This is a genomic window from Polaribacter sp. 2405UD43-2, from assembly GCF_058147125.1.
Genome location: NZ_JBYVJX010000003.1, coordinates 230,685 through 288,355, shown reverse-complemented (window position 1 = coordinate 288,355; position 57,671 = coordinate 230,685). Strand labels below are relative to the sequence as shown.

The 57,671-nt window shown below is 29.2% G+C and carries 57 protein-coding genes (2 of these 57 cut by a window edge); 31 read left to right on the top strand and 26 right to left on the bottom strand.

Features of this window, described 5'->3' with window-relative positions; translation table 11 throughout:
- A protein-coding gene (gene leuC, locus ACY2RX_RS06530; RefSeq protein WP_490103166.1) for a 3-isopropylmalate dehydratase large subunit crosses the window boundary here: on the bottom strand, positions 1-775 show its 5' portion. Its footprint begins 626 nt before the window's first position; only the first 775 of its 1,401 coding nucleotides appear in the window; it begins with the start codon at positions 773-775; the stop codon falls past the left edge of the window.
- A gap of 309 nt (positions 776-1,084) precedes the next feature.
- Here leuC and ACY2RX_RS06525 point away from each other — a divergent pair, with 309 nt between their 5' ends.
- Positions 1,085-1,765, top strand: coding sequence for a tetratricopeptide repeat protein (locus ACY2RX_RS06525; RefSeq protein WP_490103165.1), 681 nt, complete (start codon positions 1,085-1,087; stop codon positions 1,763-1,765).
- Positions 1,766-2,302: a YfiT family bacillithiol transferase gene (locus tag ACY2RX_RS06520; protein ID WP_490103164.1), complete on the top strand. Its 537-nt coding sequence runs from the start codon at positions 1,766-1,768 to the stop codon at positions 2,300-2,302.
- A gap of 42 nt (positions 2,303-2,344) precedes the next feature.
- Here the strand turns inward: ACY2RX_RS06520 and ACY2RX_RS06515 are convergent, their stop codons facing one another.
- Together ACY2RX_RS06515 and ACY2RX_RS06510 are read right to left on the bottom strand one after the other, a co-directional pair.
- On the bottom strand, positions 2,345-2,503 hold the full coding sequence (locus tag ACY2RX_RS06515) for a YqaE/Pmp3 family membrane protein (protein ID WP_076686390.1): 159 nt from the start codon (positions 2,501-2,503) through the stop codon (positions 2,345-2,347).
- A gap of 412 nt (positions 2,504-2,915) precedes the next feature.
- The gene (locus tag ACY2RX_RS06510; RefSeq protein WP_490103163.1) at positions 2,916-5,405 is read right to left on the bottom strand and encodes a M14 family zinc carboxypeptidase; all 2,490 of its coding nucleotides are present in this window, start codon (positions 5,403-5,405) and stop codon (positions 2,916-2,918) included.
- A 201-nt stretch (positions 5,406-5,606) separates the two neighbouring features.
- On the opposite strand from ACY2RX_RS06510, the gene ACY2RX_RS06505 reads away from it, so the two are divergent.
- The 3 genes from ACY2RX_RS06505 to ACY2RX_RS06495 all read left to right on the top strand — a co-directional run bounded on the left by ACY2RX_RS06505 (position 5,607) and on the right by ACY2RX_RS06495 (position 10,140).
- Positions 5,607-5,861 (top strand): hypothetical protein, encoded by a 255-nt coding sequence (locus tag ACY2RX_RS06505; RefSeq protein ID WP_490103162.1) that lies wholly within the window; start codon positions 5,607-5,609, stop codon positions 5,859-5,861.
- Between the two features lie 267 nt (positions 5,862-6,128).
- Complete coding sequence (locus tag ACY2RX_RS06500) at positions 6,129-7,040, top strand: hypothetical protein (protein WP_490103161.1); 912 nt, start codon at positions 6,129-6,131, stop codon at positions 7,038-7,040.
- Between the two features lie 136 nt (positions 7,041-7,176).
- Positions 7,177-10,140: an FAD-binding and (Fe-S)-binding domain-containing protein gene (locus ACY2RX_RS06495; RefSeq protein WP_490103160.1), complete on the top strand. Its 2,964-nt coding sequence runs from the start codon at positions 7,177-7,179 to the stop codon at positions 10,138-10,140.
- 150 nt (positions 10,141-10,290) lie between these two features.
- Here the strand turns inward: ACY2RX_RS06495 and ACY2RX_RS06490 are convergent, their stop codons facing one another.
- Both ACY2RX_RS06490 and ACY2RX_RS06485 read right to left on the bottom strand, forming a co-directional pair.
- Positions 10,291-11,163, bottom strand: a complete 873-nt coding sequence (locus ACY2RX_RS06490) for an OmpA/MotB family protein (protein WP_490103159.1) — start codon at positions 11,161-11,163, stop codon at positions 10,291-10,293.
- 133 nt (positions 11,164-11,296) lie between these two features.
- Positions 11,297-13,933 carry a valine--tRNA ligase gene (locus ACY2RX_RS06485; RefSeq protein WP_490103158.1) on the bottom strand — a complete coding sequence of 879 codons (2,637 nt, stop codon included), beginning with the start codon at positions 13,931-13,933 and terminating at the stop codon, positions 11,297-11,299.
- A gap of 107 nt (positions 13,934-14,040) precedes the next feature.
- On the opposite strand from ACY2RX_RS06485, the gene ACY2RX_RS06480 reads away from it, so the two are divergent.
- Both ACY2RX_RS06480 and ACY2RX_RS06475 read left to right on the top strand, forming a co-directional pair.
- Positions 14,041-14,403, top strand: coding sequence for a DUF1573 domain-containing protein (locus tag ACY2RX_RS06480; protein ID WP_490103157.1), 363 nt, complete (start codon positions 14,041-14,043; stop codon positions 14,401-14,403).
- A gap of 1 nt (position 14,404) precedes the next feature.
- Positions 14,405-14,809: a DUF1573 domain-containing protein gene (locus tag ACY2RX_RS06475; protein ID WP_490103156.1), complete on the top strand. Its 405-nt coding sequence runs from the start codon at positions 14,405-14,407 to the stop codon at positions 14,807-14,809.
- Here ACY2RX_RS06475 and ACY2RX_RS06470 read toward each other — a convergent pair.
- Positions 14,806-16,110 carry a pepsin/retropepsin-like aspartic protease family protein gene (locus ACY2RX_RS06470; protein WP_490103155.1) on the bottom strand — a complete coding sequence of 435 codons (1,305 nt, stop codon included), beginning with the start codon at positions 16,108-16,110 and terminating at the stop codon, positions 14,806-14,808. The genes ACY2RX_RS06475 and ACY2RX_RS06470 overlap by 4 nt on opposite strands.
- 194 nt (positions 16,111-16,304) lie before the next feature.
- Between ACY2RX_RS06470 and ACY2RX_RS06465 the strand changes: the two genes are divergently transcribed.
- Both ACY2RX_RS06465 and murB read left to right on the top strand, forming a co-directional pair.
- Positions 16,305-17,495, top strand: coding sequence for a pyridoxal phosphate-dependent aminotransferase (locus tag ACY2RX_RS06465; protein ID WP_490103154.1), 1,191 nt, complete (start codon positions 16,305-16,307; stop codon positions 17,493-17,495).
- Positions 17,496-18,506: a UDP-N-acetylmuramate dehydrogenase gene (murB, locus tag ACY2RX_RS06460; RefSeq protein WP_490103153.1), complete on the top strand. Its 1,011-nt coding sequence runs from the start codon at positions 17,496-17,498 to the stop codon at positions 18,504-18,506. It begins immediately after the preceding gene.
- Positions 18,507-18,561: 55 nt separating this feature from the next.
- On the opposite strand, the gene aqpZ is transcribed toward murB, so the two are convergent.
- On the bottom strand, positions 18,562-19,248 hold the full coding sequence (gene aqpZ / locus ACY2RX_RS06455; protein WP_490103152.1) for an aquaporin Z: 687 nt from the start codon (positions 19,246-19,248) through the stop codon (positions 18,562-18,564).
- A gap of 144 nt (positions 19,249-19,392) precedes the next feature.
- On the opposite strand from aqpZ, the gene ACY2RX_RS06450 reads away from it, so the two are divergent.
- The 9 genes from ACY2RX_RS06450 to lipA are packed head-to-tail and all read left to right on the top strand — an operon-like array spanning position 19,393 to position 24,427.
- On the top strand, positions 19,393-19,596 hold the full coding sequence (locus ACY2RX_RS06450) for a membrane or secreted protein (RefSeq protein WP_490103151.1): 204 nt from the start codon (positions 19,393-19,395) through the stop codon (positions 19,594-19,596).
- A 15-nt stretch (positions 19,597-19,611) separates the two neighbouring features.
- Positions 19,612-20,715 carry a glycosyltransferase gene (locus ACY2RX_RS06445; protein ID WP_490103150.1) on the top strand — a complete coding sequence of 368 codons (1,104 nt, stop codon included), beginning with the start codon at positions 19,612-19,614 and terminating at the stop codon, positions 20,713-20,715.
- Positions 20,706-21,269, top strand: coding sequence for an RNA polymerase sigma factor (locus ACY2RX_RS06440; protein ID WP_490103149.1), 564 nt, complete (start codon positions 20,706-20,708; stop codon positions 21,267-21,269). Before ACY2RX_RS06445 ends, ACY2RX_RS06440 begins: the two co-directional genes overlap by 10 nt.
- On the top strand, positions 21,270-22,490 hold the full coding sequence (locus tag ACY2RX_RS06435; RefSeq protein ID WP_490103148.1) for an Nramp family divalent metal transporter: 1,221 nt from the start codon (positions 21,270-21,272) through the stop codon (positions 22,488-22,490).
- A gap of 37 nt (positions 22,491-22,527) precedes the next feature.
- Positions 22,528-22,857 carry a hypothetical protein gene (locus ACY2RX_RS06430; protein WP_490103147.1) on the top strand — a complete coding sequence of 110 codons (330 nt, stop codon included), beginning with the start codon at positions 22,528-22,530 and terminating at the stop codon, positions 22,855-22,857.
- Positions 22,844-23,152 (top strand): type II toxin-antitoxin system RelE/ParE family toxin, encoded by a 309-nt coding sequence (locus ACY2RX_RS06425; RefSeq protein ID WP_490103146.1) that lies wholly within the window; start codon positions 22,844-22,846, stop codon positions 23,150-23,152. The genes ACY2RX_RS06430 and ACY2RX_RS06425 overlap by 14 nt, the downstream gene beginning before the upstream one ends.
- A gap of 11 nt (positions 23,153-23,163) precedes the next feature.
- Positions 23,164-23,310, top strand: coding sequence for a hypothetical protein (locus ACY2RX_RS06420; RefSeq protein WP_490103145.1), 147 nt, complete (start codon positions 23,164-23,166; stop codon positions 23,308-23,310).
- A gap of 1 nt (position 23,311) precedes the next feature.
- Entirely contained in the window at positions 23,312-23,503 is a 192-nt protein-coding gene (locus ACY2RX_RS06415; RefSeq protein ID WP_490103144.1) for a hypothetical protein, read from the top strand.
- A 54-nt stretch (positions 23,504-23,557) separates the two neighbouring features.
- On the top strand, positions 23,558-24,427 hold the full coding sequence (lipA, locus tag ACY2RX_RS06410; RefSeq protein ID WP_490103143.1) for a lipoyl synthase: 870 nt from the start codon (positions 23,558-23,560) through the stop codon (positions 24,425-24,427).
- Between the two features lie 282 nt (positions 24,428-24,709).
- Here the strand turns inward: lipA and ACY2RX_RS06405 are convergent, their stop codons facing one another.
- From ACY2RX_RS06405 to ACY2RX_RS06395, 3 genes are all read right to left on the bottom strand, one after another.
- Entirely contained in the window at positions 24,710-28,174 is a 3,465-nt protein-coding gene (locus ACY2RX_RS06405; protein ID WP_490103142.1) for a T9SS type A sorting domain-containing protein, read from the bottom strand.
- Between the two features lie 54 nt (positions 28,175-28,228).
- Positions 28,229-29,587: a pyridoxal-phosphate dependent enzyme gene (locus ACY2RX_RS06400; protein WP_490103141.1), complete on the bottom strand. Its 1,359-nt coding sequence runs from the start codon at positions 29,585-29,587 to the stop codon at positions 28,229-28,231.
- 304 nt (positions 29,588-29,891) lie between these two features.
- Positions 29,892-31,127, bottom strand: coding sequence for an ABC transporter permease (locus ACY2RX_RS06395; protein WP_490103140.1), 1,236 nt, complete (start codon positions 31,125-31,127; stop codon positions 29,892-29,894).
- Between the two features lie 4 nt (positions 31,128-31,131).
- Here ACY2RX_RS06395 and ACY2RX_RS06390 point away from each other — a divergent pair, with 4 nt between their 5' ends.
- Positions 31,132-32,367, top strand: coding sequence for an exo-beta-N-acetylmuramidase NamZ family protein (locus ACY2RX_RS06390; RefSeq protein ID WP_490103139.1), 1,236 nt, complete (start codon positions 31,132-31,134; stop codon positions 32,365-32,367).
- 38 nt (positions 32,368-32,405) lie between these two features.
- On the opposite strand, the gene ACY2RX_RS06385 is transcribed toward ACY2RX_RS06390, so the two are convergent.
- From ACY2RX_RS06385 to nadC, 5 genes are all read right to left on the bottom strand, one after another.
- A complete protein-coding gene (locus ACY2RX_RS06385) occupies positions 32,406-33,242 on the bottom strand; it encodes a sterol desaturase family protein (protein ID WP_490103138.1) in 837 nt (278 codons plus the stop codon).
- A 126-nt stretch (positions 33,243-33,368) separates the two neighbouring features.
- A complete protein-coding gene (gene folE / locus ACY2RX_RS06380) occupies positions 33,369-34,058 on the bottom strand; it encodes a GTP cyclohydrolase I FolE (protein ID WP_490103137.1) in 690 nt (229 codons plus the stop codon).
- Between the two features lie 87 nt (positions 34,059-34,145).
- Positions 34,146-35,789, bottom strand: a complete 1,644-nt coding sequence (locus ACY2RX_RS06375) for a histidine--tRNA ligase (protein WP_490103136.1) — start codon at positions 35,787-35,789, stop codon at positions 34,146-34,148.
- A gap of 119 nt (positions 35,790-35,908) precedes the next feature.
- Entirely contained in the window at positions 35,909-36,847 is a 939-nt protein-coding gene (locus ACY2RX_RS06370; RefSeq protein ID WP_490103135.1) for a YihY/virulence factor BrkB family protein, read from the bottom strand.
- Positions 36,848-36,941: 94 nt separating this feature from the next.
- Positions 36,942-37,799, bottom strand: coding sequence for a carboxylating nicotinate-nucleotide diphosphorylase (gene nadC, locus ACY2RX_RS06365; RefSeq protein WP_490103134.1), 858 nt, complete (start codon positions 37,797-37,799; stop codon positions 36,942-36,944).
- 106 nt (positions 37,800-37,905) lie between these two features.
- Between nadC and rlmH the strand changes: the two genes are divergently transcribed.
- The 6 genes from rlmH (at position 37,906) to ACY2RX_RS06335 (ending at position 42,371) form a co-directional block, all read left to right on the top strand.
- Positions 37,906-38,379 carry a 23S rRNA (pseudouridine(1915)-N(3))-methyltransferase RlmH gene (gene rlmH / locus ACY2RX_RS06360; RefSeq protein WP_490103133.1) on the top strand — a complete coding sequence of 158 codons (474 nt, stop codon included), beginning with the start codon at positions 37,906-37,908 and terminating at the stop codon, positions 38,377-38,379.
- A 112-nt stretch (positions 38,380-38,491) separates the two neighbouring features.
- On the top strand, positions 38,492-39,070 hold the full coding sequence (locus tag ACY2RX_RS06355) for a non-canonical purine NTP diphosphatase (RefSeq protein WP_490103132.1): 579 nt from the start codon (positions 38,492-38,494) through the stop codon (positions 39,068-39,070).
- A gap of 49 nt (positions 39,071-39,119) precedes the next feature.
- Positions 39,120-40,148, top strand: coding sequence for a FecCD family ABC transporter permease (locus ACY2RX_RS06350; protein ID WP_490103131.1), 1,029 nt, complete (start codon positions 39,120-39,122; stop codon positions 40,146-40,148).
- A gap of 111 nt (positions 40,149-40,259) precedes the next feature.
- Positions 40,260-41,057 carry an ABC transporter ATP-binding protein gene (locus tag ACY2RX_RS06345; RefSeq protein WP_490103130.1) on the top strand — a complete coding sequence of 266 codons (798 nt, stop codon included), beginning with the start codon at positions 40,260-40,262 and terminating at the stop codon, positions 41,055-41,057.
- A 69-nt stretch (positions 41,058-41,126) separates the two neighbouring features.
- On the top strand, positions 41,127-42,167 hold the full coding sequence (locus ACY2RX_RS06340) for a M28 family metallopeptidase (protein WP_490103129.1): 1,041 nt from the start codon (positions 41,127-41,129) through the stop codon (positions 42,165-42,167).
- 3 nt (positions 42,168-42,170) lie between these two features.
- Complete coding sequence (locus ACY2RX_RS06335) at positions 42,171-42,371, top strand: hypothetical protein (RefSeq protein WP_490103128.1); 201 nt, start codon at positions 42,171-42,173, stop codon at positions 42,369-42,371.
- A gap of 91 nt (positions 42,372-42,462) precedes the next feature.
- On the opposite strand, the gene ACY2RX_RS06330 is transcribed toward ACY2RX_RS06335, so the two are convergent.
- The 3 genes from ACY2RX_RS06330 to ACY2RX_RS06320 all read right to left on the bottom strand — a co-directional run bounded on the left by ACY2RX_RS06330 (position 42,463) and on the right by ACY2RX_RS06320 (position 47,052).
- Positions 42,463-42,636: a Gfo/Idh/MocA family oxidoreductase gene (locus ACY2RX_RS06330; protein ID WP_490103127.1), complete on the bottom strand. Its 174-nt coding sequence runs from the start codon at positions 42,634-42,636 to the stop codon at positions 42,463-42,465.
- A gap of 74 nt (positions 42,637-42,710) precedes the next feature.
- Positions 42,711-44,411 carry a sodium:solute symporter family protein gene (locus ACY2RX_RS06325; protein WP_490103126.1) on the bottom strand — a complete coding sequence of 567 codons (1,701 nt, stop codon included), beginning with the start codon at positions 44,409-44,411 and terminating at the stop codon, positions 42,711-42,713.
- A 148-nt stretch (positions 44,412-44,559) separates the two neighbouring features.
- Positions 44,560-47,052, bottom strand: coding sequence for a PIG-L family deacetylase (locus tag ACY2RX_RS06320; RefSeq protein ID WP_490103125.1), 2,493 nt, complete (start codon positions 47,050-47,052; stop codon positions 44,560-44,562).
- A 267-nt stretch (positions 47,053-47,319) separates the two neighbouring features.
- On the opposite strand from ACY2RX_RS06320, the gene dnaN reads away from it, so the two are divergent.
- Both dnaN and ACY2RX_RS06310 read left to right on the top strand, forming a co-directional pair.
- On the top strand, positions 47,320-48,438 hold the full coding sequence (gene dnaN / locus ACY2RX_RS06315; protein ID WP_490103124.1) for a DNA polymerase III subunit beta: 1,119 nt from the start codon (positions 47,320-47,322) through the stop codon (positions 48,436-48,438).
- Positions 48,439-48,573: 135 nt separating this feature from the next.
- The gene (locus ACY2RX_RS06310; protein WP_490103123.1) at positions 48,574-49,161 is read left to right on the top strand and encodes an acyl carrier protein phosphodiesterase; all 588 of its coding nucleotides are present in this window, start codon (positions 48,574-48,576) and stop codon (positions 49,159-49,161) included.
- A gap of 48 nt (positions 49,162-49,209) precedes the next feature.
- Here ACY2RX_RS06310 and ACY2RX_RS06305 read toward each other — a convergent pair whose 3' ends face one another.
- From ACY2RX_RS06305 to ACY2RX_RS06280, 6 genes are all read right to left on the bottom strand, one after another.
- Complete coding sequence (locus ACY2RX_RS06305; RefSeq protein ID WP_490103122.1) at positions 49,210-49,452, bottom strand: hypothetical protein; 243 nt, start codon at positions 49,450-49,452, stop codon at positions 49,210-49,212.
- Positions 49,445-49,603, bottom strand: coding sequence for an Arm DNA-binding domain-containing protein (locus ACY2RX_RS06300; protein WP_490103121.1), 159 nt, complete (start codon positions 49,601-49,603; stop codon positions 49,445-49,447). The genes ACY2RX_RS06305 and ACY2RX_RS06300 overlap by 8 nt, the downstream gene beginning before the upstream one ends.
- A gap of 327 nt (positions 49,604-49,930) precedes the next feature.
- Positions 49,931-50,290, bottom strand: coding sequence for a DUF3127 domain-containing protein (locus ACY2RX_RS06295; RefSeq protein ID WP_490103120.1), 360 nt, complete (start codon positions 50,288-50,290; stop codon positions 49,931-49,933).
- A gap of 23 nt (positions 50,291-50,313) precedes the next feature.
- Entirely contained in the window at positions 50,314-50,790 is a 477-nt protein-coding gene (locus ACY2RX_RS06290; RefSeq protein ID WP_490103119.1) for a hypothetical protein, read from the bottom strand.
- Positions 50,791-50,794: 4 nt separating this feature from the next.
- Positions 50,795-51,190, bottom strand: coding sequence for a hypothetical protein (locus ACY2RX_RS06285; RefSeq protein ID WP_490103118.1), 396 nt, complete (start codon positions 51,188-51,190; stop codon positions 50,795-50,797).
- A gap of 1 nt (position 51,191) precedes the next feature.
- Complete coding sequence (locus ACY2RX_RS06280) at positions 51,192-51,779, bottom strand: hypothetical protein (protein ID WP_490103117.1); 588 nt, start codon at positions 51,777-51,779, stop codon at positions 51,192-51,194.
- 74 nt (positions 51,780-51,853) lie between these two features.
- Between ACY2RX_RS06280 and ACY2RX_RS06275 the strand changes: the two genes are divergently transcribed.
- Positions 51,854-52,096 carry a helix-turn-helix domain-containing protein gene (locus ACY2RX_RS06275; RefSeq protein WP_490103116.1) on the top strand — a complete coding sequence of 81 codons (243 nt, stop codon included), beginning with the start codon at positions 51,854-51,856 and terminating at the stop codon, positions 52,094-52,096.
- A 248-nt stretch (positions 52,097-52,344) separates the two neighbouring features.
- On the opposite strand, the gene ACY2RX_RS06270 is transcribed toward ACY2RX_RS06275, so the two are convergent.
- Together ACY2RX_RS06270 and ACY2RX_RS06265 are read right to left on the bottom strand one after the other, a co-directional pair.
- Positions 52,345-52,779: a JAB domain-containing protein gene (locus ACY2RX_RS06270; RefSeq protein ID WP_490103115.1), complete on the bottom strand. Its 435-nt coding sequence runs from the start codon at positions 52,777-52,779 to the stop codon at positions 52,345-52,347.
- Positions 52,780-52,832: 53 nt separating this feature from the next.
- A complete protein-coding gene (locus ACY2RX_RS06265; protein ID WP_490103114.1) occupies positions 52,833-53,225 on the bottom strand; it encodes a hypothetical protein in 393 nt (130 codons plus the stop codon).
- A 325-nt stretch (positions 53,226-53,550) separates the two neighbouring features.
- Between ACY2RX_RS06265 and ACY2RX_RS06260 the strand changes: the two genes are divergently transcribed.
- The 3 genes in view from ACY2RX_RS06260 to ACY2RX_RS06250 are tightly spaced (at most 7 nt apart) and all read left to right on the top strand, a layout consistent with a single transcriptional unit that may run on beyond the window.
- Positions 53,551-56,139, top strand: a complete 2,589-nt coding sequence (locus ACY2RX_RS06260; protein ID WP_490103113.1) for an ATP-dependent helicase — start codon at positions 53,551-53,553, stop codon at positions 56,137-56,139.
- On the top strand, positions 56,136-57,026 hold the full coding sequence (locus ACY2RX_RS06255; RefSeq protein WP_490103112.1) for a PD-(D/E)XK nuclease family protein: 891 nt from the start codon (positions 56,136-56,138) through the stop codon (positions 57,024-57,026). The genes ACY2RX_RS06260 and ACY2RX_RS06255 overlap by 4 nt, the downstream gene beginning before the upstream one ends.
- Positions 57,027-57,033: 7 nt before the next feature.
- On the top strand, positions 57,034-57,671 hold the 5' end (the start) of the coding sequence (locus tag ACY2RX_RS06250) for a DUF262 domain-containing protein (protein ID WP_490103111.1). It continues 1,228 nt past the right edge of the window; the window shows 638 of its 1,866 coding nt (coding positions 1-638); it begins with the start codon at positions 57,034-57,036; the stop codon falls past the right edge of the window.

Below are 57,671 nucleotides of genomic sequence, written 5' to 3'. Positions count from 1 at the left end.
TTGCCTTATCCCAATCTGCTCCTTTAGGAGTTTGAGAACGACCTTTTAAATATTCGAAAGTTTTTGTATCTGGGGCAATCATACCTCCTCTTGCACCCATTTCTATAGACAAATTACAAACTGTCATTCGCCCTTCCATAGTCATATCTTCAAAAACATCACCTGCATATTCTACAAAATATCCAGTGGCTCCAGAAGTTGTTTGTTTAGAAATAATGTATAAAGCCACATCTTTTGGTGTAACTCCTAAACCTAATTTACCATTTACGTTAATACGCATCGATTTTGGTTTTGGCTGCATAATGCACTGTGTAGACAATACCATTTCTACTTCAGATGTACCAATACCAAAGGCAATAGCACCAAAAGCTCCATGCGTTGATGTATGCGAATCTCCACAAACAATAGTTGCACCTGGTAATGTAATTCCGTTTTCTGGACCAACAACGTGTACAATTCCGTTGTTTTTATCACCTAAGCCCCAATGAGAAATTCCGTGTTTTTCAGCATTTTTTTCTAAAGCATCTAATTGATTTGCAGATAATGGATCTGCCACTGGTAAATGTTGATTTATAGTTGGCGTGTTATGATCTGCAGTAGCAAATGTACGCTCTGGATATACCACACTGTTTCCTCTACTTTCTAATCCTAAAAAGGCTACAGGACTTGTAACTTCATGAATAAAATGACGGTCTATAAAAAACACATCCGGTCCGTCTTTAACCTGACGAACAACGTGCGAATCCCATACTTTGTCAAATAATGTTTTTGCCATTTTTCTTGTTATTTATTGATATGATTAAGTATCAGCTATCAAAAGTAAACTTTATTTGTATTTTTAGTAGATTTTAAACGTTTTACTTAACGATATCTAACTGTCAAAATAATATTTATATGATTGATAAACAGAATTTTAACTTATTTTAAAATACGATGTCTATTTATTTTATTGTGTAATAATTTTTAAATATTGTTATAAGAAGTTTTAGCTATTTATAAAATTTAAAACTAAATAACTTCTAAAAACTGTAACAAAAACCTTATTTTAATCGTCTAAAATAGAGAATCAATTTTACCAATTATTATGAAAAAACTTCTATTTACATTATTTCTATTGTTAATTTTAGCAAGTTGTACTTCACAAAAAAATTCTGAAGACTTTATTAAAAATACAGAAGGCAGGTATTTATTTAATGCTAACGAAGTCTTAGAAATATATTTTAAAGATCAAATTTTACACGCAAAATGGCGTGGTAATGATAATATTGAATTGCTAAAAGTAAGTGATACTTCTTTTTATATGAAAGAATTAAACGAAAAAATATTATTTGTTAGTCAACCAGAAATGCACATTCAACTAGCACCCAAAAGAGAGCATGATAGTATAAAATATCATTTTAAAAAATTAAAAAAAGGTGAAAAAACTCCTATAGAATATCTTGAAAATAAAGAATATAACAAAGCTTTAGCTGCTTATAAAACTATTCAACAAAAAGATTCTTTAAACCCAGTAATTCGCGAAAGAAACATTAATAGATTAGGGTATAAATATTTACGAAACAAAGAATTTAAAACTGCAATTGAAGTATTTAAAATAAACACTCTTTTATACCCTAAGAGTTCAAATACTTTTGATAGCTTAGGGGATGCATTTTTAAGAGCTAAAGATACAATCCTAGCTATAGAAAATTACAAAAAAGCATTGAGTATAAACCCTGAAAACAAAAGTTCTAAAAGAATGTTAAAGAAAATAACTAAAAAATAAATGACGTTAGAAGATTTAAAATATCCTATTGGAAAACCTGATATTCCAGAAAAAATAACCAAAAAAAATATTGAAGATTGGATTTCTGTTTTAGAACGTTTTCCGCAAGAATTAGAATTTTTAGTCAGAGAATTATCAGAAAAACAATTAGACACTTCTTACAGAGAAAATGGCTGGTCTATTAGACAAGTTATACATCATTGTTATGACAGTCATCATAATTCTTATACACGTTTTAAATGGACTTTAACTGAAGACAAACCTATTATTAAAGCCTATTTTGAAGAACTTTGGGCAGCATTACACGATTCTATATCTGCGCCTATTTTTTTATCTATTGATGCTTTAAAAGCATTACACTCTAAATGGGTTTATTTTTTAAGAGGATTAACTGAAAAAGAATTAGAGCAAAGTTTTATTCATCCTGATGGAAATGAAGAAGTGAGTTTAAAAGAAAATATTGGTATTTATGCTTGGCATTGCCAACATCATTTTGCGCATATAGAGCAATTGATGATTAGAAAAGGGTGGTCTTAATTACAAATGCAAAATTATGAATTGCAAATTTTAGATTCATCATTAATTTTTAGGATTATTCAAAATCACTAACGCTCCAATTACTCCAGGAATCCATCCACAAAGTGTTAATAGAAAGATAATAAAAAAAGAACCACAACCTTTGTCTATCACAGAAAGTGGAGGAAAAATGATGGCAAATAATACTCTAAAAAAACTCATTTATACAATTTAGTTGGTTATACAAATAAGACGTTTAATGGTTAATTTTGTTACAAATTTTCTTGTGATATAAAGTTGCAAAGTATCAGTATATAAACTTTGCAATTTTTATTACTTTATAATGTGATTTCTATATAACATAGAATTATATTGAAACGCTATATTTCTTATTATCAGTATTTTGTAATTTATGAGTGATAAGAAATCTCAATCTTTAATGAGATTCTTCCTCATTCTTCGTCTGAATGACATCTGCATACCAAGAAAACAACTAATCAACTGATTATCAACAATCAATATATCAAACTCACGTTTTATTTGTAAACCTTTCGACTGCACTCAAGGTGCCAACAACTAACAACTAACAACTAACAACTAACAACTAACAACTAACAACTAACAACTAACAAACCTACATCTTATCTCCAAAGAAAATAGCGTTCATTAATAGTTTATTAGTTCCGTACCAAAAAGCTCTAAAATTGGTGTTATCTGTAAAAACTACTACGCTACCTCTACCCATTCTCTGTACTTTAAAAGGAACTGTATTAGGAATCACTTTTGCGTTCTCTTTAGAAATATAACCACTTAACAGCGGATTAGAAGTATATTGAATAGGGTTGTTATAACTCTTTTTGTCAGCTTTAATAAACAAGGTTGTGTTTCTAAACAAAGCAATTTTATCATTTTTATAACCAAAATTTATTGGGTGAGAACGATCTATCTTCGCTTCAAAAATTGCACCTCCAATATATTGTGCGCCCAATTTTAAAGATTTTTCTTCAAAAGAAACATCTTTAATGGTATCTATTTTAGCTTTATCAAATTTTATATTGATAAATTTATTACTAGCCAACCATTTGGCAGTATTTCTGTAGCCAATTAAAATGCCTCCATTTCTTGTCCAAGTTTTTAACTTTTCGATGGCAGCCTTTTCAATACGACTGTTAGGAATTATAATATGTGTGTACTTGCTGATATCTACGCTAGTAAAATAACGCAAATCTAAACGTGTTAAATGCATATCAAAACGCTGGTCAAACAAGTGCCAAATTTCTCCAGAATCATAACTTGTTATTCCATCACCAACTAACATTGCTACTTTTGGTTTGTTAATGGTTCTAAAATTATTGCTTCCTAAGTCAATTCCATCATTTAAACCTGTAGAAACACCAGAAATTGAAACGTGACTTTCTTTGGCTATTTTTTCTAAAAATTGATACATTTCTACTGCATTTAATTTTTGATTTTGAACAGGAATAAAAATGGTTCCATACTCATAAAAATTGCCTCCATTTTTAAAATTTTTTAAAGATACTTTTGCTCGTAAATCTTTTTGTAAAATAGCGTTTAACACTTTAGGTGTATAATATTCATTCCAAGGCATTAAATATCCATAATCACTTTTAAATGAAACATTTCCTGCTTTCATTTTTAAATCTGTGATTTCTTTTCCAGCTTTAGAAAGCGATATATTTTCTGCATAATCTACACCAAAAGCGTGATTAAAAGTCCAAGCAGAAACATCGTAAAACAAACTATCTTTAAACGTTTTTCGAACATCGAACATAGCTTTTACCAAACGCTGATTTTTCTGATTCATTGGCACCACATAACTATATCCTTTTTTATACTTTTTTCCATTTTTAGTAAAATCAGATTTTACATTGTGTATTTTTATTTGATGACGTTTTAACACTTCTGCCAAATGAAAACTTTTTGCAGCATCTTTTTCATCACCAAAAACAATAGCTTTTTTACTACCCGTTTTTCTAGATTCTTTATAAAAATTTTGTTGATATTTAAGAATTTTTACTCTCATTTTTCTAGCAGCTTCTAAAGTAGATAAAGCAGCCGTAAACTGATTTCTGATGGTAAAAGGAAATGTTAAAATTCCATTATCCGTTTCTTGCGCGTGTCCGCGAGAACTTGCTTGTTCAAACAAAATTCCTATACTTCCGTTAATATCTGGGAAAGTTGACCCTTTTCCGTAATAAAAATCATCAAAATTCTCTTCAGAATAATATAATGAACCTATTTTATCTAACGCTTTTGCGTGATATGTTGCAATTTCTTTGGTTAAATCTTGGTTCATTTGTGGCGTTAACGGATTTGTTCTACTAGGAATTCCTGGTTGAAAAAAGAAACTAGAATTGCTTCCCATTTCATGATGATCTGTTAAAATATTTGGCAACCATTTATGAAAAGTTTTAATTCTTGCTCTACTTTCTGGCAACTGTACAGGCAACCAATCACGGTTCATATCAAACTGATAATGATTGGTTCTTCCTCTAGGCCAAACTTCTGTATATTCTCTGTCATTAGGATCTGGATTTGTATTTTTACTTTTATTGGTATTTGCCCAATAAGCAAAACGCTGTAATCCATCAGGATTTAAAGAAGGATCAAACAAAATAACAGCATTGTCTAATAAATCTTTTACTTCTGTAGCTTCTGAAGCTGCTAAATAATAAGCCACAGCCAAAGCTGCATTAGAACCACTTGGCTCATTTCCATGAATAGAAAACCCTTGATAAACTACTATTGGGTTGTTAGAAACATCTGCAGAATTATTTGTTGCTGCTATGTGTTCTGCCCTTATATTTTCTATATTTTGATGATTTTTTGGCGAAGTAATTGTTAACAATAATAAAGGTCTTCCTTCAAAAGTAGCACCTCTGCTTTCTAGAGAAATTCTATCGGAAGAAACTGCTAAAGCCTTCATATATTCCGCCAATTTGTCGTGAGAAATATGCCACTCTCCTACTTCGTAACCAATGACACTTTTTGGAGTTGGAATTTGAGAATTATAATTTCCTTTTGGCAGATAATAGGATAAATCAACTTGTTGACCAACCATTGTAAATGTCATCAAGAAAACTAATAATACTACTTTTTTCATTTGTTTTTTAAATTTGGTTAGCTAACAAATATATGAATTCAAAAAAGTTATATTTGGTTCTTTAACATTGATTTAAGATTTTATGTACATTAAAAGAATTTTCCCTGTAAAAACCGTTTTAAAATGGATAAGAAGATATATTTATCTTTTTATTTTACTATCTACAATTCCTGTTTTTTTATTCGATCTTGTAGGCCTAAAATGGTTGCACGTACCTTGGTTACCTTTATAGGTGTTTTGGGTACAGCTATTTCGTTTATTATTAGTTTTAAAAATAACGCTTCTTATGATAGGTTGTGGGAAGCGCGTAAAATATGGGGTGGCATTGTAAACACTTCGCGTTCTTGGACAATTATGGCGAAAGATTTTATTGATAATACACACGCAAAAAACCCACTTTCTAATGATGATTTACAAGCCATAAAAAAGACATCGAAATTGATATTAGGCAATTAATCGACGATACAGATATTCCTAAACCTTATACTTGGAAAAATGATATTGTAATGTAATTTGGTTTAAAATTCAATAATTTTTCAATTCATTTTTTAAGAATCCAATAAAAATTTAGAAACTCCTTTCTCATCTTCTTTTGAATCGTATTTTTATTCAGATATTTGTTGATTAGAAATATTATTGATGATTCATATTTCAACTTTGGAAATCTTACATAACACATTTTCAAGGAATGTTATATTCATTCCATAATAACAACCTAACTAAATGAAAAAAATATTTTTTATTCTAATTCTATTAATAACTATAAGAACATATTGTCAAGAAAAAGACAATATAAGAGAAAGACTTAACAAAACGACAATAAATAAAATAAAATTAAACAAACTATTTCCCTATCACACTAATGGAGAATTAAAGAGAATTACATTAAATGAACAAAAATCTTTTGATTCAATTTCTATACCAAGTGTAAAAAATAGTATGTCTAATTTTTTAAGAGCTCATCTTAAAAAAAAAGATCTAAAAAAAATAAATTACTCGAGAATTGAGTCTGGATATAAGTTTGTGACAAAACCCTTTTTACGAACTCTGTACGACCATAAAATAAGAATGATTTTTAGAATTGGAGAAGATAAAAAAATACTAAGTATTCGAATAAATACAGGAAATGGTGATTTAAACAAAAAAATTGAAAAAATTTTTAAAAACCTTCCGGTAGTAAGATTCAACTTATCTGAGGTAAAAAGAAATGAAATTGGAGATTATAGTGTACAATTGTTTGATTTCAAAAATAATAAACCAAGAATTAATGTTAGCACAAATTATGTTTTTGATGAGAACCCCTTAATTAAAAGTTGTGAAAATATTATTAAGAAACACGTTAAAGAAAGTTGTTTTTATAAAAAATTATACAATCATATTTTAAAAAACATTTCTTCAAAAGTAATTTCTCTACAAAACTTAGAAGGTCCTATTACTATCTATCCAAGATTTACAATCAATAAAAAAGGAGAAATAATAAATGTAAATTCTATTGCACCAAATAAAATCATTAAAAACGAAATTGATCGTGTAATAAAACTATTTAAAGAAGAAATAATTCCAGCTAAAAGAAATGGTATTCCTAAAGAATTCTACTATGAGACTAATTATATAATAGTAATTGATAAAAAATAAAATTCTTTTTACATAGTTTAAATTCTTCTTATTATTTTCAAAATAATTAACAAATTCATAAAAATTCTGAAACTCTGAAGCTATTGAGTATTATTGAAAATATTATTCAGATATTTGTAAATTATAAATTTTATTGATGATTCAAAATGCAACTTTAGAAGCTTTACACAACTCACTTTTAGGCGATGTTCTTTTTGATGATTTACACAAAACATTATACGCTACAGATGCATCTGTGTATCGTAAAATTCCATTAGCAGTTGCATTTCCTAAAAATGAAAAAGACATTAAAATTTTAATTGATTTTGCTACTAAAAAGAACATCACATTAATACCAAGAACAGCAGGAACTTCTTTAGCAGGACAATGTGTTGGAGACGGAATTGTGGTAGATGTTTCTAAACATTTTACCAATATTATTTCTTTTGATGAAAAAGCAAAAACCATAAAATTACAACCAGGAATTGTAAGAGATTCTTTAAATGTCTACCTAAAACCTTTTGGGTTGTTTTTTGGTCCAAACACATCAACATCAAACAGATGTATGATTGGCGGAATGGTGGGCAACAATTCTTCTGGAAGTACATCAATAAAATATGGTGTTACACGCGATAAAGTTTTGCAAATTGATGCTATTTTAAGCGATGGAAGCACAGCAGTTTTTAAAGAAATAACTTCAAGTGAATTTATCAAAAAAACCAAAGAAAACACCTTAGAAGGAAAAATATATAAAAGTATTTACAAAGAACTTTCTTCAAAAGAAATTCAGAAAGAAATAAAAAATGAGTTTCCAAAAGAAACGATTCACAGAAGATGCACAGGTTATGCTGTAGATGAATTTTTAAAATCAGATTTGTTTGGAGGAAAAAAACCAACCCTAAACGTTGCAAAACTCTTAACAGGAAGTGAAGGAACTTTGGCTTTTTCAACAGCAATTACCCTACAATTAGACAACTTACCACCTAAAAAAAGCATTATGGTTTGTTCTCATTTTACAAGTATTAATGAGAGTTTAAAAGCTACTTTAATAGCAATGAATCATAGTTTGTATAATTGTGAATTGATGGACAAAACCATTTTAGATTGTACAAAAAACAACAGAGAATTGGCTAAAAACAGATTCTTTTTACAAGGTGATCCAGAAGCCGTTTTAATGTTAGAAGTTGCTGCAAATACCATTAAAGAAGCAGAAACTTTAGCAGACAATTTAATTGCAGATTTAGAAAAAAATAAGTTTGGGTATCATCATCCAAAAGTATTTGGACAAGACATTGCTAAAGTGCATTATTTAAGAAAAGCTGGTTTAGGTGCTTTAGGAAATATGGTTGGTGATATGAAAGCAGTTGCTTGTATAGAAGACACAGCTGTGGCTTTAGAAGATTTACCAGATTATATAGAGGAATTCACTAAAATAATGAGTAAATATCAGCAGAATGCTGTCTATTATGCCCATGCTGGTGCTGGCGAACTGCATTTACGTCCTATTTTGAATTTAAAGAAAAAAGAAGATGTTGGTCTTTTTAGAAAAATTACTACAGAAACTGCGCAATTAGTTAAAAAATATAAAGGGTCTTTTTCTGGTGAACATGGAGATGGAATTGTACGTGCAGAATTTATTCCGTTAATGATTGGTGAACAAAATTATCAACTTTTAAGACGAATTAAAAAAGCTTTTGACCCAAATAACATTTTTAACCAAGGAAAAATTACAGATGCTTTTTCTATGGATAAAAACCTCCGTTATAAAATTGATAGAACAGAACCTGTAATTAAAACCATACAAGATTTTTCTGATAGCGAAGGTATTTTAAAACTTGCCGAAAAATGCAATGGTTCTGGCGATTGTAGAAAACCTGTAGAAGCTGGCGGAATGCTATGCCCAAGTTACAGAGCAACAAAAGACGAAAAAGACACCACAAGAGCAAGAGCCAATATGCTGCGCGAAGTTTTAACCAACAATACCTCAAAAAACAAATTTGACTCTAAAGAACTTAAAAAAGTTTTAGACCTTTGTTTAAGTTGTAAAGCTTGCGCCACAGAATGTCCTAGTAATGTTGATGTTGCTAGTATGAAAGCTGAGTTTTTATATCAATATCAAGAAACAAATGGCTATTCTTTTAGAAATAAATTATTTGCTAACAATGCCAAACTAAACAAATTAGGAAGCCTTATACCAACATTATCAAACTTAATTTTAAATACAAAATTAGCAAAATCTGCAATGGGAGTTACTCAACAAAGAAGTGTACCAAAACTAGCAAAAAAGACATTGAATAGTTGGTATAAAAAGCAAAATGGTATTAAAAATCAGAATGTCATTTCGACTGAAATGGAGAAATCTGTAAATGAAAAGATGTCTCCACAAGGTTTAAATGACAAAAAAGTTTACCTATTTAACGATGAATTTACCAACTTTTATGATGTAGAAATTGGTAAAGACGCTTTCTATCTTTTAGAAAAATTAGGATATGATATACAAATTATCAATCACCAAGAAAGCGGAAGAAGCTATATTTCTAAAGGTTTTTTAAAACAAGCCAAAGAAGTTTGCGACAAAAATATTGCAATTTTTAAAGATTTAATTACTGATAAAACTCCTTTAATAGGAATAGAACCCTCAGCAATTTTAACTTTTAGGGATGAATATATTAGATTGGCTGATGATAAAGCATCCGCAGAAAAAATTGCAAAAAACACCTTTACTTTTGAAGAATTTTTAGCTAAAGAACTTGAACTCAAGAATATCCATGAAGATATGTTTACAAAACAGCCTAAGGCTGTAAAAGTGCATGGACATTGTCATCAAAAGTCATTAACAGGAACTTTTGCGAGTTTTCAAATGTTAAATATTCCTAAAAATTATTCTGTAACTATTTTAAATACAGGATGTTGTGGAATGGCAGGTTCTTTTGGTTACGAAAAAGAACATTATAATGTTTCTATGCAAGTGGGCGAAGATACATTGTTTGCAAAAGTAAGAAATTGTACTGCCGATACAGAAATTGCTGCTGCCGGAACAAGTTGCAGACATCAAATTTTTGATGGCACAAAACGTACTGCAAAACATCCAATTACGTTATTAAGAGAAGCTTTGTTATAAACCAAAATTCCGTGTTTAGATTCCCGTTTTCACGGGAATGACAGTTTCAACGGAAACCCCGAGACTGGAGCCTCGTGGAATTCTTTTCGATTAAATAAAAACTCTCTTTTGTAATTTTTACAAAAGAGAGTTTTTAATAAAGTTAACTTTCTATTTTGTTTCTATAACTCCTTCTTCTGTTAACAAAGCAAAAAACTTATTTAAATTTGGTAGAATTACAATTCTTGTTCTTCTATTTTTAGCTCTGTTTTCTTTACTAGTATTAGGGAACAAAGGCATTGTATCTCCTCTACCAGAAGCAATTAATCTACTTCCTTCTACATTAAATTTATTTTGTAAAAGTCTTACAATAGATGTTGCTCTTTTTACACTTAAATCCCAATTATCTTGAACTTTTTCATTACTGATAGTTCTAGAATCTGTATGACCTTCAATCATTACATCCATACTTGGTTCAGACTGTATAATATCTGCCAACTTAGTAATTAATTCATATCCGCTTCTTTTTATTTGATAACTAGCTGTGTTAAAAAGTAGTTTATCGGAAATAGAAATCATAACCACAGTTTGATCGATATCAATATCTATATCATCAGAATTGTTAAACTCTGTTTTACCCAACGCTTTTCTAACAAAATTATGGGAAATTGCTAAATTTAAAGAATCTTTTAATGTTTTGGCTTTTGCTAATTTTTCAGGATTTACTTTTTTTAATGTTTCATTCATTTGCTTTCTTCCTTTCTTAGAAATTACCGCAACATTACCATAAGTATCTAACTTTAATTCGTTTTCTTTTTCTAAAGTGACATTCTCACTTTTTAAAGAATTAATCTTGTTATTGTAAATCTCAACACGCTTTTCAATTTTTGCAAATTTGGCTTCTAATGCTTCTTTTTCTATCGTTGTCTTTTGTAAATTACCTTTGGTATTTTTATACTGAGATTCTAAGGCAACATATTTCTTTTTAGAAACACAAGAAGTTGCAAATGCGATTACTGCTAGGGCAATAATTAGTTTTTTCATTTTAAAATGTTTTTAGTTTATACTATAACTTTTATAACTATTTTTTAGTATAAAAAAGTAATTATTTTTTTATAAATAAAAAAAAGTCTTTCTAATTTTAGAAAGACTTTATACTTAAAGTTAGACAGTTACATTATTTTAAACTTGCTAAACTAGATTTAATAGTCTCAATTTTAGCCAATGTATCAGCTTCTTTTTTACGTTCTAAAGTAATAACTTGCTCTGGCGCATTAGACACAAAACGCTCATTAGATAATTTCTTTTGAATACCAAATAAGAAACCTTCTGCTCTTTTTAACTCAGCTTGTAACTTTTTAGTTTCTGCTTGGACATCTATATTTTCTTCTGCAATAGGAATAAAATATTCGTTCGATTTTACTCTAAACGAAGCTCCATCAACTTTATCAGAAACATAATTAATTATAGATGCGTTTGTTAGTTTTTGAATAATTACATCAAAATTTGTAGTGAATTTTTCATTATTTACAACTGATAATTCAACTGCATCTTTAAACGAAATATTTTTGTTTTTTCTAATCGTTCTAATTCCTGAAACAACTTCTGCAGCAAACTCAAATTCTTTTATAAGTTGCTCATTAGATGCTTTTTGCTCTGGATATTTAGTAATAATTAACGCTTCTTCTGGGGTTCTTTCAGAAATATATTGCCAAATTTCTTCTGATAAAAAAGGCATAAAAGGATGCAATACTTTTAAATTATCTTCAAAGATAGCAATAACAGCATTGTATGTTTTTTTATCAATAGGTTGTTGGTAAGCTGGCTTTACAGTTTCTAATAACCAAGAAGAAAAATCGTCCATTATTAATTTATAGATTGCCATTAAAGCATCTGATAAACGGTATTTAGAAAAATGATCTTCGATTTCTTCCAATACTGTTTGAAACTTCGCGTTGTACCATTCTAATCCAATTTTAGCATATTCTGGTTGTTCTAAAGATTCATCAATTTTCCAACCTTTTACTAAACGGAAAGCGTTCCAAATTTTGTTTGCAAAACCTTTTCCTTGCTGACATAAATCTTCATCGAACATTAAATCGTTTCCTGCGGCTGAACTTAACAATAATCCTACACGAACTCCGTCTGCTCCGTAATCTTCAATCAATTTTAACGCGTCTGGTGAATTCCCTAACGATTTAGACATTTTACGACGTTGTTTGTCGCGTACTAAACCTGTTAAGTATACATTTTCAAAAGGTTTTTCATCTTTATATTCATATCCAGCAATAATCATACGTGCAACCCAGAAAAATAAAATATCTGGACCTGTAACTAAATCGTTTGTTGGATAATAATATTTAATTTCTTCATTTTCTGGATTTCTAATTCCATCGAAAACCGACATTGGCCATAACCAAGAAGAAAACCACGTATCTAAAGCATCTTCGTCTTGATGCAAGTCGTTAGTTGTTAGTTTTGAGTTATTAGTTTTCTCTTTCGCAAGCTCAAGAGCGTCATTAATATTCTCTGCTACAACAAAGTCTTCTTTTCCATCTCCATAGAAATAAGCAGGAATTTGTTGTCCCCACCATAATTGACGAGAAATATTCCAATCTCTGATGTTTTCCATCCAATGACGGTAAGTATTTTCGAATTTCTTCGGATATAAATTGATATCTGTATCATCTCCTAAAACCGCTTTTATTGCTGGTTTAGCTAATTCTTCCATCTTTAAAAACCATTGATCTGATAATCTTGGCTCTATAACAGCTTTGGTTCTCTCTGATGTTCCAACTTTATTTGTGTGAACTTCAGTTTTTACTAAAATACCTTTTGCTTCTAATTCTTTTACCACTTCTTTACGAGCTACAAATCTGTCTTTTCCTTCGTAATGCAATCCAAAAGAGTTTAAAGAAGCATCATCATTAAAAATATCAATTACTTTTAAATTGTGTTTATCGCCTAAAACCTTATCGTTTTCATCGTGCGCAGGTGTAACTTTTAAACATCCTGTACCAAACTCAACATCTACATATTCATCTTCAATAATCGGAATAACTCTTCCACAAAGTGGAACAATTGCTTTCTTACCTTTTAAATGCGTAAAGCACTCATCGTTTGGATTGATACAAATTGCGGTGTCTCCAAAAATGGTTTCTGGCCTTGTAGTTGCAATAGTTAATGTATCATCAGAACCTTCTATTTTGTATTCTAAATAATATAAATTTCCTTGTTTTTCTACATGAATTACTTCTTCGTCAGAAAGTGTGGTTTTTGCTTCAGGATCCCAATTTACCATTCTGTAACCACGATAAATTAAGCCTTTGTTATATAAATCTACAAATACTTTTATGACAGATTCAGACATTTCTGGATCCATTGTAAACGCAGTTCTTTCCCAATCGCAAGAAGCTCCTAACTTTTTTAGTTGCTCTAAAATAATGCCTCCATATTCGTGTTTCCATTCCCAAGCATGTGCTAAAAATTCTTCGCGAGTTAAATCGTTTTTATCTATTCCTTGCTCCTTTAACTTGGCAACAACTTTTGCTTCTGTAGCAATAGATGCGTGATCAGTACCAGGAACCCAACAAGCATTTTTACCCAACAAACGTGCTCGCCTAATTAACACATCTTGAATGGTGTTATTCAACATATGCCCCATATGTAAAACTCCTGTTACGTTAGGTGGTGGAATTACAATGGTATAAGGTTCTCTTTCATCTGGTGTTGAATGAAAATAATTATTTTTCATCCAGTAATTGTACCATTTATCTTCTACTTGTCTTGCATCGTATTTAGATGGAATTATCATACTTTGGTATCTTTTTTGATATATAGTTGGCAAAAATACAATTATCTATTTTCAAGAGAAAATGTGAGGTTGATTTTTTTATCATTAAAAAATCGTAAATTTGTAGTATGAAAAAAGGATTTCTATTAATAGTTGCTTTGTTAATTTCTGTTGCAATTTCTGCTCAAGAGTTTAAATTTGAAAAAGAAATTATCAATTATGGAAAAATTAAAAAAGGTGCAGATGGCAAACGCATTTTTGAATTTACTAACATTGGTAATGCTCCTATAATTATTAAAGAAATTAAAACTTCTTGCGATTGTGCAATTCCAAAAAAACCAGAAAAACCAATTATGCCTGGCGAAAAGGCAACTATAACTGTAGCATATGACACTTCTAAAGCTGGTGGATTTTCTAAAGAAATCATTATTTTTTCGAACGCAAAAAACAAAAGAAAAAGAATTAAAATTAAAGGATATATTAGCAAATAAAATGAAAACATTTTTTACATTATTTATAGTTGGATTGATTAGTTTATCTACAACCGCTCAAGAGTTTAAATTTGAAAAATTAGTAATTGATTATGGTAAAATAGAGAAAGGTTCTAACGGAGAAAGAGTTTTTGTTTTTACAAATATTGGCGATAAACCATTAATTATCAGAAACATAACTTCTACTTGTGGATGTACAATACCCCAAAAACCAGAAAAACCTATTATGCCTGGTAAAAAAGGCGAAATTAAAGTTTCTTACGATACCAATAGAGTTGGTGGTTTTTCTAAATTGATAACTATTTTTTCGAACGCAAAAAAAAATAGAAAAGTGATTAGAATAAAAGGTTTTGTTAATAAAGGAATTACGCTAGAAAAACAAAAAAGTATGCTTTCTGACAGTTAAATTTTCTTTTCTAATCTAAATTTAAATTTTAAAATTACTCCTTTTCTCTGTACTGTCATTCTTATTTTTTTACCTTCCCTTTCTTGAAATCTATAAATAATATCTGCTAAGGTAAAATTATGAGTATGCTTTCCGTTTATACTTAAAATTTTATCATTCACTTTTAAACCAGCTTTATCTGCAGCAGAATTTACGATAACATTTTTAATTTTGTATGAAGGTTTAAATTTATACTCATAGCTAGTGATAAATGAAATTGTGTTGGCATTATTATTAGATGGTCCTTTATTAAATGAATAATTATCTATAATTCTTTGTGCTTTCTTTTCTTTTATTATTTCTTTACCTGCATAAACAACATCTAAACCACTCATATTGTAATTAAAACCTTTTTTAAAAGATCCGTTCTTTTTAAAAGTAAATTTTTTATTTGGGTAATCTATCCAAACTTTAAAACGTTTTAAAATATTACCTCCAATACTGCCATTTCTTTCTTTAAAATTTCTAGCATTATGAGTTGAAGCAGAATCTAAAAAAGAAACCGTAGGTTTTTTAATTTCAAATTTTCCTAATTTAAATTTAGAAATTCTACTTCTATTACCAAAAATTGGTCCGTTTAAACCTTCACCTAAAATATCATAAAAAAAACGTTTTGGTGTTTTTATTACTTCTTTAGAGTTTTCGAAAAGCCACAATGCATCACTACCTCCAGAATCTACTAATAGTTTTACATCTACTAATTTACTGCCAATAGTATCTAAACCAATTTTAGCATTTATAAATGGTTTTTTTCTATAAAAAGTAAAAGGAATCGTTTCGCATTTTCTACATTTTCTGTAAGTAAAAGTTTTAGGGTTATAGAAATCGAGCTTTTTTGTTTTATAGTTTACCCGTACAATAAAATCCTTTAACAAACTGTACCCAATTATTCCATGAATTGTGGTTCCCATTTTACTCGATAAATCAAAATTACCTTTTAAAATAACATAAACTGTTTCATTATTACTAACTAAGTTTTTTATTCTAAATGTATTTTTTCTTGATACCAAAGCAGGCACAGGTTTACCTTTACCCAAACCCCGCAAAGTAATTTTTGCTGTATTCAATAACCCAATACTATCATTTTCAGATAAATTGAAAAGAATTGTTTTATTAACCCCAGTATCTAAAATAAATGATAACTCTTTACCATTTATTTCTAAAGGAATCACAATCAAGTTATTAATTAACTTAAAACGAAGCTGTTGTCTTTTTTTATTGGCTCCATTAAAATAAAATCCATTCTGAGAAAAAGAATGCATTGAAAAGCAAATCAGTAATAAAATAATGGAATTTTTTTTCAAATTTGAAAGTATTTTGCAAATACAATATACAACTATAAGAACATATCTTTCTGTTTTTTAGCAAAATTTTAACCATTAAACTTTATACAATAAAATGCTATAAATAAAATATATTTCGGAAATTTGCATCGAGAAATACTTAAAATATTATTATGCCTTCAATATCTACCAAAGGAAAACATATGCCAGAATCGCCAATAAGAAAATTGGTGCCCTATGCAGAAGATGCAAAAAAAAGAGGAACTAAAGTTTTTCATTTAAATATTGGACAACCCGATATAAAAACGCCACAAATTGCTTTAGATGCTGTAAAAAATAATACTATAGAGACTTTGGCTTATGCGCGTTCTGAAGGTTCTGAAGAATACAGAAATAAATTAACCCATTATTACAAAAAAAATAATATTCATATTTCTGCAAATAATATAGTTGCAACAACAGGTGGTTCTGAAGCATTATTATTTACTATTGGAAGTATCACAGATCCTGGTGATGAAATTATAATTCCTGAGCCTTTTTACGCAAATTATAATGGTTTTTCTACTGCATCTGGTGTAAAAGTGGTTCCTGTAATTTCTAAAATTGAAGATAATTTTTCGCTTCCAAAAATTGAAGATTTCGAAAAACTAATTACCCCAAAAACCAAGGCAATTTTAATTTGTAATCCTGGAAATCCTACAGGATATTTATATTCTGAACAAGAAATTAATAAGCTAAAACAAATTGTTTTAAAACACGATTTGTTTTTAATTGCAGATGAAGTTTACAGAGAATTTACCTACGATGGTTTACAACATACATCTATAATGTCTTTAAATGGTTTAGAACAAAATGCAATTGTAATAGACTCTGTTTCTAAACGTTACAGTATGTGTGGTGCAAGAATTGGTTGCATTGTTTCTAAAAATGATACGTTTATTTCTACTGCAATAAAATTTGCACAAGCAAGATTAAGTCCGCCAACATATGCTTTAATTGCTTCTGAAGCTGCTTTAGAAACACCGCAAAGTTATTTTGATGATGTAAAAACAGAATATCTTGAAAGAAGAAATACTTTAATTACAGAGTTACAAAAAATTGATGGCGTAAAAGTTGCCAAACCAAAAGGTGCTTTTTACTGCGTTGTAGAACTACCTGTAAAAGATTCTGATGATTTTGCACAATGGATGTTAGAAAAATTTAATCATAATAACGAGACTGTTATGGTAGCTCCCGCAAGCGGATTTTATTCAACTCCTAGAGAAGGAAAAAATCAGGTAAGAATTGCTTATGTTCTAAATAAAAAAGACCTAATACGTTCTGTAGAAATTTTAGCGGAAGCTTTAAAACAATATCCAAATTAATTGAATATTCGACAAAACATATCCTTAAAAAACTACAATACTTTTGGTATTGATGTTACTACAAAACGTTTTATTTCTGTAGATTCAGTTTATCAATTACAACAACTTTTAAAAGTTGAAAAAGATATTTTTTTACTTTCTGGAGGCAGTAATATATTGCTCACAAAAAATATTAATAAGTTAGTTGTACATATTGATATCAAAGGAATTTCTATTGATAAAGAAGATAATAACAGTGTTTATATAACCGTAAATGCTGGCGAAAATTGGCACGAATTTGTGTTATGGTGTGTTGATAATAATTATGGTGGATTAGAAAATTTGTCTCTAATTCCAGGAAAAGTTGGTACGTGCCCAATTCAAAATATTGGCGCTTATGGAGTTGAAGTAAAAGACGTAATTACAAAAGTTGAAGCTGTAGAAATTAAAACTGGTAAATTGGTTTCTTTTGCTGCAGATGAATGTAAGTTTGGATATAGAAATTCCGTTTTTAAAAATGAAGCTAAAGGCAAATATGTCTTAACTTCTGTAAGTTTTAAATTGACTAAAAACCTGCATCATTTAAATATTTCTTATGGTGCAATTGCCTCTGAGTTAGCATTAAAAAAAATAGACAAACCAAGTTTAAAAGATGTTTCTAATGCAGTAATTTCTATTAGACAAAGTAAATTACCAGACCCAAAAAAGATTGGTAATAGCGGTAGTTTCTTTAAAAATCCTGTCATTTCAAAATCACTTTTTAATAAACTTCAAAAAGAATATGCACAGATTCCAAGTTATCCAGTATCAGAAGAAACTGTAAAAGTTCCTGCGGGTTGGTTAATAGAAAAAGCTGGTTTTAAAGGTAAGCGTTTTTCAGATTATGGAGTTCACAAAAAACAGGCTTTAGTTTTGGTAAACTATGGAAATGCTTCTGGAAAAGAAATTTATCAGCTTGCTATAAGAATTCAAAAATCAATCAAAAAAAAATTTCAAATAGATTTAGAGATTGAGGTTAATATCATACAATAAAAAAACCAGATAAACATTACATTTATCTGGTTTGGCATTAAGTTAGGGGTTAAAATTATTCTTTATCAAATAATACTTTATGTATAAAACCGGCAACTATTGCACCTGCTATTGGAGCAACCCAGAACAACCAAGATTGCGTTAAATATTCTCCGCCAGCAAAAATTGCTTGACTCATAGAACGTGCAGGATTTACAGATGTGTTTGTTATTGGGATACTAATTAAGTGAATTAAGGTTAAACCCAAACCAATTGCAATGGGTGCAAATCCTTTAGGAGCTCTATCATTTGTGCTTCCTAAAATAATTAATAAGAAAAACATTGTTAGTAAAAACTCTGCTATAAATGCAGATTGCATAGAATATTTATCTGGAGATAATTCTCCATATCCATTCGCAGCAAAACCACCAATAGATTCAAAACCAGATTTTCCTGTAACAATTAAATACAAAGCTGCTGCTGCTAAAATTGCGCCCACTAATTGCGATATTATATAAGGTATTAATTCTTTGGCAGAAAACTTACCTCCAGCCCAAAGACCAAAAGAAACTGCGGGGTTAAAATGCCCTCCAGAAATATGCCCAACAGCGTAAGCCATTGTTAAAACGGTTAAACCAAAAGCCAGAGAAACTCCAACAAAACCGATTCCTAATTCTGGATAACCAGCAGCAAAAATTGCGCTACCACATCCACCAAAAACTAACCAGAAAGTTCCAAATAATTCAGCAAAATATTTTTTCATAATGTAAAATGTTTAGTTAATTAATATTCGTTGATATCATTTCTTATGACACCTAAAGATAAAAAAAGTCACTTTATAAAATATTTGATGAAGATTTTTAAAGAGAAAATAAGAATATGTATCTTTGCTATTCAATTATTTTTTATGAAATTATTATTGCTTACTTTAGGTTTGTTAGGTCTTGGTGTTGCTGGAATTGCCATTAAAATTTGGACAAAAAAAGATGGTAAATTTGCAGGAACTTGTGCCAGCCAAAACCCTGTTTTAAACAAAGATGGAGAAGCTTGTGGATTTTGTGGAAAAACACCAGATCAGTTTGAGTCTTGCTCTGAACCTCAACACAATTAATTCCTTTTTTTCTAAATGATGGTTACTGTACTTTTCTACTTTTTTGTAGCATTTACGGTCATTCAAATTTTATATTATTTAGTATTTTCTACTTTTTTGTTTGACAATCAAAAAGATTATAGAAAGTCTTCTGAAATTCCTATTTCTGTTATTATCTGTGCAAAAAATGAAGCTGAGAATTTGCAAAAATTTCTTCCTTTAATCATCAATCAAAAATATACGGATTTTGAAATTGTGTTGATAAGTGATGCTTCTTCTGATGAAACTGCCAATGTTATGCAATCGTTTAAAAAAGAAAATAAGAACATTAGAATTATTGATGTAAAAAATATTGAAGCTTTTTGGGGAAATAAAAAATACGCGCTTACTTTAGGAATTAAGGCTGCCAAAAACCAACATTTATTATTTACAGATGCAGATTGTAAACCTGTTTCTAACAAATGGATATCAGAAATGAGTCAGAATTATTCTGATGAAAAAACCATTATTTTAGGATATGGCAAGTACAAAAAAGAAAATTCACTTGTCAACTTATTGGTAAGATTTGAAACACTATTAACTGCAATTCAATATTTTAGTTATGCAAAAATAGGTTTTCCTTATATGGCTGTTGGCAGAAATTTAGCTTATAAAAAAGAAGAATTTTTTAACGTAAAAGGGTTCATCAATCATATACATATTAAATCTGGAGATGACGATTTATTTATACAAGATGCTGCTAATAAAGAGAATACAGTAATTTGTACCTCAGAAAAAAGTTTTACAGAATCTTTAGCTCCAACATCATTTAAAGAATGGTTTCGTCAGAAAAGAAGACACATTTCTACTGCAAATCATTACAAGTTTACCCATAAATTCTTTTTAGGCTTATTCTTTGTTTCTAAAGTATTTTTTTATGTTTTAGCTTCTCTGCTATTTTTGTTTTATCCTTGGCAAATTATATTACCTGTCTTTTTATCTTATTTTTTAGTTCAATTTCTTGTTGTGGGTTTAGCATCACAAAAATTAAAAGAACCACAAATCATTTATTTTTTACCTTTTTTAGAAATTGGATTGATACTATTTCAGTTTTCGATTTTTATTACTAATTTGTCGTCAAAACCAAATCATTGGAAATAGACAATAATAAACTTAAAATACAAATTTCTAGAGCTAAAAAAGGCAGTCAGTCTGCTTTTAGCTACTTGTTAGATACTTTTTGGAGTGATGTTTATAATTATCAACTAAAAAGAACTCAGAGTGAAAATGATGCTGAAGATATTACAATTCAGACATTTTCTAAGGCTTTTGATAAGATTGATACTTATAATGATAAATACATTTTTAAAACTTGGTTAGTTACCATTTCTAAGAATGTTCATATAGATTTATTGCGCAAAAAAAAGATTTCTATTGCAACCAACACTACAAAAGAACAAGAGGAAAAAGCGTATTTAGTTATTGATGAAAACCCTACTCCAGAAGACAAAATTATAACCGAACAAAATTTAGCAAAATTGTTAAAAGACATTAAACAATTAAAACCTAAATACCAAGAAATCATCCAATTACGTTATTTTCAAGAATTAAGTTATAAAGAAATTTCTGAACATATTAATGAACCAATGAACAATGTAAAAGTAAAATTATTACGTGCAAAAAAGTTGTTGGCAGAGATTATTAAGAGGTCTTAAATGAAAAAATCATTCTTACAATCTTTAGGACCTGGTTTATTATTTGCAGGTGCAGCAATTGGAGTATCACACTTAGTACAATCTACAAGAGCTGGCGCAGAATTTGGTTTTGGATTAATTTGGGCTTTGTTATTGGTTCACTTGTTTAAATATCCTTTCTTTCAATTCGGTCCACGTTATGCAGCTGCAACAGGAGAAACTTTATTAGATGGCTATCGTAAATTAGGCAAAGGAGTTTTAGTTGCTTATTACCTTCTAAATTTTGCCACAATGTTTACCATACAAGCAGCTGTAACTATTGTTACTGCTGGTTTGGCATCTCAACTTTTTGGTTTTACAAACGATTTAGTTTTATGGGCTACACTACTAATGTTTATTAGTTTGATATTTTTAGTAGTTGGTAAATACAAATTGTTAGATAATGTGATGAAATACATTATTGTTATTCTTACCATTAGTACAATTATTGCTGTAGCTGTAGCTTTATTTAGTACCAAAGACACTTTTGATGTCACACAGATAATTCCTTCAGGAGCAGTTGAACTTACTTTTTTAATTGCCTTTTTAGGTTGGATGCCAGCTCCTTTAGATGTTTCTATTTGGCATTCTATTTGGTCTGTAGAAAAGGATAAAACCACGGTTCTAAAAACCAAAAGAAAAGATGCAGTTTTCGATTTTAATGTTGGGTATATTGGCACACTTTTTTTAGGAATTTGTTTTGTGCTTTTAGGTGCATTAGTAATGTATAAATCAGGAGAAACATTCTCTAATAAAGGAGGAGTTTTTGCAAGTCAGTTAATTAAACTATACACTCATAACTTGGGCGAGTTTTCTTACATTTTTATTGCTATTGCTGCATTTACAACTATGTTCAGTACAACTATTACAACAATGGATGCTTCACCTAGAGCAATGAACAGAACTACAAAACTATTGTGGAATAAAGATTTTAAATTCGGATATTGGTTTTGGATTGTTTTTCTTTTTTCTGGAACTTTTTTAATCCTAAAATATTTTATGGATAATATGGGGTTGTTAGTCAAAATAGCTACAATTCTATCTTTTTTAACTGCTCCTTTTTATGCCATTTTAAACTACAAACTAATTACAGGAAAACATACTCCAGAAAAGCACAGACCAGGAATTTATTTATGCATTTTAAGTATTGTTGGTATCATTTTTTTAGTAGGATTTAGCATTTGGTTTTTATTGAGTTTGTAAAATTTTATTTATATTTATACTTTATTACCACATATATATGAACAAAATAAATATTATCCATCAATATGATGCTATTATCAACAAACTAGCAGAAGATATAAAAAATAGCGACTTTAAGGTTCAATATTTTTTAAAGTTATTAAATCTTAAAAGTAGTTTTTTTTACAAAAAAATTAGAGAAAAAAGATTTACAAGCGAAGAAATAAAATTGATTTCTAAATACTTATATCCTAATGATTATCAGGAGTATAAAGAAGAAATAATTCATCAATTATTAGAAAAATCAAAAGAGCAAGTTGCTAAAGGAGAAATTTCTAATTTTGAAAACATCTTGCAAGAAAGCAAAAAAAAGTATGAACTCTTATAAGATTATTTCTTCAAAAATTGCCAATGAAAGTTTTCAAAATAATATTGATTATTTAGAAAAATTTTGGACTTCTAAAGAAGTAATCAATTTTATTAAAAAAGTTGAAGATGTAATTGAGGTTTTAAAAATTTCTCCTTACACTTTTAAAAAATATAAAAAGAATAAAAACATTCATCAAATAGAAATTTTAAAACAAATTACTTTGTTTTATCAAATTAATAGAGAAAACGTAGAGTTACTCCTTTTTTTCAATAATTATCAAAATCCTAGTAAACTAAAAGAATTACTCTTATAATTGTATTATTTATGAAATTAAAAAAAAGAAACTTTTCAAGAAAAGAAAAAAATTCATTAAGACTAAAAATAATTATAGCCATTCTTTCTTTTTTCATTTTTAAAATTATTATTTCTGATTGGGAACATTTTAAAGATGGTTTAACAAGTAATTTATAAAATGCAGAAAAATCAATTTTATAGTTCAGGAAAAAATGCGTACAAATCTAATTTAGAAAAAGAATTTAGGCTACAGAAAAGAGAAATTCAAGAATCTAAAGAATTTACTAATAGAGACAAAAAAGATAGAATTAAAACTTTAGAAAAATCTTTTCAAAGAAAAAAAAGATGTTCAGAATACTTCAATTTTTAATCATTAATTTTCATATTTTCCTTTGTATCTTTGCTTTTCATAATTTGATAGAAAATGGCAAATGAATCTGTTATTCTTCCTGAAAGACCTAAAAAACCAAAATGGTTACGTGTAAAATTACCCGTAGGTAAAAAATACACTGAACTTAGAAGTTTGGTAGATAAGTATAAATTAAATACAATTTGTACAAGTGGAAGTTGCCCAAATATGGGAGAATGCTGGGGAGAAGGAACAGCAACTTTTATGATTCTTGGAAATATTTGTACACGTTCTTGTGGTTTTTGTGGCGTAAAAACAGGAAGACCAGAAACTGTAGAGTGGGATGAACCAGAAAAAGTAGCACGTTCTATTAAATTGATGAAAATAAACCACGCAGTAATTACCTCTGTAGATAGAGATGATTTAAAAGATGGTGGTTCTATTATTTGGGCAGAAACTGTAGAGGCAATCAGAAGAGCAAATCCGAATACAACTTTAGAGACTTTAATTCCTGATTTTCAAGGAAACACAAAACAATTAGATAGAATTATTGAAGTGCATCCAGAAGTAGTTTCTCATAATATGGAAACCGTTAGAAGACTAACTAGAGAAGTTCGAATTCAAGCAAAATATGATAGAAGTTTAGCTGTTTTAAAATATTTAAAACAAAACGGAATGCGTACTAAATCTGGTATTATGCTAGGTTTAGGAGAAACTGAAGAAGAAGTCATTCAAACTATGAAAGATTTACGCCAAGTTGGTTTAGATATCATAACAATAGGTCAGTATTTACAACCTACAAAAAAACACTTACCAGTAAATGATTTCATTACACCAGAGCAATTTAAAAAATACGAAACTTTAGGTTTAGAAATGGGCTTTATGTATGTAGAAAGTGGCGCTTTAGTACGTTCTTCTTATAAAGCACATAAGCACGCCAAATAAATTTTATACTAGACAAATCTTTACTAGACTTCAATAATAACAAAGGAGAATTTACAACAGAGTCAGGAATTTTTAAAGTATTTGTTAGTGATAATTCTGTTGATGTTTTAGATAAAGAGTTCGAAATAATAAAATAATCATTCAAAAAATAACTTTGGCACGCAGATTGCGAAGTATAAAATGGAGACAACGTAGTAAACTGTTTTCATTGTGTAAATTATTTGAATTAGTTGATTAAAAAAACCATCTCACTTGAGATGGTTTTTTTGTATGTTTTTAAAATTATTCTACAACTATTTTCTTAGAAACATTATAAGAGCTACCTTTAAATTGTATATTTAAGAAGTAAATACCCGAAGTAATTTTTTTAAATTTTAAAGCTATTTTAGTAGGCAATATTTTCTTTTGATTAAAAAACTTTAGTTCTTTACCAGTAATATCAAAAAGCTTTATTTTTTCGATTTCTTCTATACTACTTATAAAAATCTCTTTTTCTAATAATATTGGATTCGGAAATATTTTAATATTCACCAACTCTTCCTCTTTAACAGCTAAAGTGGCACCATTTAAAACAGCTTGTTTTAAAAAGATTCCCCAACCTGAAGCAGCAGAACTATTAGGGATACCAGAAAGTTTTCCAGTAAAAATAAGTGGCGAATATGTACCGTTTAAAACACTTAAATCTATAGTTTCTGTTTTAATTCTGTTGGGTTCGTTCCAAGTTTGCATCTTATTACCTCCTTTTCTCCAAATTACAATGGTATCGTTAGCTTTGTTTATGTAAGAAATTAACAAACTATCTTTTACATTTAATAAAGTATTAACATCTGGCAAATAATTGTATTTAATTTCTAACTTAGAATTTTTATAATTTACAAAATCGTATATTTTTTTAGTGACCAAGTGGTCTTTAGCGCCTGCAACATTATTATTAGAATTTCGAGAATTTAAGTACTCAAAAGATTGCCCAACATTAGCTCCTGCAACAGTTACTACTTTTTCCCAACCAATTTTACTAGTGTTTTTTCTTTCGAAATTTTCACTTAAATCTATAAAATCTTCAAAAAACTCAGGTTTGTTTCGTTTCTCTAAAACTACAATAGAATCTGTTTTGGTATGCGAACCATAAATATTTGAAGCTGTTAACTTTATTTTGTGTGTACCTAGCTTGTTAAAAGTAACAATAGGGTTTCTTTGCTCTGAAATTGTTTTTGTTGCACCTTCAAACTCCCAAACTAATTTTGCATTCTTATTTTTTTCAATAAGTGCAGAATAGTCATAAAACTTTGCTTTTGCTGTATAGCCTTCAAGATAAATGGTGTCAGTATCCATCTTTAAATTTGCAACTGGAGCTATATTGGTATTTACTAAATCTCGTTGCCATAGACCTCCTCTTGCAGAAGCGACAATCTTTCCTTCTGGGTAAAATGGCTTTATTCTATCAATACCAACATTAAATATAGGTGAGGTGTATTCTAGGTATTCCCAAGAGTTCATAGTATTATCTCGGTAATGTACACCTACTTCGTTAGATAAATAAACGCCTCCATTAGTACCTATTTGATTTTTTAAAGTATATGGATAAAGGTTTGGCAAATTCGCAGTATAATCTATCCAAGTAGCACCTTTGTCTGTGCTTTTATACACTTTTTTATTGTTGGCAGCAATCCACAATACGTTTTCATCTAAGGCATCTAATTGAATATCGTAAACCACATAGTCGCCACCTAAGTTTGGTAAATTAACATTTTCCCAAGTTTTCATATCATCAAAGCTTCTCAGTATTTTATAGGGGTCTTGTTGAACAATATAAAACACATTAGGCTTGCTGTACATCGTTCTAATATGCAATACAGAAGAGCCTTTTGGACCTTCATAAACAATTTTGTTTGTTGCAGAATGGTTGCTTCTATCTTCAGAAGTATTATCTATGGTCGTTTTTAATATTTGATGCGATGTATTATTAGGTCTTTTAAAACGATATAAAACATTCGATTTCCGCTCATGAAAAACAGCATTTGGTGCCCAACCAAAATTAGTTAAACTATTACTACCTGAAATACTATGCCTTCCGTTATTATCAATATAAGAAACCGTATTAGGGTCCATAGCCATTTCAGGAATAATAGGGTTTATTATTGCTCCTCTAGAATCTGCGCCATGGGTAGCAATAATACCTTTAGTATTGTCTCCCGCATAATGAGCAATTCCTGTATGCCATGTAGCCAATGCTGCATAAGATAATGTTTTAAATGGCCAATCTATACCTGTAATTGTATGATTGTGAATTCCTTCTCCTTTGTTAACATAAGTTTTTGTATCGTCATTTGAATAATAAAGACCACCATCAGAACTTATCCAAATATCATCTCCATTAATAGCTACACCTTGAATATCTGCATGAACCCAACGTTTAGAACCAAAACCAAATGCCCAACTATCAACTGCACAGGTAAATGTTGCGCCTCCATCTCTAGAAATCCAAGGGTTAATACCTGCCATAATCATAACGTTAGAATCGGTGTCCGATATTTCAAATTCAGAACAATATCCTAATTGTCCGCCAGCACTACTTCCTGTATTACTATAACCTTGCGCATTGGGGTTGGTTATACTATAAGGTTCGTCTTCTGCTCCTGGTCCGTTACCACAACATTTTCTATTAAATGTTGCGCCTTCATCTGTAGAAACATATAAGCCAATGGTTCCTTTTAATCCATTTGTAGTTTGCCCAGTAGACATTACATATACATTATTTGGTGCATCTGCACTAACTGCCATAAGGCTATAAAAGGTTGCTTTTATTTTTGGATCATCTGGTCTTGGTAATCCTGCACCAACTTCACTAAAGTTTTGTCCGCCATCTACAGTTTTAAAAAGAGTTTCTCTTTCTGAGAATTTTGCTAAACAATAGAATGTATTTGGTTTTGTTGGATGAAAATCTACATCAATAATACTCGCTCCGCTAATGTTTGATACTTTATATAAGTCTCCTGATGCGTTTAATTTATAGAATCCGCTTCCAGAATATCCTATTAAAGTATTATCTGTATAACGACTTGATTTTATACGAATTGAGCTTGAGTGGATTTTTGACCAACTTTCTCCACCATTTGTAGACTTGTAAACACCTTGTGGGTACACACCTCTAGCTGGAATGGTTGTAAATAAAATGTTTGGACTCCCTTTTAAAACTTCTAAACCATAAGAAGCGCTAATTGTTGGTATATTATTAGTGATGTCTTTCCAAGTAGTTCCTTTATCGGTTGATTTCCATAAGCCACCAGAATTACACCCTACATAAATTGTGTTTGAATTGTTAGGATCTACTTTTACATCCCAAATAACGCCTAAGCCATGATTTTGACCTCTCGTTTTTTCTTCATTAATCTTATATAAATTTGGCGGAGCTAGTTCCCATACAGCACTTGAATTTTCCTTTTTGGCTTGAGATTTTCTTTGGCTAACCAAATTATCAATATGTTTTTTTATGGCAGCTTTAACAGGTTCTTTATTTATAAAACCATTTTTATCTACAAAACGTTTGTTTTCTCTTAGCCATCTATTAAAAATACGGGTGTTTCCATCTTTTTTAAAGGTGCGATTTTTCCAATAGTTTTCGTAACTTTTTTTGGCTTCGAAATAATTTGGATTTTCTTGTTTTATAATATCCATCCATTCTTGAGAAAAAGATATTTGATTACCCAAAAGAATAATTAATACAAGTAAAAATTTTTGAATTTTCATTTTTTAAAATTTAGGGGTTGAGAATATATATTTGTTTAAAATTACTATTTAGATTTAAATAGCGCTAATAATATCATATTTAGTAATAATATGATGATTTCCGTTTTCTAAATCAACTAATACTGCGTCATTTTCTTTGGTTATTAGCTTAGACAGTTCATCTAATTTTGCTGCTTTTTTAACTATTGGATATGGTTTACTCATAATGTCTTTAATAGGTTTATCAGCAATATTTTTGTCGGCAATAAAATTATGTAACAAGACAGACTCATCTATAGAACCCACAAAGCCAGCAACATCTTTTACAGGAATTTGACTTATTTTATATTCCTTCATTCGCTCAATTGCATGCGAAACCAATTCTTCTGTTTGCGCAGTTACCAAAGGTTTTTCTTCGTAGTTTTTTATTAAATCTGCTGCGGTTTTAATTTCTTCTTCTAAAAAACCTCTATCACGCATCCAATCATCATTAAACATTTTACCTACATATCTACTTCCATGGTCATGAAATAAAACCACCACAACATCGTCTTTTGTAAAATGTTCTTTTAGTTGCAACAAACCTTTAATAGCAGAACCCGCAGAATTTCCAACAAAAATACCTTCTTCTTTGGCAATTTTTCTGGTATAAATAGCAGCATCTTTATCGGTTACTTTTGTAAAACCATCTATTAAAGAAAAGTCAACATTTTTTGGTAAAATATCTTCGCCAATTCCTTCTGTAATGTAAGGATAAATTTCATTCTCATCAAAAATACCTGTTTCGTGATATTTTTTAAACACAGAACCATAAGTATCTATTCCCCAAATTTTAATATCAGGATTTTTCTCTTTCAAATATTTTGCGACACCAGAAACGGTTCCTCCAGTACCAACTCCCACCACAAAATGTGTGATTTTACCTTCTGTTTGTTCCCAAATTTCTGGACCCGTTTGTTGGTAATGTGCTATTGAATTACTTGGATTGTCGTACTGATTTACATACCAAGAGTTAGGCGTTTCTGCTCCTAAACGTTTAGAAACCGAATAATAAGATCTTGGATCTTCTGGCTCTACATTTGTTGGACACACAATTACTTCTGCACCAACAGCACGTAAAATATCCATTTTTTCTTTAGACTGTTTGTCCGATATTACAAAAATACATTTGTAGCCTTTTACAATGGCTGCTAATGCCAAGCCCATTCCTGTATTTCCTGAGGTTCCTTCTATAATAGTTCCACCTGGTTTTAATCTACCATCTGCTTCTGCATCTTCAATCATTTTTAACGCCATTCTGTCTTTTACAGAGTTTCCTGGATTAAAAGTTTCTACCTTTGCCAACACCAAAGCCTCTACTTGTTTTGTTACCGAATTTAGTTTTACTAAAGGTGTATTGCCAATAGTTTCTAATATATTTTTTGCGTATTTCATATCTCAAAATTTTGATTGCAAAGATACTTTATTTTTTGGGCGTTCCCTAAAGGTCGTGCTTTCATTACTCGCTTTTTTTAGTTTTGTTTTCGTAACAAATTTGCAAAAAAGCAAATTCTACTCAAACAAAAAACTAAAAAAGAGCTCAAACACGCCATTCAATCACTAACGCAGAATATCTATAAACTTTTAGCTTAGCAGTTGGTTAACAAATTGTTTGCGTTAGTGATTGAAACGGCATCCTTTTTTGAGGCACGAAAAAAAGATATAGTGAAAAGCACGACCTTTAGGGAACGCCCAAATTTTAAGCAAATTTTATAGACTTTGATGGATTAATTTTGGTGATAATATATGAAGGAATAATGAGCATTAAAAAACACATAACAAGTGTACCAATATTTAACAATACAATTGCGGTTAATGAAATATAAACTGGCATTGTAGCCACATGATAGGTTTCTGGATTTAAGGTAATGAGTTTAAAATAATGTTGTATAAAAATAATGGATAATCCTATTAGATTCCCCCAAAAAAGTCCTTTTAAAATTAAATAAGATGCGTTGTATAAAAATACTTTTCTAATACTTGTGTTGGTACTTCCTAACGATTTTAGAATACCAATCATTTGTACGCGTTCTAGAATTAAAACCAATAAAGCTGTGATCATATTTATACCTGCAACCAAAATCATAATGGCAATAATAAACCACACATTGTTGTCGAATAATTTTATCCAATCAAAAATATTTGGGTAGCTATCTACAATTGTTTTGCTATTTAAAGTTGCTCCTATATGACTGTAAATTTCTTCTCCTTTGGCTTCTATATCATCAAAATTATCTAACAATACCTCAAAACCACCTATTTCGTTTTCAGACCATTTATTTAATTTTTGAACTTCTCTCAGGTCGCCAATCATTATAGTTTTATCAAACTCTGCTAAACCAGTACTATAAATTCCAACTATTTTATATTTTCTATTGGATGGTATCTTACTGGTAGCCGTTTTTAAAAACGTGGCTAAAATGGTATCGTTTAATTTTAATTGCAAACGATTTATTACAGTTTTAGATAATAAAACTTCTCTAGTTCTAGGTAAATTTAAGTTAGGTATGCTACCTTCTATTAAATATTCTTTAAAAAAAGTCCAATCGTAATCTGTAGAAACTCCTTTAAAAATGATGCCTTCAAAATCGGTTTTTGTTCTTAAAATTCCGCCTTTATTTGCAAAAACTTGAATGTTTTTTATACCTCCTACTGCATCAAAATTTGGGTAAAATTTTTGATTTTTTTTAATTGGAACTGTAGAAACATCAGAATTATTAGTATCGTAATTTACAATTTGAATATGCCCTTTAAAGCCCGCCATTTTATCGCGAATTTTGTATTGTAAACCAGCGCCAGTTGCCACAGCAATTAGCATAATAATAATACCTAAGGCAATTGCTGTAATTGCAATTTTTATTATTGGCGATGAAATACTATTTTTATACTTTTTACCAGCAATAATACGTTTTGCAATAAATAACTCGTAATTCAAATTGATGATTCTTTTTAACCTTCGTAAAAGTACATATTTATTCTTATTTCTGATGCTGAATTTTCAGTTGATTTCTTGTGGACAACAAGTTAAAAATTCAAAAATCAAACATAAAACATCTAACAAACGATATATTAAAACGGGTGCAGAAAGAACCAGTTTGTATTTAAAATTATTAAAAGGAAAAAATGTTGCAGTTGTAGCGAATCAAACTTCTGTAATAGAGAAAAAAGAAAAGAAAAAAGAAAAAAGAGGGTTTGTACATTTGGTAGATTCTTTACTTAAATTAAACATTAACATAAAAAAAGTATTTGCTCCTGAACACGGTTTTAGAGGAAAAGCGGATGCTGGCGAACACATAAATGATGGCGTAGATGTAAAAACTGGACTACCAATTTTATCATTGCATGGAAAAAATAAAAAGCCCACAACCAAACAATTAAAAGGAATTGATGTAGTCGTTTTTGATATTCAAGATGTGGGGGTGCGTTTTTACACCTACATTTCTACTCTACATTATGTAATGGAAGCTTGCGCAGAAGTGGGAATCCCACTTATAGTTTTAGACAGACCTAACCCAAATGCACATTATATTGATGGTCCTGTTTTAGAATTAGAGCATAAAAGTTTTGTTGGTATGCACAAAGTTCCTGTAGTTTACGGAATGACGATTGGCGAATATGGACAAATGATTAATGGAGAAAAATGGCTTACAAACGGAATTCAATGTAATTTAACGATTGTTCCTTTAAAAAATTATACGCATCATTCAGAATACAGTTTAGCAATAAGACCTTCACCTAATTTGCCAAATGATAAAAGTATAAATCTGTATCCAAGTTTAGGTTTTTTTGAAGGAACTATAATTAATGCTGGTAGAGGAACAGAGTTTCAGTTTCAGAGATATGGTGCATCATTTTTTCCTAAAAGTAACTTTAATTATACTCCAAAACCCAACTTTGGTTCTAAATACCCAAAACAAAAAGGAAAACTTTGTTATGGTGTAGATTTAAGTAACACTAAAAAATTAAGTTCTTTAAACTTAGAATGGTTGATAGATGCTTACCAAAAAACACCCAAAACAGAAAAATTCTTTGGAAAAACTTTTACCATTCATGCAGGGAACACAAAGCTTCAAAAACAAATTGAACAAGGTTTCTCTGAACAAGTAATTAAAAAAACTTGGAAAAAAGATTTAGAAGCATTTAAAATTATTAGAAGCAAATATTTGATTTATTGATAGTTTGTTATTCTTATTTTACTAAGCGTAAGATAAAACTAAACATCTTCAAAATTAGTAGGTTTTCTATAGCCTTGAAAAGGTTGTTTTAATAATTCTTTTAAAGAAGAATTTTTAACTTCATCAGGAAAAGTATCTACACCATACACAATTTTTTCACGGTCTAATTCTTTATAGGTTCCAAAAATTCTATCCCAAATAGAAAAAATGTTTCCGTAATTAGAATCTGTAAATGGCAACTTATAATGATGATGAATTTTGTGCATATCTGGAGATACAATAAAGTAACTTAAAAATTTATCCACCTTTGGTGACATTTTTAAATTTGCGTGTGTAAATTGTGTAAAAATTAACGACATAGATTGATACAACATTACTATTGCAATAGGTGTGCCAACCACAAAAACGCCTATCAAAGTAAATACAAAACGGATAACACTTTCTATTGGATGATGCCTGTTTGCAGTAGTTGTATCTACCTTATGATCAGAGTGATGCACCAAATGCACCATCCATAAAGGCTTTACTTTATGCTCTACAAAATGTGCTAAATACGCACCAAAAAAATCGAGAAATAGTACGCCTAAAACTACATATAACCAAAGTGGCATTTCTGGTAACCAATTAATCAATCCAAAATTATTTACTTGCACCCAATCTGCAGTTTTTAACAACAAAAAAGCCAAAGTAAAATTTATAATTATAGTTGTTAAGGTAAAAAACAAATTAGGAAAAGCGTGTTTCCATTTTTTATAATTGAATTTAAATAAAGGAAATGCCCCTTCTAATAACCAAAAAAAAGTAATACCTCCTACTAAAATTACACTTCTATGCAAAGACGGAATTGTTTCGAAATAATTATAAATAGTTTCCAAATTGATTTTATTTTTTACTAAAATAGAAAAACTTTTTTTAAGTTGAACAAACAGATGTTTCTTAAAACTTAAAAACCGTTTAGAGTGCTCTAAACGGTTTTTAAATATTCTGTATTTACCTGATTATCAATCGAAATCAGTATCCATTTTTAGATAATCTAAAAACTCTCTTTTCGTTTCTTTATTTTTAAACTTACCACCAAATTCTGCTGTAACCGTAGAACTTTCTATGTCTTTAATTCCTCTAGAATTTACACACAAGTGTTTAGCGTCTATAACACAAGCAACATCTTGTGTTCCTAAAGCTTCTTGCATTGCTTGTACAACTTGCATTGTTAAACGTTCTTGAACTTGTGGTCTTTTAGAAAAATATTCTACAATTCTATTCATTTTTGATAAACCAATTACTTTACCGTTAGAAATATAGGCAACGTGTGCTCTACCAACAATGGGCAACAAATGATGCTCGCAAGTAGAATATACAATAATATTTTTCTCAACTAACATTTCACCATAATTGTAATTATTGTCAAACGTAGAAGCTTTTGGCATATTTGCAGGATTTAATCCCATAAATATTTCATTTACAAAAGATTTGGCAACTCTTTTGGGAGTTCCTTGTAAACTATCATCGGTTAAATCCATTCCTAAAGTTTCTAGAATGTCTTTAACACTTTCCGTGATTTTTGCTATTTTTTCTTGATCAGAAATAGCAAAAGCATCTGCTCTTAACGGAGTTTTAGCTGATGTACCAACGTGGTTTTCTCCTATTTCTTCAATTCTTTCGTCATTCATTTTGCTGTTCAATTCAAACATTTCAATCTTAATTAAAGTGCAAATTTACGTGTTTGCAACGTATTATTATAGTTTCTTTATAAATTATAACTATAAAACAATAGTTACTTATTTGTTTAACTGATTTACCAATTCTGATAAAGAGCATTCTGTTTGTTGTCCAGAAACTCTGTTTTTTAATGTAAATACATTGTTTTCTACTTTAGAAACTACAAATTCAATTTCTCTGTTGGTAACGTATTTCCATTGTCGTTTTTGCGCCTTATTACTTTCACCCAAATCAGGATATAATTCACATTTAACACCTTTTTCTCTTAAAACTTTAATGGCTTTCATTTTAGCAATATCTGTAGTTGCCTCAAAATTTAAGAAAATTACTTTTGGTTTTGGGTTATCAACCGTTTTAAACAAACCTAATTCTTCTAAAACCAAATAGATTCTGTCTAAACCAAATGAAATTCCAACTCCACTTAAAGGTTCTTTTACTCCAAATAAAGCTGTTAAATCGTCATAACGTCCACCACCACCAATAGAGCCCATTTTTACGCCTTTTGGTGCAGCAACTTCGTAAATTGCACCTGTGTAATAGTTTAAACCTCTTGCTAAAGTTACATCGAGTTCTAAAGCTGCTGTTTCTAAACCAAGTTCTTCTATTGAATTGATGATAAAACGCAAATCTGAAACACCACTTTTTCCTTCTTCAGAAGTTAATAACATTTCTTCTAAAGAATTCAGTTTATCTAAATTAGAACCTGTAAAATTGAACAATGGTTGTACTTTTTCAATGGCTTGTTCTGTAATTCCTTTGGATAGCATTTCTTTAACAACACCGTCTTTACCAATTTTATCTAACTTATCTAAAGCCACTGTAAAATCGATGAGTTTGTCTTGTGCGCCAATTACTTCTGCAATACCTGATAATATTTTTCTATTATTGATTTTAATAGTTGTTCCTGCTAAACCTAATTTGGTAAAAACAGTATCATACAATTGTACAAACTCAACTTCTTGCCAAAGTGATTTGCTCCCTACAACATCTGCATCACATTGAAAAAACTCTCTAAAACGTCCTTTTTGTGGTCTGTCTGCTCTCCAAACAGGTTGTACTTGATAACGTTTAAAAGGAAATGTAATATCATTTTGATGTTGTACAACATATCTTGCAAAAGGTACAGTTAAATCGTAACGTAGCGCTTTTTCGGAGATTTTTGAAGTAGCTATTTTAGAGTTTAATAATTCCTTTTCTAAAAAATATTCAAAAAAATCTATAAATACAGAATTTCTATAGTGAGCTTTAAGGGCAGTATCATCCAATAACTTATACTCTTTAGACATTTTAATTAAAATGTCTTTCTTGTTATTAAAAAAAGATTTTATTATTTTTAATTGTTCTTCAATTTTAAATTCTAAAGAAATATCTGTTTCATAAATATTATTCCAATATTTTTCTAAATCATTTACAAATAAATGCTCAACCAAATTCATAAAATCACTTGATAAATCACCTATCTCATAGCTTCTATCCTTTAAACTTTTCAAGTAATCCCCAGAATTTAAAATCTTAAAAATAAGCCTATCACCTTCTTCACCATATTTTCCCATTAAAGTCGATGAATTTTCAAAACTCGGAGTTTCTATGGGTTGAAATCCGAAAGTTTCAAACGCAGTTTTAATCGTGTTTATAATGTATGTACGATTGGCAACTTCTGTTGGCGAAAAATCTCTTGTTCCTTTTGGGATGCTTGGTTTCATTATCAGTTTTTAGTTTTTAGTTTTTAGTTTTTAGTATCATCACTCAAAACTAAAAATTTAAAATTCAACACTTGCAATTGTAAATTGCGCGTGCAAATATCGTGAAAAACTTATAAAAGTTAAGTAGTTGTACAATTTTTATTTCGCTGTCTTAAACTGTATAAAGACGCATTTAACTCAAAGCCTAATAAGAGAATTATGGCGTTTAACCAAACAAATAACATCAATATTAAAAGTGTACCAATAGAACCATATAATTGATTGTATTGTGCGAATTTTATGACATAAATTCCGAATAAATAAAAGGTAAACAAAGAGACAACTGTAGTTAGAATTGCGCCAGCAGAAAAGAATTTGGTTTCTTTTCCTTGTTTAGTTCCATATCTAAAAAGTAAAGAAACAATAGTAAAAATCATTACTAAAAATAAAAAGCCTCTACCATAATAAAAGAGGTTTAAATCGCTGGTGTTTAGCCAACCATTTTCATCAATCTTAGATAATGCAACTTGATACAATATGGTTAATGTAATTGTAACAATTAAAAAAACTGACATCAACAAAGAAACTCCTAAAGACACAAAATAGGTTCTAAAAATGTTTCTAATTTCTGTTACGTGATAAGAATATTCAAATCCGCCAAAGATGGCATTTACGCCATTTGTCATCAAAAAAATGGATAATACAAAACCAAAAGAAAGTAAGCCACCATATTGATTGTTAATAATATCGCCTAAAACAACATTCACTGCATCAAAAGTTTGCGGTGGTAAAGCTTCTTTTATTAGCGAAAATAATCCTTCTTGAAAACCTTCTATGGGAATGTAAGGAATTAGCGTTAAAATGAATAACATAAACGGAAAAACCGCCATAAAAAAACTGAAGGCAATTCCGCCTGCTCTTGTAGTTAATGCACCTTCTACGATGCCAATGATGTACATTTCAAAAACATCATATAAAGACATTCCTTCTAAACCTAGAACTTTAATTTTTTTTCCAAATTTTACCAACAAATTTACAATTGGTATTTTTTCTAATTTGTCTTCTATTTCTTTTGACATTATTTTGAGTTACAAAGTGGCAATGTTAAAAATAGTGACAAAGTTTCAGAGTTTACTTTTTTGACTTTGAAACTTTGCAACTATTTTCACAACTCTAAAAAGCTTTTAAGCTTAAATCTAAATTATAAACCGAATGCGTTAAAGCGCCAGAAGAAATATAATCAACCCCACATTCTGCGTATTTTCTAATGGTATCTTCGTTAATTCCGCCAGAAGATTCTGTTAAGCAAGTATCACCAATTAAATCTACAGCTTTTCTGGTATCTTCATAATTAAAGTTATCAATTAGAATTCTATAAACTCCGTCATTAGAAAGAATTTCTTTAATTTCTGTTAAACTTCTTGCCTCTACAATTATCTTAATATCTAATCCTTTTTCTGCTAAATATTTTTTTGTTTTTGTTATTGCTGCAGTAATTCCGCCAGCAAAATCTATATGATTATCTTTTATCATTACCATATCATATAAAGCGAATCTATGGTTTTTTCCTCCACCAATTTTTACCGCCCATTTTTCTAAAGCTCTAATTCCTGGAGTTGTTTTTCTGGTATCTAAAATTTTGGTTTTTGTACCTTTTAACAAATTAGCAAAAAAAGCAGTTTTTGTAGCAATTGCAGACATTCTTTGCATTGCGTTTAACACCAAACGTTCTGCCATTAAAATGGATTGTGATTTACCAGAAACATAAAAAACAACATCTCCATACTTTACTTTTTCACCATCATTTATAAAAGTTTCTACTTTTAAATCTGTATCTACATATTTAAAAACTTGTTTTGCAAATGCTACACCAGCAATAATTCCATCATCTTTTACTAATAATTTAGCTTTTCCTTTTGCATCCGCAGGAATACAAGAAAGTGATGTATGATCTCCATCACCAATATCTTCTCTAATCGCATTTTTTATAATGATGTCTAATTCGTTTTGAAATTGTTCTTTTGATATCATAATTCTTTAATTCTGATGTAAAAATAGTATTTTAATTATGAATTACGAATTATCAATTACACCAATTAATTCATAATTATACATTTGTAATTAGTAATTTTGAGGTATGAAAATTAAATTACTCGCCATTGGTAAAACTGACAATAAAAACTTGATTCAGTTAATTGATGAATATCAAAAACGTTTAAAACATTATATAAAGTTTGAACTAGAGATAATTCCTGATATTAAGAATGTAAAGAATTTAAGTAAATTTCAACAAAAAGAAAAAGAAGGGAGTTTAATTTTATCTAAATTACAAAATACAGATCAATTAATTTTGTTAGATGACAAAGGAAAACACTATACTTCTATCGAGTTTTCTAAGTATTTACAGAAAAAAATGAATTCAGGAATTAAACAGATGGTTTTAGTAATTGGTGGTCCTTATGGTTTTTCTGAAGCTGTTTATAAAAAATCTCAAGGAAAAATATCTTTATCAAAAATGACATTTTCTCATCAAATGATTCGTTTATTTATTGTTGAACAATTGTACAGAGGTTTTACAATTTTAAAAAATGAGCCTTATCATCACGAGTAGAAAAGCCTATCTTAATCTTCCCAAAAGGAAGAAACTCATACTCTTGAAAAAGTTTTTATGAATAAAAACTTTGTAACTTTGAACCTTTAAAAACTTTGCAACTTATAAAAAAATGAAATTAGTCTTTGCAACCAACAATTTAAATAAGTTAAAAGAAGTTCAAGAAATGTTACCAAATTCAATACAATTGTTGAGTTTAAAAGACATTCATTGTTTTGATGAAATTGATGAAACAGAAAACACTTTAGAAGGAAATGCGAAGTTAAAAGCTGCTTATATTACACAAAAATTCGGGTATCATTGTTTTGCTGATGATACAGGTTTAGAAGTAGAAAGTTTAGATGGAAAACCTGGAGTATATTCTGCACGTTTTGCTGGTGAACCTGCAAACTCTGAAAAAAATATGCAAAAATTATTAACCGATTTAGAAAATAAATCTAACAGAAATGCACAGTTTAGAACTGCAATTTGTTTAAATATTGATGAAAAACACTTTTTATTTGAAGGCATTTGCAAAGGTAAAATTTTAACCAAAAAGCAAGGCGAAAAAGGTTTTGGTTACGATCCTATTTTTAAACCCCAAGGTTTTAACAAATCTTTTGCAGAAATGACTTCGGAAGAAAAAAACAGAATTTCGCATAGAGGAATTGCAATTCATAAATTAGTTGATTTTTTAAAGGATTTTAAATAAAAATAACAGACCTCACAGGTTTTAAAAACCTGTGAGGTCTTATTACAGAATGAAACAAACAAACTACACAAAACACTTTATATTCTTATCAGTTTTACTGGTTGTATTGTTTTTTCTAAACATTTGTTTGGGTTCTGTTTCTATTCCTTTTAAAGATATTTTTAAAACTATAACAGGTAGTTTACCAGCCAAAGAAAGTTGGGAAACTATCATTCTTAATTTTAGATTACCAAAAGCAATTACTGCTGTTTTAGTTGGTTCTGGTTTGTCTATTTGTGGATTGCTGATGCAAACATTATTCAGAAACCCATTAGCTGGACCTTTTGTTTTAGGAATCTCTTCAGGCGCAAGTTTAGGAGTTGCTATTTTAATTTTAGGTTCATCCGTTTTTGGAGGTTTTTTACTCACCAATTCCGTTTCTAATTGGTCTTTGCCAATTGCAGCAAGTTTAGGAGCTTTTTTGGTTTTATCAGCAGTAATAATTGCCGCCAATAAAGTTAGAAATACAATGTCTATTCTAATTATTGGACTGATGTTTGGCAGTTTAACATCTGCAATTATTAGTGTTTTGGCATATTTTAGTGAAGCAGATCAAATTCAGCAATACTTATTTTGGAGTTTTGGAAGTTTAGGTAATTTATCTTGGAGTGAAATCTTAGTTTTTGTAATTATTTATGCAATTGGAATTTTAGGAACTATATCAGTAATAAAATCTTTAAACAGTTTTTTGCTAGGTGAAAACTATGCAAAAAGCTTAGGAATTAATGTAAAGAAAAGTAGAAATATTATTTTATTGATAACTAGTATTTTAACAGGAGTTATTACCGCTTTTTCTGGTCCAATTGCTTTTGTAGGCCTAGCTGTTCCTCATATTGCTAGAATGCTGTTTGCCAGTTCTAATCATAAAATATTATTACCTGCAGTGGCAATTATTGGTGCTATAGTTTTATTAATTTGCGACAGTATTGCGCAATTGCCAACAAGTGAGTTTACACTCCCAATAAATGCAATTACTTCTTTGTTTGGTGCGCCAGTTGTAATTTGGTTGTTAGTTAGAAAAAAAAGAATATTTGTGTAGAATTAGTAACAAAGTAAAAAAGAGTTGCAAAGTGGCAAAGTAATTAATCATTACTATAAAATTCTTCAACTCTAAAACTTTGAAACTCTAAAACTTTGAAAATTTGAAAATTTGAAACTAAAAAATAAAAACATTATTCTAAAAACTGAAAATCTATTCATAGGTTATCAGCAAAAAAAGATAGATAAAATTGTTGCTACAAACATCAATTTAGAAATTGAAAAAGGAAAACTAATAACTGTTTTAGGTAAAAACGGAATCGGAAAATCAACCCTTTTAAGAACACTTTCTAAAGTACAAAAACCAATTTCTGGTAACGTTTTTATCAACCAAAAAAAAATAAAAGAACTTACTGAAAAAGAACTTTCTACCCAATTAAGTTTGGTCTTAACAGAACGCTTACCAGAAAGCCAACTAACAGTATATGAGTTAATTGCTCTAGGAAGACAGCCTTACACAAATTGGATTGATAAACTGACCAAAACAGATATTCAAAAAATTGAAACCGCTATAAAACAAACAGAAATTGAACATTTAAAGAACAATCGTTTTTATGAATTGAGCGATGGTCAATTACAAAGAGTTCTCCTTGCAAGAGCATTAGCACAAGACACAGAAATTATTATTTTAGATGAGCCTACTGCGCATTTAGATATGCATCATACTATTAAAATTTTCTCTTTATTAAAAAGGTTGGTATCAGAAACTAAAAAAACAATTATCATTTCTACCCACGAAGTAAATTTAGCCATTCAATTAGCTGATGAGATTGTTCTTTTATCAGAAAAATCTTTTCATTTTGGCAATCCACAAGAACTCATCAATAATAATGCTTTTGATGATTTATTTCCAAAAGAACTCATCAATTTTAACAGAAACTTACAACAGTTTGTCATCAACAAAAGTTAAATTTGATGTTGCTGTAACTTTTTGTTACATTTGAGTACAAATCAATTTAATAAAATACTTTTTTAATCGATGAAAAAAATACTATTTGTTGTTGGAACACTAACTTTTATAGCCTGTGGCTCTAGTCAAAATGTATCAAAAAATAACGATGCAAATGTAGATCAGGCTACAAAATATGCCGCTACAATTACTGCAAAAGATCTAGGAAAACATTTATTTATCTACGCTTCTGATGAGTTTGAAGGTAGAAATACAGGAGAACCAGGACAAAAAAAAGCTGTAAAATATTTAAAGGATTTTTATGTAAACCAAGAAATTGTTTCTCCTATGGAAGGTGATGATTATTTTCAAGAAGTGCCTGCAGAATGGTTAAATAAAAATGCAAGAAGAGGAAAATTAAAAGATTCTGAAAATGTGGTTGCATTTATAAAAGGGACAGAAAAACCAGATGAAATTGTAGTAATTTCTGCACATTTAGATCATGAAGGAATTAAAAACGGAAAAATTTATAATGGCGCAGATGATGATGGCTCAGGAACAGTAGCAATTTTAGAAATTGCTGAAGCTTTTAAAATGGCTGCAAAAAATGGTAAAGGACCTAAAAGATCTGTATTGTTTTTACATATTACAGGAGAAGAAAAAGGTTTGTTAGGTTCTAAATATTATACAGAAAACCCTTTATTTCCGCTCGCAAATACTGTTTGTAATTTAAATATTGATATGATTGGTAGAATTGATGACAGACATAAAGCTGACCCAAATTATGTATATCTTATTGGTTCTGATAAATTAAGTACAGAGTTGCATAATTTATCTGAAGCTACAAACAAAAAATACACCAACATTAGTTTAGATTATAAATATAATGATGAAAATGACCCTAATCGTTTTTACTATAGATCAGATCATTACAACTTTGCAAAACACAACATTCCTGTTATTTTCTATTTTAACGGAACACATATAGATTATCATAAACCAACAGACACTCCAGATAAAATTAATTACGAATTGTTAGAAAACAGAACACGTTTAATTTTTTATACAGCTTGGGAAATTGCTAATAAAGAAACAAGAATTATTGCTGATAAAGCAGCAGTAACTAAGTAATAAATGAACAAAAAAACCTTATTTCTAATTGCTGGGATTTTAGCATCAATAGTATTTATTGGATATTTAACGGAAACAGAACCAAAAACATTTTTTGGTTTTTCAGTGAATATTTGGATAATAAGAATAGTGTGGGTTTTATTTGCTTTTTCAAATTTTGTGAATTATTTCAAAATTAAAAAAGAAGAAAATAAATCAAATTAAAAAGAGACTGTTTTAAAAGTAAAATTTAATTCTATTATTTCTAGAACGCTATCTAAAGTTTTAATTAGCTTTTTTAAAAACTTAAAAGTCATTATATTACTTTTCTTTTTGTTTGATACTGTTCTGCAAATTGATTTGCATTTGATTGACTTCTTGAAGCTACTGCAATTAATTCTACGTTTTCAATAGTTGCTAAATCTGTAGCAAATTTATGGGCAATTTTTCCAAGACCTATTATTCCCAATTTTATGGTTTTATTATTCATTTTTGTAAATTATAGACCTCACAGGTTTTAAAAACCTGTGAGGTCTATATTTCTAAATAATTTTCAGCTAAACTTTACCGAACTTTAAATTCTTTTTTAGCAATAAAATACTGAATCAAAACAGCAATTGCCATAACCAAAACACACCCCAATAAATTCAACCATAAATAAGGCAACCAATCTAAAAAGTAAACTACTACAATGATAGTCTGAGTAATTAAAGCTGCAATAAAAACAGCATTTCCTTTCACAAACTTAATAAAGAAAGCCAAAAGAAAAATCCCCAAAACATTCCCATAAAAAATAGAACCAATAATATTTACCAGCTGAATTAAATTATCGAATAAATTGGCAATACAAGCCACAGAAATTGCAATTAATCCCCAAAGTAACGTAAACCATTTAGAGGCTTTTACAAAATGTGCTTCGCTTTTTACCGACTTTACATTTCGCTTGTACAAATCTATTGCTGTTGTACTTGCCAAAGCATTTAATTCTGATGCTGTAGAAGACATTGCTGCCGATAAAATTACTGCCAATAACAAACCAATTAATCCTCTTGGCAAATTGTTTAGTATAAAGTGAATAAACACATAATCTTTATCATTAGATTCAATTTTTTCAATAGAAGTTTCATCAATCTTATCAATAATTTTTCTGGCGGATTCTTTTATTTCTAAATCTCTTTTATTTAACAATTTTATTTGTGCTTTTTCATCAACTTGAAAACCATCTAACAGCAAAGTTTTTTTCTGATTTTCTATTGCATTATGCTCTTTTTCTAAAGCTTTGTATGCATTTTTAAAATTAGAATTTGCAATAGCATCATCTACCTTTGGATTAAAATTTAATGGCGAATTATTAAATTGGTAAAACACAAAAACCATTACCCCCACTAACAAAATAAAGAATTGCATTGGCACTTTTAGAAGCCCATTAAAAATTAAACCCAGTTGACTTTCTCTAACAGATTTACCTGATAAATAACGTTGCACTTGACTTTGGTCTGTACCAAAATAGGAAAGCATTAAAAATGTTCCGCCAATAAAACCTGTCCAAACTGTGTATCTATTATTTAAATCGAAAGAGAAATCTAAGACTTCCATTTTACCACTTGCGCCAGCAATTTCTAATGCTTTTGTAAAAGTAATATTGGTAGGAAGCTGATTTATAATCATATAAAAGGCGATTAACATTCCAAAAAAAATGATAACCATTTGTTGTTTTTGCGTAACATTTACGGCTTTTGTACCTCCAGAAACTGTGTAAATAATTACTAAAAAACCGATAATGATATTCAAAGTCAATAAATCCCAACCCAATACTGCACTTAAAATAATGGCTGGTGCAAAAATGGTAATTCCTGCTGCCAATCCTCTTTGAATTAAAAATAAAATAGCTGCTAAACTTCTGGTTTTTAAATCGAACCTACCTTCTAAAAACTCATATGCTGTATAGACTTTTAACTTGTGATAAATTGGGATAAAAACCACACAAATAATAACCATTGCTATTGGCAACCCAAAGTAAAATTGCACAAAACCCATTCCGCTATGAAATGCTTGTCCTGGGGTTGATAAAAACGTAATTGCACTTGCCTGTGTTGCCATTACAGACAAACCAATAGTCCACCATTTGGTGTCATTTCTGCCTTTAATGTAATCTGTTACGTTAGTATTTTTGCGAGTTACATAGGTTCCGTAAACAACAATAAAAATGAGTGTTCCCGCTAAAATTATCCAATCTATTATGTGTAATTTACTTGCTATTTCCATCAATTAAATTGTAAAATAATTGGTGATAAAATAAAATATAATTAAGTAAATAGCATTTGCTGCTAAAACCAAAGTGTATTCTTTTTTCCAAGTGTATTTTTGTTGATTCATATATTTTTATTTGAAGATCTGCAATTTTGCCCTATTTTTACTTTCCAACAGACAACATATTTGCAAATAATTTATACGCCCCAGAAACTCCTGCTGGTAATTCTCTAAAGAAACTTAAACCAGTGTAAATGTAATTTCCTTTGCCATATTTTGCGATTAACAAACTTCCTTTTTTTGGTGATTCTCCTTTATCATTCATAGATAATATTGGTGTATATTCTTTACTCCATTTATATGGGAAATACAATCCTCGCTCTTGTACCCAACCTTTAAAATCGTTTTGAGTAATTTTGTTAGGAAAGTTTAAAACCGAGTGATTTTTATCTAAAATTCTTACCTCAGCAAATTCGTCTGTAACTCTATCTCTAGACAATTGTAAATTAAAAGGTGCTGCAATATCTACTCTTCTATTGGTGTTGTATTGCACAATCATATTTCCGCCATTTTTTACATAATCTAACAAGAACTTTTGTTTAAACTTTAATTCAGAAATTGTGTTGTACGCTCTAATACCTAGTACAACAGCATCAAAATGTTTTAAATTGGTTTGGTTAATTTCTTTCGGATTTATTTCTGTAACTTGATATCCAATTTGTCGTAAACTCTCTGCAACTGCATCTCCAGAACCTTGAATATAACCAATAGAATTGCCAACTTTTTCAATATTTAAACGAACAATTTTTGCTTCAGAATTTAATAAAACCGATTGTTTTGGAATATGATTATAATTGATTTCAACCAATTCTTTTCTATATGTTTTTCCTTTTGAAATTGCAATTACCTCTAATTTTCCTTCTGATTGATTTTTAGGTGGAGTTACCAAAAATTCAACTGTCTGTTTATCATTTTTTTGCTTGATATTAAAAGAAATTTCTTTAGGCAAAACATCCCAACTTGTTGGAACTTTTAAAGATACATTTCCGTTTACATTTTTAGCTCCAGCGCTAACTTCAACCAAAACTTTTTGAGCTTTATCATCAGAAAAAATAATGACTTTGTTTTTTAGTTTTGTAGTAATTTTAGGCAGAATTTCAAAAGGTTCATAAATTTCACCTTTATCACGCTCAGCATATCTTCTTACTACATTTTTGGTAATTGAAATTGGTGTTCCATCGATCATTAAATTGAAATGAATTCTTGTTAATTTTGGTGTTTCTGGTTTGCCAATTAACAACTGATTTTCTACTGAATATATGCCTAAACTAGCTTTTTTTCTTAACCAATAAGGGTCAGAAAATACATTTGTTTTTAAGTTGATGGTTTCTTTAAAATTGATTCTTTTGTTGGGTAATAAATCAATTTCTTTTTTAATTGTTTTGTTTTCAATTGTAGAAGTAATTGAAGTTAATTCTATATTAATATTACTTCTATTTAACACTTCAAAATTGACAAGAATAGTAGAATTTGGCGTTGCTGAAGAACTTACAGCAGAAGCTTCTAAATACAAAGCTGCACAAGCTTCTATAATTTCTTTAATCTGTTTTTCTTTTATTTTACGCCAATGATTATCTTTTAATTTTTGAATCTTTTTATACGCTTTCATCAACTTTGGTAAATGTTTTGATGGATTTACAAAATCGAAATTATCTTCAATTTCATATAAAATATCGCCAATATTTCCTCCACCTTTTACACGATTCCAAGTAGTATTGATTCCTGAAAAAATATCATTTTTATCTTTTAAAGGTTCCCCTTTTAAAAATTCTGCATATTCAGTTTGTGCTCCTCTGGTAGTCAATCTTCCAAAACCTTGGCATAAATGTTGGCTACTTGCTATTGATGCTAACTCGTTGTTAGACAAACCTTTTAACGGATAATAAACACCAACATCAAAAGTGATAAAATTTGGATTGCCTTTGGTGGCTTTTTTAAACTTTTCTTGACTTCCGTAAAACCACCAAGAGGTATTAAAAAACAATCTTTTTGGAGCCCAAGTTGCTGTATATTTTAGTTGATTTTTATACACAGAATTATCACCAGCCAAATCAAAAGCTTCTACACTCAACATTGCAGAACTTGTATGATGCCCATGTGTTGTACCTGGAGTTCTGTGATTAAATCTATTGATAATTACATCTGGTTTAAAAGTTCTAATTGCCCAAACAACATCACTCAAAACCTGTTCTTTATTCCAAATTTCTAAGGTTTCTTTAGGATGTTTAGAATACCCAAAATCGTTTGCTCTTGTAAAAAGTTGTTCTCCTCCATCAATTCTTCTTGCGGCTAACAATTCTTGTGTTCTTATTACGCCTAATAATTCTCTAATTTCTGGACCAATTAAATTCTGACCTCCATCTCCTCTTGTTAATGATAAATAACCAGTTCTTGCTTTTACATTATTTGATAAATAAGCAATTAAACGTGTATTTTCATCATCAGGATGTGCAGCAATATATAAAGCTGTTCCTAAAAAGTTTAGTTTTTGAATTTTCTCGTAAATTTGATTTGAGGTTAATTTTTGAGGTTTTTGAGCTAATATTGTAGTAGAAATCAACAAAAGTGCTGATGTATAAAGTAAAAATTTCTTCATATTTATAAATTGTCAATTCTTGTCAGGTCGAGCGCAGTCGAGACCTAAATAAAACCTCTCGACTGCGCTCGAGGAGACATTATTCTTTTAAAAAGAAAATATGTAAGCAAACAAATGTACTTTTTTTATCAACCAAAATATATGAATTAACATAATTATAACGTTTTAAAAATTCATCAACAGAATGCTTATAACCTGTTGATAAAATAATTTTTAAAGTCACTTATTTAGAATATATTTGTAAAACAAATTAAGAAAACATATTACATGAAATTTATTGTATCGAGTTCGCAATTATTAAAACAATTACAGGTTTTAGGTGGCGTTATAAACAGCAACAATACTTTACCAATTTTAGATAACTTTTTATTTGAATTATCTGAAAATCAACTAAAAGTTTCGGCATCAGATTTAGAGACAACTATGAGTTCTGTTGTTGAAGTAGAAAGCGAAAGTTCTGGCTCAATAGCTGTTTCTGCACGTTTATTATTAGATACATTAAAAACGTTTCCAAACCAACCTTTAACCTTTAAAACAGAAGGTGATAATACCATAGAAATTAGTTCTGATCAAGGAAGATATGATATGGCATTTTTTGGTGGAGACGAGTTCCCGAAAGCGGTTTCATTAACATCGCCAAGTACCACTGTTGTACCTGCAAATATTTTAGGAGCTGCCATTTCTAAAACTATTTTTGCTGCCGGAAACGACGATTTACGCCCAGTAATGAGTGGCGTTTTCTTTCAATTTAGTTCCCAAAATTTGACTTTTGTTGCAACAGATGCTCATAAATTGGTAAAATATTCTAGAACTGATGTTACTGCAGACCAAACAGCAGAATTTATTATGCCAAAAAAACCTTTAAACTTGTTAAAAGGAATTTTAAGTGGTTCTGAAAGTGATGTTACTATTGAATATAATGATGCAAATGCTAAATTTACTTTTGACAATGTAGTTTTAGTCTGTCGTTTAATAGATGGAAAATATCCTAATTACGAAGCGGTTATTCCTAAGGAAAACCCAAATAAATTAACTGTAGATAGAGCTTCTTTCTTAAACTCTGTAAGACGTGTTTCTATTTTTTCTAGCAAAACTACACATCAGATCCGTTTAAAAATGGCAGGAACTGAATTAAATATTTCTGCTGAAGATTTAGATTTTTCTAACAAAGCGGATGAACGTTTAAGTTGTGATTATCAAGGTGATGATATGCAAATAGGCTTCAACTCTCGTTTTTTAAGCGAAATGTTAAATAATTTAAGTTCTAACGAAGTGTTAATTGAAATGTCTTTACCAAACAGAGCAGGAATTTTAACTCCAATTGACGGTACAGATGAAGGCGAACAAATTACGATGTTGGTGATGCCTGTGATGTTGAATAATTAGCAACTGTCATTCCGATTGAAACGGAGGAATCTCAAAGAATAGATTTCTCGACAAGTTCGAAATGACAAAATAGTAATCTATAATATTTAGAAAACCACAACTTTTTAGTTGTGGTTTTTGTTTACATTTACTGCTATGAACTTTCTAGCTCACCTCTATTTATCACAAAACAACACCAATATTATGATTGGTAATTTTATTGCAGATTATATTAAAGGCAATAATTATGAAGAATACCCAAAAGAAATTCAACAAGGTATTCTTTTACATAGAGAAATTGACACCTATACAGATGCTCATCCAATTGTTAGAAAAAGCAAAAGACGTTTACACAACCGTTACAGACATTATGATGGTGTAATCATCGATATTTTTTTCGACCATTTTTTAGCTAAAAACTGGAATACTTATTCTGCTATTCCATTAGCCATTTTCACCAAATCAGTTTATCAATTATTTGAAAATAAAAAAGAAGAACTCCCTTTAAAATCGAAGCAATTTATTGGATATATGATTGAATATGATATTCTTTATAATTATCAATTTTTAGAATCTATAGCGCAAGTTTTAAATGGGATGAATAACAGAACCAAAGGAAAATCTCAAATGAATTTAGCCATCGAAGATTTACAAATTTTAGAAACAGAATTTGAAGAAGATTTTAAACTTTTCTTTAAAGATTTAGAAGAATTTACCCATCAAAAATTAAAAGAAATTAAATAGATTTATGAAAAAGACAATACTCCTTTTTACAATTTCTCTATTGATGTTTCAATGTAAAATATCAAATAAAAAAGAAAAAATTACGGGTTTAATTACCAAAAAAGCAATGGTAGTTTCAGCTCGTGAAGAAGCTTCACCTTTATATTTTCTATAAATATCATCTACATCAAACTCATTTTGTAAGATTTGAAGCATTAAAAAAGCCTTATCTATCTGTTGACGAATAAGGCTTAATTTGTTGTTTAAAATGTTGTTTTCTTTGCTATCTGGTAAAGCTTTCTGTTTACCCACTATCCCAATAATCTGGATTGATAAATATTCCTGAAGAGAATTCTTTTCTACTTTTTAAAAATGTAATTCTACACTTTATAGGACATTGACCTTTCTTATTCATTTTGATTTTTTGTAAAACAAATAATACTGATAATTTAAAGTTATTCATAGTTTTAGTTTTTTAAAAAGTGGGTACCTTTTCTAAAAAATGGGTACCTAAAAGTTACCCTTTAATTAAAGGTTTTAGTTAAAATGAAGTATTATGACAAACTGTTGTGAAGTACTGTAAACCCTTACAAAACCTATAGAAAACAAAAAAGCCTCACATTTCTGTGAAGCTTTATGTGAGCCCTAAAGGATTCGAACCTTCTCCCCTTTTGTTAATGTTTTAGTTGTTTAATCGTTATATACTCTATATTGGTGTGCCTAAAAGACTACCGTTTCACATCTTAATTTAATATAACCTAGAGTAATAAATATCTAAATAAATTTATTTTTAGAAAGGTAAATCTCCATCATCATCTTCTAAAAAACTTACAGGTGCAACTTCTGGTAATTCTTTTGACTTTTCATCACTATTACCTAAAAGCTCAATTCTCCAACCTTGAATAGAATTAAAATATTTGGCTACACCTTCTGGATTTATCCATTCTCGTCCTCTTAAATTAATAGCTATTTTTACTTCTTGCCCTATTTTATTATTATTTAGTAACTCAGATTTATCTTGTAAAAACTCTACTAATATATCTTGAGGATATTGGTCAATTGTAGTAATTACAACGTCTCTTTTTCTAAAACCTTTATTACCTATAATTTGAGTATCATATAAAACCTTAATTTTTCCTGTAATTTCCATTTTTATGTTTTTAAAACCAATCTTTATTTTGGTTTGATATAATGTTTTAAACCTGTATTTCCATCTTTTTTTAAGAGTAACATTAATTCAGTATTATCAGATAATACAACTTTAGCTAAACCTTTTCTAAAAGGGTCAACAAACATTTTTTGATTTTTAGGTAGGTATTTATTAATTTCATCTAATAAATAATCAAATTGATTTCCAGAGAACCTATAATAAACAGCACTTAAAATATCTGCATTAAAAAGCAACATAACTCCTCTTGAAATTGATAAACCAAATAGCTCATTATAATCTCCTTTATCATAAAGATACTTTTCATAAGTTATATTATTAATTGTTTGGTTACCCCTTGATTTTAGATTAAACTCATAGTTCTCATATTGTTCTCCAATAGTAAATTTCAACTCTTTTATAAGTTGTTTTTTTCTTTTTGAAATTCCTATGATTGAAAAAAGCCACCTTAAAAGATGGCTCTTAAATATTTTATTTTTCATATTCCTAAGGTTTTCTATATTTTTCTTTTACCGTAAAACTTGTTGATATTGTATTTTGAAAATAGAATATTTGAGTATCTATTGGGATATCATTTGAATTTAATATCTCTTTCACAATTGTTTGATTTCTATTACTATAGTTTTTTAAGGTAAATTGATATGTATTTTCATTTAAAGAAAAAGTATAATTTTCAATATTGTTAATCCTTATTGAATCTGTAAGATTGATATCTTCATTTTTTATTATAACATCAAAATACATTTTTGGTATTTCTCCATTTCGTAATCTATCTCCTTTAATTCTTAATTTATATTTTGAATTTATGTTTTCTAAATCATTATTATTGGAACAAGTTGTAAATAAAATAAACGCTATTAATATTAAAAAAATCTGTTTCATTTTAAATTTGTTTATAAGGTTTAACTGATATTATTTTTGTTTCTTCATCTATAGAAGTGATTTGAATATTTATATTTCTACTTAATAAATGTGCTTTATCTATTTCATCAAACTCAATTTTTTCTGTTTGATATTGATGAGAGAACAATTTACATTTCTTGTAAGCCTTCATTTTTTCTTTAAGAGGCAAGTTCAAATCTTCTGGTATTAGCAGAACTAAATCAAGATATTCATTTTTGACATCCATAATATTAGCTTCCACACACCAATTATTTTGATATGCAGTTTTAATTCCTTCCCAAATAATAGTATCCAAATCAGTAATCCCAAGACCTTGCATAATTTGATTATTTGCTTCATCTACCTCTTCTCTTGTTAATTCAGGTATATAGTCTTGTTGATTGTCAGTTGAATAGTTTTTCTTTTTTTCATACTTCTTTGGAATATAAATATTGTTTTTTCTTTCTTCATATACCTTTCTTAGGTACCAAATAACAGCAAAAAACCATCCTATATAAAATAACCATCTAATAGACCTACCTAATTCATAATCAGACATAGGTTCTTCTAATAATATAAATATTAACATAAAAACAAATTTAATATTTTATCATATATGATAACCAATTATTTTAAATAATTATCATTTTTGATAACTGTAAAATGAAGAATATAATGACTGATAAAGAAGAATTACAAGTAGCAATAGGTAAAAGAATTAAGTCTTTAAGAGAGTCAAAAAACATACCTCAACAAGATTTAGCTGGTGCTTGTAATTTTGAAAAATCTAATATGGCAAGATTAGAGGCTGGTAAAACAAATCCTACTATTTATACGCTTATGAAGATTGCAGAAAACTTGAAAGTTGAATTAGAAACCTTGGTTAAGGATTTACATTCAAAATAAAATTTAGCTATTAATACTAATCTGTATTTCTTTTAAGGTTAAAATTATAGTATAAATAAGGTGGTTTTAGGCTACCTGACATTTTCACTTAAAAATTAAAATATCCAAAATCTACTGCAAAGTCATATATGGAAAATGAGTAAAAAATGGATTTTTAAGTTTATTTCTAAATTATACCTTTAGTAAAAATATCCTCATATAAAACTCAAAACAATTTATATGTAGATTTTATGACTACAGGTTCATTTTTACAACTCACAATTATCTGAAAAACTATAATAACCTCTTTTAGTAACTATAATATGGTCTAATAGTTTTACATCTAAATATTCTCCTGCCGTTTTAATTTTTTGTGTTAATCTTTTATCTACTTCACTTGGTTTTAAGTTACCACTTGGATGATTATGGGCAATAATAATGCTACTTGCATTACATTTTAGAGCAACTGAAAACACAAGTTTAGCATCTACAATTGTAGCAGAGGTAGTACCCTTAGATAAAGAATAAATCCCTAAAACTTGATTACTTCTATTTAAAAGTAATACTTTAAACTCCTCCTGTAATTCGATAATATCTTTATCCCAAGAATTAAAAAAAGCTTTATAAGAAGTTTGACTACTTACTATCTTTAATTTACTTTTATTGCTATTTGTATATGATACTTTGATTTCTGAAATTTCCATAATTTTAATTTAAAATAGAAGTGTTACTTTTCAGCAACACTTCTAAAATTTAATTACTGTGCAGGTTCTAATATTCCATTTTTAGAAAAAACATCAGAATTAGCTATTAAGTCTTTCCCATACTGAACAGGGTCAGTTTTCTTTACAGCTTCATCTGTTGAATATACCCACTTATGATTAAGTGTTATTTCTTCACCTGTTTCTTTAATAACATAATTAAAAGGTTCACAAGTTTCTTTAATAATCTTGCCATCCATTTCTGTTCCTATTAAAGCAGAACAAACCTCTTCATCAAATGTTGAAGGGATAAATGCTTTTTTCGCAGTAGCATAAAAATTCCCTGTTTCTTTGGACTTAACCATTTCTATGCCTCCTTGAAGTTCAAGAACAAAGAATGATGTTCCATCCTCTTTTTCTCTTTCTTTGTAATTAATGATTCTAACCATTGTTTAAGTTTTTAAGTTTATATATTACCACCTAGAAAATAAATTATCTACAGAATTTTAAATTACAGCTATCAACTTGAATTTATTATTTCTGCCAGAAAAATTTCTTCACTATTTAAAGTGGTGGAGGGAGTTCCATCCCTAAGAATGGGTGGGGGTATTATCATAAGGTGCTTTATACGCTAACTTCAGTTATTGATTTTTTTTATTATAAAATTTTTTACCAAAATTTTTGAAACCATTTTCTTACTTTTGAGAAAAATAGCTATTTATATAAATAAAAAATTAACTTTTTATTTATACATTATACTTAAGAGAAATTTAAATGAATAATAATTTTAGTATTGAGACTCTTTGGAAAGAAGTAAATTTCACTCCAAATAAATCACAAGAAAAAGCAATAAATCATATAGATGGTGCTTTATACCTTACTGCTGGTCCAGGTTCAGGTAAAACAAGAGTACTTCTTTGGAGAACATTAAATTTAATAGTTTTTCATGAGGTTAAACCAGATGAAATACTACTTACTACATTTACAGAAAAAGCTGCACATCAATTAAAAGAAGGCTTACAGTCTCTCTTGGGTTTAGCAAGTAATCATACTGGTAAACAATATGATTTAGCCAGTATGTATATTGGTACAGTTCACTCTGCTTGTAACAGAATAATTGGAGATAGAAGATTTTTTGAGAATAGAGGGAGAAACAAACCTGTAAAAACAATTGACCAATTAGAACAATACTTTTTTATAAAAAGACATTCTATTTGGGATAGATTGCTTAATGCTGGAGGCATTGATACTATAGAATTAAATGCTTATTTTCAAAAAAAAGAGCCAAGTTTCCCAAATAAGCATAAAGCTATTTTAGAGTGTACAGCTTTATTTAATAGATTTTCAGAGGAGAGATTAGATATAGAGGATGCACTAAATAAAACTGATGATAATGATGGGCTTTTTGCAATACTTAAAATGTATCAAGAATATAGAAATATATTAGTTGAAGATGAGCTTTTTGACCAAACAGATTTATCTTTAATTCAAGATAAAGCACTACAGGTAGTAGAAAAATTTGAGCCAGCTAAAAAGATTTTTAAATATCTTATTGTAGATGAATATCAAGATACTAACAGCATTCAAGAACAACTCTACTTTGCTTTAGCTGGTAATAATAATATTTGTGTTGTTGGTGATGATGACCAAGCTCTCTATAGATTTAGAGGTAGTACAGTTGAAAATTTTGTGGAATTTCCAATAAGGGTGAAAAAATACTTAGATGTAGAAACTACAAAAATTCCACTCTCTATAAATTATAGGTCAAGAAAAAATATAGTAGATTTTTATTCAAATTTTATTGAGCAAGAAGATTGGACTAAAAATGGAGATATTTACAATCAATACAGGGTTCATGATAAAGGAATAAATGCTTTTTCTACAGATACTGGTACTTCTGTAATTTCAGTTCAAGATGATTGGATTGACCAAACTGCTCAATTCTGTAAAGATTTAATAGATAATAATACAGTAAGTGATGCTAATCAAATTGCATTTTTATTTCCAAGTTTAAATAATGCAGATGCTCAAAGAACTATTAAAGCATTAAGAGATGGTGGTTTAAATGTATATGCTCCAAGAGCAGGTAGATTTTTAGAAGGTAAAGAAGCTTCAGAACTCTTTGGAGTTTTTGCTAATGTATTTGGAACACCAGATGTTTCAGAGTTCTCTGGTTTTGAGTTTAATAAGTATAAAACTTGGTTAAAAGGAATTAAGAATATTGGTAAAGATGTTATTGAAGAAGATACTGACCTAAAAAGGTTTGTAAATCATAAAAGAATTGAATTAGAAAAAGTCACAAAAGACTTTGAAGCCTTACTAAGAGTAGTAGAAAAAAATAAATGGGAATTAGACCAAGAGTTTGATTTAAACCAAATGAGAAGAAAATTAGCAGAAGCTACCAGTCTCTCAGATGGAGCAAGAAATGCAATTTTAAGTCCTTATTTAGCAAGAATTGTAAATGAAAGAAAGAATGATGAAAACCAGCAACCTTTCAAAATTTCTCAAATTATAAATAGAGCTACTTCTTTAGATTGGAGTATTTTAGATTTATTTTATCAGCTTACTGGTTTTACTCATTTTAAACATTATTTTGATTTAGCACAGAATGAAGGTAATGAAGCTCCTATATGTAATCTTTCAAAAATTGTAGAATATATTACCAAGTTTATGGAGATTTATTCATCAATACTTTCTGCAAGTTTTTTAAGGGAAGAAGGTTTTATTAGGCTTTTCTTTTCTTCCTATTTATACACTATTTATAGAATGGGAGAATCTGAATATGAAAATGCAGATGACCCATTTCCAAAAGGAAATATACAAGTACTTACAATACATCAATCTAAAGGGTTAGAATTTCCTGTGGTTTTTATGTATCCAAAAAGAAGAGAATTTTTAGATGCTGATAAGAAAGAAGTTATTATTAGAGAACTTAAACAAGTGGAAGGAGAACCATTAGATAAAATTGGAAGGTTTGATTTAATGAGAATCTTTTATGTAGGCTTATCAAGAGCAGAGAAACTACTTATTTTGCCAAGATTAAAACCTATAAAGTCTAAACTTGGAAAATGTACAATCTCTTATATTAATAATACTTTAGATACTACTGGTGCATTAGATATGCAAAATTTTAGTTTAGATACTTTAAATATAAATAAAGCTAAAGATTCTGCTTTAAGTAAACCTTATTCTTATACAGCAGATTACTTGTCTTATGAGAGATGCCCAAGACAATATATGATTTTTAGAAAATACGGTTTTATTCCATCAAGAAGTCAAACTATGTTTTTTGGTTCTTTAGTGCATAATACTATAGAAGATTTACATGAACTATTAATTTCTAAAAGAGAAGAAAAGTCATGAGAGAACAAGACAAATTAATTAGAAAGGATAAAGCAAGGCTTAAAGAACTTCAATATCTTATAGAAGTAGAAGAATGGATTGAAGAACAGTACAATATTAATTATGAAAGGTTAAGGTTAGAAGGAGGTCATGCACTTTCTCCAGAAGTAAAAAGACAAGGTCTTCTTCAGATTATTATGTACTTCAGAAAAATGAGAGAAATTGCTGAAACTGTTACTGAAACTGAAGTAAAACTAACTTTACCAGAACAAACTTCACCTAAAGGCAATAAGTTTACAATAGAAGGTGTAGTAGATATTATTAGAGAAAATAATATTACTACAATGTATGATATAAAGACTCATGATGCTGATTATGTTAATGCTAATAAAGAAGATTATATAGACCAACTTAATGTATATACTCATATTTGGCAGAACTTAAGAAATGAAAAGTTAGATGGTACAGCTATTATTGCCACTCAATTTCCAAGAGCTTTAAAAAAAGCTTTAGATGCAGATGATGAAGATAAAACAGATAGAGAAATGGATAAATGGAATCCAGTAATTCCAATTCCATTTTCTCAAGAAAAAGTTGAAGAAACTATAAACAAATTTGCTTGTGTTGTAGATAATATTGAGAATAGAGATTTTGAACCTCCAAGTTTACAGAAATTACAAGATAGAATTAGAGGTACAAAACAAAGATTTGCAACCAGAGTTTGCAGAAACTGTGATGCCAGATTTTCTTGTGATGCTTACAGAGAATATGCACAAGTAACTAACTCTTTTAGTGGTGGATTTACAGAATATATAAACGATTTAGGTAATGCAGATGAGGTAGAGAATTTCACAAACACAAATGCCTTTGCAACACCTCCACCAACTGATATTAATGATTTAATTTAAAGAATAGATGAGTAATAATATTACCAATAAAATAGAGGCTAATGATAGATCAATAAGTGATATTTTAGAAAAAAAGAAATATACAATAGACTATTTTCAGAGAGAATACAAATGGCAAGAAAAGCATGTGGTTGAATTATTGTCTGATTTAGAAACTGCTTTTTTTAATAATTACAAAGTTGATGATGAAGATGATGCTGTAGAAAATTATAATAGCTATTATTTAGGTCCAGTTGTTTTTAGTGCTGCTGGTAGTTCAAAATCTATTATAGATGGACAACAAAGAATTACTACTTTAACTCTAATTCTTATTTACCTCCATCATTTACAGAAAGACTTAGATGATGATGAAAAAGTAGATGTATCTAACCTTATCTATTCTACTAAACATAGAAAAAAGTCTTTCAATATGATAGATGCAAACAGAGAAACTTGTTTAGAAGCATTGTTAAAAACTGGAGAATATACACCAAAACAGGGTGAAGATGAAACTGTACATAATTTAGTCAATAGATACAATGACATTAAGGAAGTTTTTTCTGAAGAGTTAAAAGGTAAACCATTACCTTTTTTTATTGATTGGTTAATTGAAAAAGTTGTTATAGTTGAAATAATTGCCTATTCAGAAGATAATGCCTACACTAT

Excerpts from the sequence above, each read along its gene's own strand:
- ACY2RX_RS06475 (WP_490103156.1), top strand. The coding sequence starts at position 14,405 with ATGAAAACATTTTTTACATTATTTATAGTTGGATTGATTAGTTTATCT.
- ACY2RX_RS06275 (WP_490103116.1), top strand. The coding sequence starts at position 51,854 with ATGAAGAATATAATGACTGATAAAGAAGAATTACAAGTAGCAATAGGT.
- ACY2RX_RS06300 (WP_490103121.1), bottom strand. The coding sequence starts at position 49,603 with ATGAATAACTTTAAATTATCAGTATTATTTGTTTTACAAAAAATCAAA.
- ACY2RX_RS06290 (WP_490103119.1), bottom strand. The coding sequence starts at position 50,790 with ATGAAAAATAAAATATTTAAGAGCCATCTTTTAAGGTGGCTTTTTTCA.
- lipA (WP_490103143.1), top strand. The coding sequence starts at position 23,558 with ATGGCAAATGAATCTGTTATTCTTCCTGAAAGACCTAAAAAACCAAAA.
- ACY2RX_RS06510 (WP_490103163.1), bottom strand. The coding sequence starts at position 5,405 with ATGAAAAAAGTAGTATTATTAGTTTTCTTGATGACATTTACAATGGTT.
- rlmH (WP_490103133.1), top strand. The coding sequence starts at position 37,906 with ATGAAAATTAAATTACTCGCCATTGGTAAAACTGACAATAAAAACTTG.
- ACY2RX_RS06375 (WP_490103136.1), bottom strand. The coding sequence starts at position 35,789 with ATGAAACCAAGCATCCCAAAAGGAACAAGAGATTTTTCGCCAACAGAA.
- ACY2RX_RS06520 (WP_490103164.1), top strand. The coding sequence starts at position 1,766 with ATGACGTTAGAAGATTTAAAATATCCTATTGGAAAACCTGATATTCCA.
- ACY2RX_RS06525 (WP_490103165.1), top strand. The coding sequence starts at position 1,085 with ATGAAAAAACTTCTATTTACATTATTTCTATTGTTAATTTTAGCAAGT.
- ACY2RX_RS06285 (WP_490103118.1), bottom strand. The coding sequence starts at position 51,190 with ATGAAACAGATTTTTTTAATATTAATAGCGTTTATTTTATTTACAACT.
- ACY2RX_RS06340 (WP_490103129.1), top strand. The coding sequence starts at position 41,127 with ATGAAAAAAATACTATTTGTTGTTGGAACACTAACTTTTATAGCCTGT.
- ACY2RX_RS06490 (WP_490103159.1), bottom strand. The coding sequence starts at position 11,163 with ATGAAAAAACTAATTATTGCCCTAGCAGTAATCGCATTTGCAACTTCT.
- ACY2RX_RS06480 (WP_490103157.1), top strand. The coding sequence starts at position 14,041 with ATGAAAAAAGGATTTCTATTAATAGTTGCTTTGTTAATTTCTGTTGCA.
- ACY2RX_RS06270 (WP_490103115.1), bottom strand. The coding sequence starts at position 52,779 with ATGGAAATTTCAGAAATCAAAGTATCATATACAAATAGCAATAAAAGT.
- ACY2RX_RS06415 (WP_490103144.1), top strand. The coding sequence starts at position 23,312 with ATGCAGAAAAATCAATTTTATAGTTCAGGAAAAAATGCGTACAAATCT.
- ACY2RX_RS06425 (WP_490103146.1), top strand. The coding sequence starts at position 22,844 with ATGAACTCTTATAAGATTATTTCTTCAAAAATTGCCAATGAAAGTTTT.
- ACY2RX_RS06350 (WP_490103131.1), top strand. The coding sequence starts at position 39,120 with ATGAAACAAACAAACTACACAAAACACTTTATATTCTTATCAGTTTTA.
- ACY2RX_RS06255 (WP_490103112.1), top strand. The coding sequence starts at position 56,136 with ATGAGAGAACAAGACAAATTAATTAGAAAGGATAAAGCAAGGCTTAAA.
- ACY2RX_RS06320 (WP_490103125.1), bottom strand. The coding sequence starts at position 47,052 with ATGAAGAAATTTTTACTTTATACATCAGCACTTTTGTTGATTTCTACT.
- ACY2RX_RS06465 (WP_490103154.1), top strand. The coding sequence starts at position 16,305 with ATGCCTTCAATATCTACCAAAGGAAAACATATGCCAGAATCGCCAATA.
- ACY2RX_RS06310 (WP_490103123.1), top strand. The coding sequence starts at position 48,574 with ATGAACTTTCTAGCTCACCTCTATTTATCACAAAACAACACCAATATT.
- ACY2RX_RS06280 (WP_490103117.1), bottom strand. The coding sequence starts at position 51,779 with ATGTTAATATTTATATTATTAGAAGAACCTATGTCTGATTATGAATTA.
- dnaN (WP_490103124.1), top strand. The coding sequence starts at position 47,320 with ATGAAATTTATTGTATCGAGTTCGCAATTATTAAAACAATTACAGGTT.
- ACY2RX_RS06420 (WP_490103145.1), top strand. The coding sequence starts at position 23,164 with ATGAAATTAAAAAAAAGAAACTTTTCAAGAAAAGAAAAAAATTCATTA.
- ACY2RX_RS06445 (WP_490103150.1), top strand. The coding sequence starts at position 19,612 with ATGATGGTTACTGTACTTTTCTACTTTTTTGTAGCATTTACGGTCATT.
- ACY2RX_RS06370 (WP_490103135.1), bottom strand. The coding sequence starts at position 36,847 with ATGTCAAAAGAAATAGAAGACAAATTAGAAAAAATACCAATTGTAAAT.
- ACY2RX_RS06435 (WP_490103148.1), top strand. The coding sequence starts at position 21,270 with ATGAAAAAATCATTCTTACAATCTTTAGGACCTGGTTTATTATTTGCA.
- nadC (WP_490103134.1), bottom strand. The coding sequence starts at position 37,799 with ATGATATCAAAAGAACAATTTCAAAACGAATTAGACATCATTATAAAA.
- ACY2RX_RS06450 (WP_490103151.1), top strand. The coding sequence starts at position 19,393 with ATGAAATTATTATTGCTTACTTTAGGTTTGTTAGGTCTTGGTGTTGCT.
- ACY2RX_RS06400 (WP_490103141.1), bottom strand. The coding sequence starts at position 29,587 with ATGAAATACGCAAAAAATATATTAGAAACTATTGGCAATACACCTTTA.
- ACY2RX_RS06505 (WP_490103162.1), top strand. The coding sequence starts at position 5,607 with ATGGTTGCACGTACCTTGGTTACCTTTATAGGTGTTTTGGGTACAGCT.
- ACY2RX_RS06390 (WP_490103139.1), top strand. The coding sequence starts at position 31,132 with ATGATTCTTTTTAACCTTCGTAAAAGTACATATTTATTCTTATTTCTG.
- folE (WP_490103137.1), bottom strand. The coding sequence starts at position 34,058 with ATGTTTGAATTGAACAGCAAAATGAATGACGAAAGAATTGAAGAAATA.
- ACY2RX_RS06295 (WP_490103120.1), bottom strand. The coding sequence starts at position 50,290 with ATGGAAATTACAGGAAAAATTAAGGTTTTATATGATACTCAAATTATA.
- ACY2RX_RS06430 (WP_490103147.1), top strand. The coding sequence starts at position 22,528 with ATGAACAAAATAAATATTATCCATCAATATGATGCTATTATCAACAAA.
- ACY2RX_RS06470 (WP_490103155.1), bottom strand. The coding sequence starts at position 16,110 with ATGCATTCTTTTTCTCAGAATGGATTTTATTTTAATGGAGCCAATAAA.
- aqpZ (WP_490103152.1), bottom strand. The coding sequence starts at position 19,248 with ATGAAAAAATATTTTGCTGAATTATTTGGAACTTTCTGGTTAGTTTTT.
- ACY2RX_RS06325 (WP_490103126.1), bottom strand. The coding sequence starts at position 44,411 with ATGGAAATAGCAAGTAAATTACACATAATAGATTGGATAATTTTAGCG.
- ACY2RX_RS06485 (WP_490103158.1), bottom strand. The coding sequence starts at position 13,933 with ATGATAATTCCATCTAAATACGATGCAAGACAAGTAGAAGATAAATGG.
- ACY2RX_RS06330 (WP_490103127.1), bottom strand. The coding sequence starts at position 42,636 with ATGAATAATAAAACCATAAAATTGGGAATAATAGGTCTTGGAAAAATT.
- ACY2RX_RS06335 (WP_490103128.1), top strand. The coding sequence starts at position 42,171 with ATGAACAAAAAAACCTTATTTCTAATTGCTGGGATTTTAGCATCAATA.
- ACY2RX_RS06500 (WP_490103161.1), top strand. The coding sequence starts at position 6,129 with ATGAAAAAAATATTTTTTATTCTAATTCTATTAATAACTATAAGAACA.
- ACY2RX_RS06355 (WP_490103132.1), top strand. The coding sequence starts at position 38,492 with ATGAAATTAGTCTTTGCAACCAACAATTTAAATAAGTTAAAAGAAGTT.
- ACY2RX_RS06495 (WP_490103160.1), top strand. The coding sequence starts at position 7,177 with ATGATTCAAAATGCAACTTTAGAAGCTTTACACAACTCACTTTTAGGC.
- ACY2RX_RS06515 (WP_076686390.1), bottom strand. The coding sequence starts at position 2,503 with ATGAGTTTTTTTAGAGTATTATTTGCCATCATTTTTCCTCCACTTTCT.
- ACY2RX_RS06265 (WP_490103114.1), bottom strand. The coding sequence starts at position 53,225 with ATGGTTAGAATCATTAATTACAAAGAAAGAGAAAAAGAGGATGGAACA.
- ACY2RX_RS06405 (WP_490103142.1), bottom strand. The coding sequence starts at position 28,174 with ATGAAAATTCAAAAATTTTTACTTGTATTAATTATTCTTTTGGGTAAT.
- ACY2RX_RS06260 (WP_490103113.1), top strand. The coding sequence starts at position 53,551 with ATGAATAATAATTTTAGTATTGAGACTCTTTGGAAAGAAGTAAATTTC.